Source organism: Microbacterium sp. BR1 (assembly GCF_002812725.1).
GTDB lineage: Bacteria > Actinomycetota > Actinomycetes > Actinomycetales > Microbacteriaceae > Microbacterium.
This window is the reverse complement of the sequence record NZ_NMUN01000004.1, coordinates 344,339-402,009: the sequence shown is the minus strand read 5'-3', so window position 1 is coordinate 402,009 and position 57,671 is coordinate 344,339. Positions and strand designations below refer to the sequence as shown.

45 protein-coding genes (2 of these 45 running past the window's edge) are annotated in these 57,671 nt (G+C 66.8%); 19 read left to right on the top strand and 26 right to left on the bottom strand.

The window, feature by feature from the left end; translation table 11 throughout:
- A protein-coding gene (locus CGU35_RS06070) for a DNA gyrase/topoisomerase IV subunit A (RefSeq protein WP_100810684.1) crosses the window boundary here: on the top strand, positions 1-726 show its 3' portion. The gene continues 1,704 nt to the left of window position 1, outside the view; the window shows 726 of its 2,430 coding nt (coding positions 1,705-2,430); its start codon lies off the left edge, out of view; its stop codon occupies positions 724-726.
- A 117-nt stretch (positions 727-843) separates the two neighbouring features.
- Here CGU35_RS06070 and CGU35_RS06065 read toward each other — a convergent pair whose 3' ends face one another.
- The gene (locus CGU35_RS06065) at positions 844-2,934 is read right to left on the bottom strand and encodes a DNA gyrase/topoisomerase IV subunit B (RefSeq protein ID WP_100810683.1); all 2,091 of its coding nucleotides are present in this window, start codon (positions 2,932-2,934) and stop codon (positions 844-846) included.
- 179 nt (positions 2,935-3,113) lie between these two features.
- Between CGU35_RS06065 and CGU35_RS06060 the strand changes: the two genes are divergently transcribed.
- Positions 3,114-3,332 carry a DUF7455 domain-containing protein gene (locus CGU35_RS06060; RefSeq protein WP_181003385.1) on the top strand — a complete coding sequence of 73 codons (219 nt, stop codon included), beginning with the start codon at positions 3,114-3,116 and terminating at the stop codon, positions 3,330-3,332.
- A 15-nt stretch (positions 3,333-3,347) separates the two neighbouring features.
- Here CGU35_RS06060 and CGU35_RS06055 read toward each other — a convergent pair whose 3' ends face one another.
- From CGU35_RS06055 to CGU35_RS06040, 4 genes are all read right to left on the bottom strand, one after another.
- Positions 3,348-4,106 (bottom strand): hypothetical protein, encoded by a 759-nt coding sequence (locus CGU35_RS06055; RefSeq protein ID WP_100810682.1) that lies wholly within the window; start codon positions 4,104-4,106, stop codon positions 3,348-3,350.
- Positions 4,103-5,386 (bottom strand): MurT ligase domain-containing protein, encoded by a 1,284-nt coding sequence (locus tag CGU35_RS06050; RefSeq protein WP_100810681.1) that lies wholly within the window; start codon positions 5,384-5,386, stop codon positions 4,103-4,105. Before CGU35_RS06050 ends, CGU35_RS06055 begins: the two co-directional genes overlap by 4 nt.
- A 3-nt stretch (positions 5,387-5,389) precedes the next feature.
- Entirely contained in the window at positions 5,390-6,757 is a 1,368-nt protein-coding gene (locus CGU35_RS06045; RefSeq protein WP_100810680.1) for an RNA polymerase sigma factor, read from the bottom strand.
- Positions 6,758-7,017: 260 nt separating this feature from the next.
- Entirely contained in the window at positions 7,018-7,947 is a 930-nt protein-coding gene (locus CGU35_RS06040) for a proteasome assembly chaperone family protein (RefSeq protein WP_100810679.1), read from the bottom strand.
- A 122-nt stretch (positions 7,948-8,069) separates the two neighbouring features.
- Here CGU35_RS06040 and CGU35_RS06035 point away from each other — a divergent pair, with 122 nt between their 5' ends.
- The 3 genes from CGU35_RS06035 to sucB all read left to right on the top strand — a co-directional run bounded on the left by CGU35_RS06035 (position 8,070) and on the right by sucB (position 12,746).
- Positions 8,070-9,542: a leucyl aminopeptidase gene (locus tag CGU35_RS06035; protein ID WP_100810678.1), complete on the top strand. Its 1,473-nt coding sequence runs from the start codon at positions 8,070-8,072 to the stop codon at positions 9,540-9,542.
- Positions 9,542-10,915 (top strand): dihydrolipoyl dehydrogenase, encoded by a 1,374-nt coding sequence (lpdA, locus tag CGU35_RS06030; RefSeq protein WP_100810677.1) that lies wholly within the window; start codon positions 9,542-9,544, stop codon positions 10,913-10,915. Before CGU35_RS06035 ends, lpdA begins: the two co-directional genes overlap by 1 nt.
- Before the next feature lie 64 nt (positions 10,916-10,979).
- Positions 10,980-12,746, top strand: a complete 1,767-nt coding sequence (gene sucB / locus CGU35_RS06025) for a 2-oxoglutarate dehydrogenase, E2 component, dihydrolipoamide succinyltransferase (RefSeq protein ID WP_100810676.1) — start codon at positions 10,980-10,982, stop codon at positions 12,744-12,746.
- Positions 12,747-12,839: 93 nt separating this feature from the next.
- On the opposite strand, the gene CGU35_RS06020 is transcribed toward sucB, so the two are convergent.
- Complete coding sequence (locus CGU35_RS06020; protein ID WP_100810675.1) at positions 12,840-14,156, bottom strand: hypothetical protein; 1,317 nt, start codon at positions 14,154-14,156, stop codon at positions 12,840-12,842.
- Positions 14,157-14,311: 155 nt separating this feature from the next.
- Here CGU35_RS06020 and CGU35_RS06015 point away from each other — a divergent pair, with 155 nt between their 5' ends.
- A complete protein-coding gene (locus CGU35_RS06015) occupies positions 14,312-15,019 on the top strand; it encodes a DUF4191 domain-containing protein (protein ID WP_100810674.1) in 708 nt (235 codons plus the stop codon).
- Positions 15,020-15,035: 16 nt separating this feature from the next.
- Here the strand turns inward: CGU35_RS06015 and CGU35_RS06010 are convergent, their stop codons facing one another.
- Positions 15,036-15,431, bottom strand: a complete 396-nt coding sequence (locus CGU35_RS06010; protein WP_442923030.1) for an RDD family protein — start codon at positions 15,429-15,431, stop codon at positions 15,036-15,038.
- 136 nt (positions 15,432-15,567) lie between these two features.
- Between CGU35_RS06010 and glnA the strand changes: the two genes are divergently transcribed.
- From glnA to CGU35_RS05995, 3 genes are all read left to right on the top strand, one after another.
- A complete protein-coding gene (gene glnA, locus CGU35_RS06005; RefSeq protein WP_100810672.1) occupies positions 15,568-16,992 on the top strand; it encodes a type I glutamate--ammonia ligase in 1,425 nt (474 codons plus the stop codon).
- Positions 16,993-17,276: 284 nt separating this feature from the next.
- Positions 17,277-19,004, top strand: coding sequence for a GmrSD restriction endonuclease domain-containing protein (locus CGU35_RS06000; protein ID WP_100810671.1), 1,728 nt, complete (start codon positions 17,277-17,279; stop codon positions 19,002-19,004).
- A gap of 5 nt (positions 19,005-19,009) precedes the next feature.
- A complete protein-coding gene (locus CGU35_RS05995; protein ID WP_232711227.1) occupies positions 19,010-21,313 on the top strand; it encodes a DUF262 domain-containing protein in 2,304 nt (767 codons plus the stop codon).
- Positions 21,314-21,351: 38 nt separating this feature from the next.
- Here the strand turns inward: CGU35_RS05995 and CGU35_RS05990 are convergent, their stop codons facing one another.
- The 19 genes from CGU35_RS05990 to CGU35_RS05900 form a co-directional block, all read right to left on the bottom strand.
- The gene (locus CGU35_RS05990; RefSeq protein ID WP_100810669.1) at positions 21,352-21,735 is read right to left on the bottom strand and encodes a sulfate permease; all 384 of its coding nucleotides are present in this window, start codon (positions 21,733-21,735) and stop codon (positions 21,352-21,354) included.
- Positions 21,736-21,957: 222 nt separating this feature from the next.
- A complete protein-coding gene (locus CGU35_RS05985) occupies positions 21,958-22,686 on the bottom strand; it encodes an adenylate/guanylate cyclase domain-containing protein (RefSeq protein ID WP_036285135.1) in 729 nt (242 codons plus the stop codon).
- Positions 22,687-22,696: 10 nt separating this feature from the next.
- On the bottom strand, positions 22,697-23,254 hold the full coding sequence (locus CGU35_RS05980) for a Pycsar system effector family protein (protein WP_100810668.1): 558 nt from the start codon (positions 23,252-23,254) through the stop codon (positions 22,697-22,699).
- 105 nt (positions 23,255-23,359) lie between these two features.
- A complete protein-coding gene (mobF, locus tag CGU35_RS05975) occupies positions 23,360-26,899 on the bottom strand; it encodes a MobF family relaxase (RefSeq protein WP_100811307.1) in 3,540 nt (1,179 codons plus the stop codon).
- A gap of 117 nt (positions 26,900-27,016) precedes the next feature.
- Positions 27,017-27,433, bottom strand: coding sequence for a hypothetical protein (locus CGU35_RS05970; protein WP_100810667.1), 417 nt, complete (start codon positions 27,431-27,433; stop codon positions 27,017-27,019).
- A gap of 5 nt (positions 27,434-27,438) precedes the next feature.
- Complete coding sequence (locus tag CGU35_RS05965; protein WP_100810666.1) at positions 27,439-27,636, bottom strand: hypothetical protein; 198 nt, start codon at positions 27,634-27,636, stop codon at positions 27,439-27,441.
- Positions 27,637-27,650: 14 nt separating this feature from the next.
- Positions 27,651-28,556, bottom strand: coding sequence for a hypothetical protein (locus CGU35_RS05960; RefSeq protein WP_100810665.1), 906 nt, complete (start codon positions 28,554-28,556; stop codon positions 27,651-27,653).
- Positions 28,557-28,558: 2 nt separating this feature from the next.
- Positions 28,559-31,903, bottom strand: coding sequence for a DUF499 domain-containing protein (locus CGU35_RS05955; RefSeq protein ID WP_232711167.1), 3,345 nt, complete (start codon positions 31,901-31,903; stop codon positions 28,559-28,561).
- Positions 31,904-32,006: 103 nt separating this feature from the next.
- Entirely contained in the window at positions 32,007-32,933 is a 927-nt protein-coding gene (locus tag CGU35_RS05950) for a hypothetical protein (protein WP_100810663.1), read from the bottom strand.
- Complete coding sequence (locus CGU35_RS05945; RefSeq protein ID WP_100810662.1) at positions 32,926-33,693, bottom strand: hypothetical protein; 768 nt, start codon at positions 33,691-33,693, stop codon at positions 32,926-32,928. Before CGU35_RS05945 ends, CGU35_RS05950 begins: the two co-directional genes overlap by 8 nt.
- Before the next feature lie 62 nt (positions 33,694-33,755).
- Positions 33,756-36,587, bottom strand: a complete 2,832-nt coding sequence (locus CGU35_RS05940; RefSeq protein WP_100810661.1) for a DUF1156 domain-containing protein — start codon at positions 36,585-36,587, stop codon at positions 33,756-33,758.
- 102 nt (positions 36,588-36,689) lie between these two features.
- Positions 36,690-37,190 (bottom strand): hypothetical protein, encoded by a 501-nt coding sequence (locus tag CGU35_RS05935; protein WP_100810660.1) that lies wholly within the window; start codon positions 37,188-37,190, stop codon positions 36,690-36,692.
- On the bottom strand, positions 37,187-37,750 hold the full coding sequence (locus CGU35_RS05930; RefSeq protein ID WP_146048020.1) for a hypothetical protein: 564 nt from the start codon (positions 37,748-37,750) through the stop codon (positions 37,187-37,189). Before CGU35_RS05930 ends, CGU35_RS05935 begins: the two co-directional genes overlap by 4 nt.
- Positions 37,750-38,811, bottom strand: coding sequence for a nucleotidyltransferase (locus CGU35_RS05925; protein WP_100810658.1), 1,062 nt, complete (start codon positions 38,809-38,811; stop codon positions 37,750-37,752). The genes CGU35_RS05930 and CGU35_RS05925 overlap by 1 nt, the downstream gene beginning before the upstream one ends.
- A 279-nt stretch (positions 38,812-39,090) precedes the next feature.
- Complete coding sequence (locus CGU35_RS05920) at positions 39,091-42,459, bottom strand: helicase-related protein (RefSeq protein ID WP_157813910.1); 3,369 nt, start codon at positions 42,457-42,459, stop codon at positions 39,091-39,093.
- Positions 42,460-42,594: 135 nt separating this feature from the next.
- Positions 42,595-43,611 (bottom strand): alpha/beta hydrolase, encoded by a 1,017-nt coding sequence (locus tag CGU35_RS05915; protein WP_232711166.1) that lies wholly within the window; start codon positions 43,609-43,611, stop codon positions 42,595-42,597.
- Positions 43,612-43,730: 119 nt separating this feature from the next.
- A complete protein-coding gene (locus tag CGU35_RS05910; RefSeq protein ID WP_100810655.1) occupies positions 43,731-44,750 on the bottom strand; it encodes a DUF6545 domain-containing protein in 1,020 nt (339 codons plus the stop codon).
- A complete protein-coding gene (locus CGU35_RS05905; protein WP_100810654.1) occupies positions 44,747-45,211 on the bottom strand; it encodes a hypothetical protein in 465 nt (154 codons plus the stop codon). Before CGU35_RS05905 ends, CGU35_RS05910 begins: the two co-directional genes overlap by 4 nt.
- A gap of 58 nt (positions 45,212-45,269) precedes the next feature.
- Positions 45,270-45,701 (bottom strand): hypothetical protein, encoded by a 432-nt coding sequence (locus tag CGU35_RS05900; protein WP_100810653.1) that lies wholly within the window; start codon positions 45,699-45,701, stop codon positions 45,270-45,272.
- A gap of 334 nt (positions 45,702-46,035) precedes the next feature.
- Here CGU35_RS05900 and CGU35_RS05895 point away from each other — a divergent pair, with 334 nt between their 5' ends.
- From CGU35_RS05895 to CGU35_RS05850, 10 genes are all read left to right on the top strand, one after another.
- A complete protein-coding gene (locus CGU35_RS05895; protein ID WP_232711165.1) occupies positions 46,036-46,971 on the top strand; it encodes a bifunctional DNA primase/polymerase in 936 nt (311 codons plus the stop codon).
- Positions 46,968-47,609: a DUF2637 domain-containing protein gene (locus CGU35_RS05890; RefSeq protein ID WP_232711164.1), complete on the top strand. Its 642-nt coding sequence runs from the start codon at positions 46,968-46,970 to the stop codon at positions 47,607-47,609. The genes CGU35_RS05895 and CGU35_RS05890 overlap by 4 nt, the downstream gene beginning before the upstream one ends.
- On the top strand, positions 47,606-48,046 hold the full coding sequence (locus CGU35_RS05885) for a hypothetical protein (RefSeq protein ID WP_100810651.1): 441 nt from the start codon (positions 47,606-47,608) through the stop codon (positions 48,044-48,046). The genes CGU35_RS05890 and CGU35_RS05885 overlap by 4 nt, the downstream gene beginning before the upstream one ends.
- Before the next feature lie 7 nt (positions 48,047-48,053).
- The gene (locus CGU35_RS05880) at positions 48,054-48,884 is read left to right on the top strand and encodes a hypothetical protein (RefSeq protein WP_100810650.1); all 831 of its coding nucleotides are present in this window, start codon (positions 48,054-48,056) and stop codon (positions 48,882-48,884) included.
- A 4-nt stretch (positions 48,885-48,888) separates the two neighbouring features.
- Positions 48,889-49,878, top strand: a complete 990-nt coding sequence (locus CGU35_RS05875) for a ParB N-terminal domain-containing protein (protein WP_100810649.1) — start codon at positions 48,889-48,891, stop codon at positions 49,876-49,878.
- Positions 49,878-50,552, top strand: a complete 675-nt coding sequence (locus tag CGU35_RS05870) for a hypothetical protein (RefSeq protein ID WP_100810648.1) — start codon at positions 49,878-49,880, stop codon at positions 50,550-50,552. Before CGU35_RS05875 ends, CGU35_RS05870 begins: the two co-directional genes overlap by 1 nt.
- An 11-nt stretch (positions 50,553-50,563) precedes the next feature.
- Entirely contained in the window at positions 50,564-51,733 is a 1,170-nt protein-coding gene (locus CGU35_RS05865) for a M23 family metallopeptidase (protein WP_100810647.1), read from the top strand.
- 1 nt (position 51,734) lies between these two features.
- On the top strand, positions 51,735-52,001 hold the full coding sequence (locus CGU35_RS05860; protein WP_100810646.1) for a DUF6112 family protein: 267 nt from the start codon (positions 51,735-51,737) through the stop codon (positions 51,999-52,001).
- Positions 52,002-52,103: 102 nt separating this feature from the next.
- On the top strand, positions 52,104-55,823 hold the full coding sequence (locus CGU35_RS05855) for a DEAD/DEAH box helicase (protein ID WP_198519528.1): 3,720 nt from the start codon (positions 52,104-52,106) through the stop codon (positions 55,821-55,823).
- On the top strand, positions 55,820-57,671 hold the 5' portion of the coding sequence (locus CGU35_RS05850) for a PIN domain-containing protein (RefSeq protein ID WP_100810644.1). It continues 476 nt past the right edge of the window; only the first 1,852 of its 2,328 coding nucleotides appear in the window; it begins with the start codon at positions 55,820-55,822; its stop codon lies beyond the right edge, outside the window. Before CGU35_RS05855 ends, CGU35_RS05850 begins: the two co-directional genes overlap by 4 nt.

Below are 57,671 nucleotides of genomic sequence, written 5' to 3'. Positions count from 1 at the left end.
CTGCTGCGGTTCAGCCCGGTCGACCTGCCTTCGGTGCCCCCGGCATCCGTCCAGCTCGCGGCCGGTGTTGCGCTGCGCGACTACCTCGCGCTGCCCGACAAGGCCGAGCGGGTCATCGCCCTGACGCGGCTCGACGTCGACACTCCGCTCGCGATCGGCACCCGGCAGGGAGTCGTCAAGCGGATTATCCCGTCGGCCCTGCCCCCGAAACCCGAGATCGAGATCATCGCCCTCAAGCCCGGCGACGGCGTGGTGGGTGCGGCATCGGCGCCGGATGAATCCGAACTCGTCTTCGTCTCGGACGACGCACGGCTGCTGCGCTTCACGGCATCCGCCGTGCGCCCGCAGGGCGCTTCGGCGGGTGGCATGGCCGGCATGAACCTCGGATCGGCCAGCGCGATCTTCTTCGGTGCGGTGGCGGATCCCGAGGCGGTCGTCGTGACGATCTCGGGCACCGCCGGGGCGCTCCCGGGCACCGATGCGGGGCGCGCGAAGGTGTCCGAGTTCGCGGAGTTCCCCGCGAAGGGCCGTTCGACGGGCGGGGTGCGGGCGCATGCCTTCCTGAAGGGCGAGGACGAACTGACGCTCGCGTGGGTGGGGACCGCTCCCCCGCGCGCTGTCGGCACGGATGGCTCGGCTCGCACGCTCCCCGAGACCGGGGCGAAGCGGGATGCCTCGGGCCAGGTGCTCGACGCCGCCGTCGGCTCGGTCGGTCGCGCCCTGTAGCCCGGACGTTGCGTCGCCAACGGAACCGCTCCCCTGGCAGTAGATGCCGTCACGGGGCTCATCGAGCGACAACGACTGCCGGCGGAACGGACCTGACCAGACCCGAGCGACGTGGGGTCAGGCGTCGATGCGGTCGCGCTCGAGACGCGCGGACGAGTCGATGATGAACTCGCGCCGCGGGGCGACCTCGTTGCCCATGAGCAACTCGAAGGTGCGACCGGCGGACTCGGCGGCCTCGGCATCCTCGATGCGTACCCGGCGGAGCATCCGTCCGCCTCGGTCCATGGTCGTCGTCGCGAGCTGATCCGCGTCCATCTCGCCCAGACCCTTGTAGCGCTGGATCGGCTCCTGCCACGTACGGCCGGCCTTCGAGAGCTTGCCGAGCAGCGCGTTGAGCTCCGCCTCGCTGTAGGTGTAGATCATCTCGTTGGGCTTGCTGCCAGGGTGCTTGACGATCACACGGTGCAGGGGCGGAACGGCCGCGAACACCCGGCCGTCCTCGATCAGGGGCCGCATGTACCGGAAGAACAGCGTGAGCAGGAGCGTCCGGATGTGCGCGCCGTCGACGTCCGCGTCGCTCATCAGGATGATCTTGCCGTAGCGTGCCTGCGAGAGATCGAACGAGCGCCCCGAGCCCGCGCCGATCACCTGGATGATCGAGGCGCACTCGGCGTTGCTCAGCATGTCGCTGATCGATGCCTTCTGCACGTTCAGGATCTTGCCCCGGATGGGCAGCAGCGCCTGGAACTCGCTGTTGCGGGCGAGCTTCGCCGTCCCCAGCGCCGAGTCGCCCTCGACGATGAACAGTTCGGACTGGGCGACATCGTTCGAGCGACAGTCGACGAGCTTCGCGGGCAGCGACGAGGACTCGAGGGCGTTCTTCCGACGTTGCGTCTCTTTGTGTGCGCGCGCCGAGAGGCGGGCCTTCATCTCGGAGACGACCTTGTCGAGCAGCATCGACGTCTGCGCTTTGTCGTCGCGCTTCGTCGACGAGAACAGCGCGCCCAGCTCTTTGCGGACGACCTGCGCGACGATCTGACGGACAGCGGGCGTGCCGAGCACTTCCTTCGTCTGACCCTCGAACTGCGGCTCCGGCAGGCTCACCGTGAGCACCGCGGTCATGCCCGCGAGAGCGTCGTCCTTGTCGAGCTTGTCGTTGCCGACCTTCAGCCGCCGCGCGTTCGCCTCGACCTGCTGGCGCATGACGCGCAGAATCTCCTGCTCGAAACCCTGCTGGTGCGTACCACCCTTGGGGGTCGAGATGATGTTCACGAACGAACGCGTCACCGTCTCGTATCCGGTGCCCCAGCGCAGGGCGATGTCGACGGAGCAGGTGCGCTCGATCTCGGTCGCCACCATGGCACCGGATGCCTGGAGCACCGGCACCGTCTCGGTGAACGTACCCGTTCCGGTCAGCCGCCAGGTGTCGGTGATCGGAGCGTCCGGCGCGAGGAACTCGACGAACTCCGAGATACCGCCGTCGAAGCGGTACGAGACATCCGTCGGCTCGACACCCGCGCGCTCGTCGCGCACCGCGATCTCGAGCCCCGGAACGAGGAATGCCGTCTGGCGCGCACGTGTCGCGAGCTCATCGACCTGGAAGGCCGCGTCGGGCGTGAAGATCTGCTTGTCGGCCCAGTAGCGCACGCGCGTGCCCGTGACGCCTCGGGGCGCCTTGCCGACGACCCTCAGTTCACTGCGGTCCTCGAACGGCGTGAAGGGTGCCGACGGGCTCGGCTCGCCCGTGTCGGCGAACAGACCGGGCTCCCCCCGGTGGAACGACATCGCCCACGTCTTGCCGCCCCGATCCACCTCGACGTCGAGACGCTCCGACAGGGCGTTGACGACGGATGCTCCGACACCGTGCAGGCCGCCCGAGGCGGCGTACGATCCGCCGCCGAACTTGCCGCCGGCGTGCAACTTCGTGAAGACGACCTCGACGCCCGACAGCCCGGTACGGGGCTCGACGTCGACCGGGATGCCTCGCCCCTTGTCTCGCACCTCGACGCTGCCGTCACCGTGCAGCACCACATCGATCTTGGATCCGTTGCCGCCGAGGGTCTCGTCGACCGCGTTGTCGATGATCTCCCACAGGCAGTGCATGAGCCCCGGCGAACCGTTCGACCCGATGTACATGCCGGGCCGTTTGCGCACGGCTTCGAGCCCTTCGAGGACTTGAAGATGATGCGCAGAATACTCGGACGTCACAATCTCCCAGCGTACAAGCGGGCAGAGCCCCTCCTTCGCCGACACACGGACAGCCTTTCGCCGTGCGGGGGCCGCCGTACGCGGTCAGCGAAATGTCATCGAATCACGCCCTCATCGAAACAAACCCGTGGTTGTATGAAGGACTTGCACGACATTGGCGATCACGAGGAGGCACTGCGATGAACACGCTCATGACACCCACCGAAGAAGCCACGATCGCCTACCGTCTGTCGGCCGCGGACCGCTGCGACTCGTGCGGAGCGCAGGCGTACATCGCCGCCGAGGTCAACGGTAGCGAGCTTCTCTTCTGCGCCCACCACGGCCGCAAGTACGAAGACAAGCTCCGCAGCATCGCCACGTCGTGGCACGACGAGACGGCGCGTCTGGTCGAGGCCTAAACAGTTCTCCGACGCTCAGGCCGACAGGCCGAGCGCGCGACGGACGATCATGTTCGCTCTTGCGGCATGGTCGTCCGCTGTCGTTAACCGCTCGTCAGGAGAGGCGTTCGAGAGCTGCAGGCCCGCGTGCGCGGCAGCCAGGCCGAGCAGGTGGTCGGCGAAGGCCCCATTGCGCGCCAGGACGGGACCACGGATGCCCGTTCCGTAGGCCGTTCCTCGCACGGCGCCCTCCGCCGCGCCGGCACCGCTACCGGCCGCTGCGCCGTTGCCCGTTCCGGACGCCACCGTCCCGAGGGGCCGCTCGTCCGAGCCGGGTACGTAGTCACGCAGGTGGTACTCGTACCCGGTGAGCGCGCCCCATTCGCTGTCGATCGAGATCCGGCCCACGTGCCGCTCCGACACGATCGTGCGCCCGCTGAAGATCCCGACGCCGGTGAGCGGGCGAGCCGGATGCAGCTCGAGCGAGCGCGACATCATCTCCCAGCCGAGTCCCACCGCGAGCAGGACGGTTCCGGACTCGACCCAGGCACGCAACTGGTCCTGCATCTCGAGCAGCGGAGCGAGGACCTCGGGTGCATCCGCGTCGAAACCCGCGCCGATGGTGATCGCGTCCGGGACCAGACCCGCGACATCCGCTGCGCTCGTGATCGTCGAGACGGTGGCATCCAGGCCGCGCCACCGTGCGCGCACGCGAAGCACGTCCGCGTTCTCGGCATCACCGTGGATGTTGAGACGCTCCGGAAAGAGGGATGCAATCGAGAGCACGGTGCTCATCGGACGCCCGCCTTCTTGACCTCTTCGGAGGTCAGCCCGTAGTGGCCGCGAATCTTGCGCATGCTGCGCGAGGTGAACACGACCGTCTTGACCCCGTTCGATGGTGCGGGCAGCGCCAGGAACGTCTCGAACCCGCGGATGAGGTCGACGTCGACGGCCTCGAAGGGCACACCGTCGTACGCGAGCCGGTTCGCCATCGCGTCGGCCTTCGGCCCAGCGACGATGTCGACACGGCCGAGCGCGTGTGTCCGTACGGTCCAGAGCCACGAGGTGTCTTCTTCTTCGTCGCCGATCCCGACGAAGACGCGCTCCAGACCGGGGCGGAGCGCGTCGATGTTCAGCTGGAAGCTCGCGGTGTTCTGCACGAGCACGCACTCGATCTGCTGGCCCGCGATCTCGACGGTCTCGCCGCGCCCGAAAACGGGGTCGAGCGTCGAGAGCGTCGAGGCGGCGAGGGATGCGTCGAAAGCTGCGCCGAGTACGGCCTGCGCTGTCTCGAGGGCGGCCGCCGCGTCGACGGCGAAGTGCACTCCGCGCGCGGGGAGGGTGACGTGCTGAGGCGCCCGGTCGATGTCGATGACGGCATCGCGGCCCGACACGCTCGCGACACGCGTTCCGAGCCCGTCACCCAACCGATGCTGAGTGGTGCGGACCGAACCCAACCCGTGAGGGTGCATCTCCATGACGCCCGCCGAGACACCGAACCGGCGCACGGACACGGTCGGTGCCGCCTCCGTCACGGCCTCGGCCACGGTGCAGAGCGAGGCATCGTCCGCGTTCAGCACGACGGCCGATCGGGCCCTGAGCGCGATCGCGGTGAGCAGGCGGGTGACCCGGTCGGATGACTCGAACCGGGCGATGTCGTCGAGGTTGATGTTCGTCAGCGTGACGACGCGCGCCGCGAAGCTCGACGACATCAGCGCACCGAACGCCTCGTCCATCTCGAGCACCGCGATGTCTGCGTCGACACGGCCGCGCCAGTCACCCTGATCGAGGACCGCCGAGGTGATGCCCTGCGGCAGGTTGGCGGTCGACGAGTTCGTGAAGACCCGCATCCCGTGCGCGCGCAGCAGACCTGCCACCATCTTCGTGGTGGTCGATTTGCCGGCCGTGCCGCTGACGACGACGAGCCCTTCGGGGAACGACGCCAGAACCCGTGGCAGGAGCGCCGGAGCGATCTTGTTCGTGACGAGCCCCGGCGCACCGCTGCCCTTGCCCCCGCGCACGCGCAGCAACCACTGCACGGCCCGCCCGGCGGCGATGCCGATCGCGCTGCGCACGCCCTACTCCAGGTAGTCCCGCAGCGACTGCGATCGCGACGGGTGCCGCAGCTTCGCCATCGTCTTCGACTCGATCTGGCGGATCCGCTCGCGGGTGACACCGAAGGTGTCGCCGATCTGGTCGAGGGTCTTGGGCATGCCATCGCCCAGGCCGAAGCGCATCCGGATGACACCGGCCTCACGCTCGCTGAGCGAATCCAGGAGCGACTCGAGCTGACGCTGCAGCATCGTGAACCCCACGGCATCCGCCGGCACGACAGCCTCGGTGTCCTCGATGAGGTCACCGAATTCGCTGTCGCCGTCTTCACCGAGAGGAGTGTGCAGAGAGATCGGCTCGCGACCGTACTTCTGCACCTCGATGACCTTCTCGGGAGTCATGTCGAGCTCACGGCTGAGTTCTTCGGGGGTGGGTTCGCGACCCAGGTCCTGAAGCATCTGGCGCTGCACACGGGCGAGCTTGTTGATGACCTCGACCATGTGCACCGGGATACGGATGGTGCGGGCCTGGTCGGCCATGGCGCGCGTGATCGCCTGACGGATCCACCAGGTGGCATACGTCGAGAACTTGAAGCCCTTGGTGTAGTCGAACTTCTCGACCGCGCGGATCAGACCGAGGTTGCCCTCCTGGATCAGGTCCAGGAACTGCATGCCGCGACCGGTGTACCGCTTGGCCAGCGAGACGACCAGACGCAGGTTCGCGCCGAGCAGGTGCGACTTGGCACGCTGGCCGTCCTTCGCCACCCAGGTCAGGTCGCGACCGAGCTGCGATCGCTTCTCGACGTCGCTCAGAACCGACAGCTTCTCTTCGGCGAACAGGCCCGCCTCGATGCGCATGGCGAGTTCGACCTCTTCCGCCGCGTTCAGCAGAGGAACCTTACCGATCTGCTTCAGGTAGTCCTTGACGGGATCCGCGGTCGCACCGGTGATCTGCGCCGAGTACACGGGAACGTCGTCCTCGTCGCTCGACGAGATGACGATCGCGCCCGTGGGCAGCGGCTCGCTGAACGCGGGCTTCTTGGTGCCCTCTTCGTCGTCGTCGTCATCGGAGGAGTCATCGGAAGAATCGGATGATTCGGCCTTGGCGGCCGCCGGCGCAGCGGTCTCGTCGTCGTCGGCGACATCCACCTCGACGTCGATCTCTTCGTCGGGCTCGATATCGTCGTCGACGTCTTCGTCGACGGCCTTCGAGGTCTTCGCCTTGGCCTTGGCGGGCGCTGCTTTGGCAGCAGCGGGCTTGGCAGCCGTCTTTGCGGGGGCCTTGGTTGTGGCCTTGGCCGCCGGGGCCTTGCGGGCGCGCGGAGCAGCCTTGACCGCCGTGGTCTCCGTCTCTTCGACGGGATCCTTCGTGGAGGTACGAGGAGGTGTCACAATTCGCCTTTCACCGACGCTTCGCCATCTGGGAGATGCGATGCACCCGGTCGTTTGCGGGCACGAGTAAGACCCTTGTCAAGTCCTGAGCGAATCACTCATGGTTGACAACGGGTCCGATTGTCCATTATGGCACATTGCGCGCAAGGCGCGAGCCACAGGTTAGGACACTCATGTCAACGCGAGAGCGCACCCACGCATTCCCGCAAACCCCGAGTGAACGCCTGAGGGGTCTCGCACTCATGGCACGACAGTTCCGAGCCTCAGGACAGGCCGGTGTGCTTCTCGTCGTCGCCCGCCGGGCGCGAGGCCAGGTACCGCTCGAGCTCGGCAGCGAGTTCGTCCGCGCTGGGCAGGTCGAACTCACCGATTGAAGAGGAGCGCAACGGCGATCCGGCCATGTACTGGTCGTAGCGCGCTTCGAGGTTCTCGAGCATCGTGGCGAGCTCGTCGTTCGCGGCGATCTGCTCATCGACCTTCGCCAGGAATCCGAGATTCTCTTCTCGCAGATCCTCGGTCGGCAGGGCGATCCCGCTGCCGAGTGTGATGCTCTCGAGCGCAGCGATGGCGGCGGCCGGGAACTCCGCATCGGCGAGGTAGTGCGGCACGAGCATCACGAAGCTCGACGTGCTGATGCCCTGCTCGATGAATCGCATCTCGAGCAGATGACCGACGGTCGCGGGCACCTGCGTGTGCGGCTGCCAGACCGAGTGAGCCGAGATGAGGTCGGCCCGATTGCCACTGACCGTCGTGCCGATGGGTCGGGTATGCGGCACCGGCATGGCGATCGCGTGCACCCACGTCACGGACGAGACGCCCAGCGACGTGGCGAGCTCGATGACACCGTGGGTGAACGCATCCCACGCGAAGTCCGGCTCGTACCCCGTCAGCGTCAGGAACGGCTGACCGATGACGTCGCGGGCCAGAGCCAGTTCGAGGCGCGGAGGCACGTAGTCCGTCAGATGATCCTGATCGAAAGACACCACGGGACGTCGGGCCCGGTAGTCGAGCAGTGCGTCGTTCGAGAAAGTCGCGACCGGCGTGTTGTCGACGCTGTCGCGCAGCACGTCAATCGACTGAGCGACGGCACTTCCCGCGTCCGTGAAGCCTGTCAGCGCGACCACCAGGGGCAAGCCGCGCGGCACCTCGGGAACGTCAGGAGACGACGCGTAAAGAGGTCCGAACGGTGGCATGCCTCCACTCTACGAGCCGTCGGCGCGTCGGGTCGCGTTGAGCCGTCGCGCTCACAGCGAACACCGCGACGCCCCGCGCGGGGCATCGGCCCCGGCCCGGAGGCCGACCTAGGATGGTCCATATGCCGACGCCGCAGATCTCGTATCTTCCCGCCTCAGCGACAGACCTCGATGCGGATGTCTCGCTCCTCATCCTTCCCCCGTTGACCGACGACGGCCCCGACCTTTCCGGTTGGCCCGGGCTCGCCGACGCGCTGCGTTCGATCGAGTTCTCGGGCGCTCCCGGGTCATTCGTCCGAGTGCCCCTGGCGGGCGCGGCGGGCGGTTCGCTCGCCGTTGCGGGTATGGGTTCTGCACCGCAGAGCAGCGCTTACCGGGATGCGGCGGGCGCAGGCATCCGCGCGCTCGGTCAGGTCGAATCGGTCGCCGTGCACGCACCGGGCGCCCCCGAAGGCACGTGGCGAGCGATCGCCGAGGGCGCCGGCCTCGGCGGGTACACGTTCGCGTCCTACAAGAAGGGCGGCGGCAAGCGCCGCGCCGTCCGTGTGATCATCGTTTCGACCGAGGAGGTGGGGGACGCGGATGTCCGCGCCGCCCAGGTGGTCGTCGACGCGGTGGCGCTCGTCAAGGACCTCGTCGCCATTCCCGCCGACCGCCTCGGCCCCGCGGATCTCGCGGCCCGAGCGGTCGCAGAGGTCGAACACCTGCCCGTCGAGGTCACGGTGCTCGACGAGGAGGCACTCGGGGCCGAGGGGTTCGGCGCGATCCTCGGGGTCGGCAAGGGCTCGGACCGCCCGCCGCGTTTCGTCCGGATGGACTACGCGCCCGCCGACGCGTCGCGACACGTCGCGATCGTCGGCAAGGGCATCACGTTCGACACCGGCGGCCTGTCGCTCAAGCCCGCCGGATCGATGGTCGGAATGAAGTACGACATGTGCGGCGCGGCCGTCGCGCTCTCTGTCGTCAGAGCCGCGGCCGAACTCGCTCTTCCGGTTCGCGTGACGAGCTACCTCTGCATCGCCGACAACATGCCGTCGGGCCGCGCGACGCGCCCGGGCGACGTGCTCACCGCACTCGACGGAACGACCATCGAAGTGCTGAACACGGATGCCGAGGGTCGCCTCGTTCTCGCCGATGGCCTCGTCGCTGCATCCCGTGAGCACCCGGACGTCATCGTCGACGTCGCGACGCTCACCGGCGCCATCAGCGTTGCGCTCGGCACGCGCTACGCCGGGGTCATGGGCGATGACGCACCGGTCGCCGAATATCTCGCGGCCGCTGAGCGCGCCGGTGAACTCGCCTGGCGGCTGCCGCTGCCCGCCCACATGCGCGACGATCTCGACTCCCCCATCGCCGACCTGGTGAACGCCAAGATCGGTGACCCCGCGGGCGGTTCGCTCTTCGCCGGGCTGTTCCTGCAGCACTTCATCGGACCGGTTTCGGATGACGAGGGCGCGCCGACGATACCGTGGGTGCACCTCGACATCGCCGGCGTCGGCATGAACAAGGGCGGGGCGTACGGCGCCACCGACAAGGGCCCGACGGGGGCCAGCGTCAGCTCCCTGATCGAATTCGTCGCGAGAGGAGCCCGCTGATGGCCGAGCACGCATTCGACCTGGTCGTGCTCGGCGGCGGCAGCGGCGGATACTCCGCGGCGATCCGCGCATCCGAACTCGGTGCGAAGGTCGCCATCATCGAGCGCGACAAGCTCGGCGGCACCTGCCTGCACCGCGGCTGCATCCCCACGAAGGCGCTTCTCCACGCCGCCGAGGTCGCCGATGCGGTGCGGTCGGCGAGCGAGATCGGCGTCGATGCATCCCTCACCGGAATCGATGCGAACGGCCTGCGCTCGTACCGGGAGAAGATCGTCGCCAAGAAGTTCGCCGGACTCAAGGGCCTCATCTCGGCGCGCGGGATCACTGTGATCGACGGCGAGGGTCACCTGCAGGACGACCTCGGCGTACGCGTGGGTGCGGACGTGTACCGCGGCAAGAACGTGCTCATCGCGACGGGGGCATACTCCAAGACGATCCCGGGGCTCGAGATCGGCGGCCGGATCCTCACCAGCGAGCACGCGCTCGAGCTACCCGAGATCCCCCGCCGCGTGATCATCCTCGGTGGCGGCGTGATCGGCGTCGAGTTCGCGAGCCTGTGGCGCTCGTTCGGTGTCGACGTCACCATCGTCGAGGCCCTCCCGCGGCTCGTCCCGCAAGAGGACGAGGCGATGAGCAAGGGGCTCGAGCGTGCGTTCCGCAAGCGCGGGATCGAGATGCGTCTGGGCTCGCGGTTCGCTTCGGCGACACAGAGCGATGATGCGGTGACCGTGCGGCTGGAGGACGGCACCGAACTCGAGGCCGACTACCTGCTCGTGGCGATCGGACGCGGCCCGAGCACGGCGGGCCTCGGGCTGGAAGAGGCGGGAGTCACGCTCGAGGGCGACTTCGTGGTCGTGGACGACGATCTGCAGACATCCGTTCCCGGTGTGTGGGCGGTCGGAGACATCGTGCGTGGTCTCCAGCTGGCGCACCGCAGCTTCGCGCAGGGCATCTTCGCCGCCGAGCGGATGGCCGGACTTCCCGCCGTCACCGTGCCCGAGCGTCACATTCCTCGCATCACGTACAGCGATCCCGAGGTCGCGTCGGTCGGGTCGACACTCGCCGAAGCGATCGCCGAGCTGGGCGCCGAGAAGGTCACCTCGTTCGATTACAACCTGGCCGGCAATGCGCGCAGCGAGATCATCGGCACCGGCGGACTCGTCCGGGTCGTGCGAGCTGTCGACGGGCCCGTCATCGGCGTCCACATGATCGGTGCACGCGTCGGCGAGTTGATCGCCGAGGCGCAGCTCATCGTCGGATGGGAAGCGCACCCGGACGATGTCGCGCCGTACGTGCACGCCCATCCCACGCAGAGCGAAGCGCTCGGCGAAGCATTCCTCGCACTCGCGGGCCGACCCTTGCACGCGCTTTAGCAATGCCGGTCCGCGGCCTCACTAAGCTAGACAACGACAGTTTCGTCCTTAAGGAGACATCGTCATGAGCACATCCGTCGTCCTCCCCGCTCTCGGCGAGAGCGTTACCGAGGGTACGGTCACCCGCTGGCTGAAGCAGGTGGGAGACGAGGTCAAGGCCGATGAGGGCTTGCTCGAGATCTCGACCGACAAGGTCGACACCGAGATCCCCTCCCCCGTCAGCGGCATCCTCGAAGAGATCCTGGTGCAGGAGGACGAGACCGTCGAGGTCGGCGGCCTGCTCGCCAAGATCGGCGATGGCAGTGCCCAGCCTTCCGGGGACGCAGCACCCGAGGCATCCGCTCCCGCGGAGGCCGAGGCGCCCGCCGAGGAGAAGGTCGTCGAAGCTCCGGCTGAGCCCGAGCTCGTTGCTGACGCCGAACCGGCCGGCAACGCCGCCGCGCAGCCCGCCGCTGTCGGTGCGTCGAGCGAGTCGAGCACGTCCGTCGTGCTTCCCGAGCTCGGCGAGTCCGTGACCGAGGGTACGGTCACGCGCTGGCTCAAGAGCGTCGGCGACGAGGTCGCCGTCGACGAGCCGCTCCTCGAGATCTCGACCGACAAGGTCGACACCGAGATCCCGTCCCCCGTGGCCGGCATCCTGCAGGAGATCGTTGCGGCCGAGGACGAGACAATTGCCGTCGGCGCCGTCCTGGCCAAGATCGGCAGTGGTGCTCCCGCCGCCGCCGCTCCGGCGGCTCCCGCCGCTGAGCCCGTGACCGAGCCTGAGGCCCCCTCGACCGAGAAGCCGGTCGAGGCAGACGTTCCCGCGACTCAGACCGCACAGCAGGCACCCGAGCCGGAGCCGGCCCCGGCCGCGGCTGCGCCGGCCGTCGCTCCGGCAGCGCCGGCAGCTCCGGCTGCCCCCGCGCCGTCGTCGGATTCGTCTGACGACCGCACGTACGTCACCCCGCTCGTGCGCCGTCTCGCGCAGCAGCAGGGCGTCGACCTGGCCAGCGTCACCGGCACGGGTGTGGGAGGACGCATCCGCAAGGAGGATGTCCTGAAGGCCGCCGAGTCGGCCAGCGCAGCTCCGGCCGCTCCCGCCGCCCAGAAGGCACCCGCCCTCGAGGTATCGCCGCTGCGCGGCACGACTCAGAAGATGTCGCGCCTGCGCAAGGTCCTCGCCGAGCGTGCCGTTGCGTCGATGCAGGCCACGGCGCAGCTGACGACGGTCGTCGAGGTCGACGTCACGAAGCTGGCCGCGTTCCGCGACAGCGTCAAGGTCGACTTCCAGAAGAAGACGTCCGACAAGCTGTCGTTCCTGCCCTTCTTCGCTCTGGCCTCGGCCGAGGCGCTGCAGGCGTTCCCGATCGTCAACGCCACGGTCGACGGCGACACGATCGTGTACCCGGCGTCCGAGAACCTCTCGATCGCGGTCGACACCGAACGGGGCCTGCTGACGCCGGTCCTGCGCGATGCGGCTTCGAAGAACATCGCCCAGATCGCTCACGAGATCGCGGATCTGGCAGCCCGCACGCGCGACAACAAGCTCAAGCCCGACGAGCTCGGTGGCGGCACGTTCACGTTGACCAACACCGGATCGCGGGGCGCCCTGTTCGACACCCCCGTGGTGTTCCTGCCGCAGTCGGCGATCCTCGGTACGGGAATCGTCGTCAAGCGCCCGGGCGTGGTCAAGGTCGACGGTGTCGAGGCGATCGGCGTTCGCTCGATCGTGTACCTCGCGCTCTCGTATGACCACCGCATCATCGACGGAGCCGACGCCGCTCGATTCCTGGGTGCCGTCAAGGCGCGCCTCGAGGCTGCGGAGTTCGCCGCGAATCTCGGCATCTGAGCAAACGCGTTCTCGCGCGCTCGGCGTTTTTGCGCCGAAGCACGCGGTTCTCTCGCCGAAACGCCCCGACAGCGATGTCGGGGCGTTTCGCGTTCATGGTCCTTCGACATCTCGCACATCACGGATCACCCACCGCTCGTCTGTGCGCACGAGCACGACGAGCTGAGCAGGAACAGTGCCATCGACACCGGTGACGCTCAGGATCGCCACTCCCCCGAGGTCGTCCAGCAGCTCGACCGTCCGGTCGGCGGAGGGCAGGTCGACCGCACCGGGCGGCACCTGCGGAGCGGGTGAATCCTCGAACCACTCCGCCCCGCACGACTCTTCGGCGCAGGCGCCGAGGACGTCCAAGGCAGCTTCGAGTGCCCGCACCGGATCATCGGATGTTGCCTCACCCACAGCATCCGGAGTCGCCGCGCCCGATGTCAGGGCGTCCGGTGACGGTGTCACGGGCGAATCGGATGCGACGGGCCGGGCGTTCGCGGGCGGTGCGGTGGACGTCGGCCACGCCAGCCCGCCCACGACGATCACACCCGCGATGCCGGCCGCGACCAGCCACGGTCGAGCAACCCTGCCGCGCGCACGCTCCGTGCCGCGGCGCGCCGCCTCGAGCGCGTCCGACACCATCTCGCCCACGCCGGAGTCGACGTGCCGACGCAGCAGGCGACCGAGAGCGGACGCCCGCCGCTCGGGCTCGATGACATCGATCGAAGCCGCCCGGCGCGCATCGGACGCCCGCCGGGGGATCAGCGGCGCGAGCACGAGGGGTTCGGGCTGAGCTATCGCGAACAGGTGCGCCTCGGCATCCCCGCTGTCGTCATCAGCGCGCAGGACCCCGGCGATCTCATCCAGACGCCACGGGGTCGTGACGATTCGCGATTGCGCCAAGCGCTCGAGGATCGAGGCCGCCGAATGGCCGATCGAGTCGTCCGAGTCCTGGGTATCGCAGACGAAGGTCGGCGTGCCGTCTTGTGTCAGCCACCAGGCACCGTTCAGGATGGTGCCGCGCGCAGCCCCGCACCCCCGCAAGAGGCTCACGACGATCGTGATGACCTCGCCCGCGCTCAGCTCGGCGCCACCCGCGCTCCTGCGTGCCAAGAACGTGTCGACGCGCTCGACGCACCAGGGCAGGACGGCCTCGTGTCCGCCTCGACCGCGCTCGCCTCGCCGAGCGTCGCGGAGTCCCTCATCGCCCGCCACAGTACGCACGACATCGTGGACAGCGAGGATGTGTCCTCCGCGCGATCGCCAACCCGGCCATCCGCGTAGGTCAGCCGTGTCGACGAGCTGAACCACGGTGTCGTCCACGCGTGCCAACCATCCCGGGAAGGGCGCCTCGGGCTCGCTCACCCGACGCATCCGGAGCACAGCGCCCGTCAGCGGGTCCTCGGTCACCGGGGCGGATGTCATCCCTCAACGTTGTCCCAGAGACGTACGGCATCGAGTCCCCCTGCACGGATCGGTGGCCGAACCCCGCATTCGGCGGGCTGTGGAGGGCCGAGAACCGGAAACGGAGCGACGCCGCCGGGAGCAACTGCGGGCTCGCGACAAGTAGGCTGGAAGGTATGGCAGCACGCAGCGCGGCACCCGAGAAGCGTCCCGGGTTCTTCTCCCAGATCAAGAGTCTCTACAGCTACACGCGTCGCGCGTTCGGCTTCCTTCCGTGGCTGCTCGCGGGTATCTTCACCGTGACAACGGGCCTCGGCATCGTGCTCGCGTTCCTGATCCAGCCACAGTGGTGGAACATCTTGCTCTGGGGCGTCACGGGCTTCCTCGCGGGCGTCCTGGCCGCCCTCATGACCATGACGCGCCTCTCGACGCGCGCGATGTACAACCAGATCGACGGGATGCCCGGGGCCGTCGGCCACGTCATCACCACGTTCCTCGGACGCAGCTGGACCGCATCCGAGACTCCCGTGGGCGTCAACCCGAAGACGCAGGATGCCGTCTACCGCGCCATCGGCCGCGGCGGCGTCGTCGTCATCGGCGAGGGCTCGCACGGGCGCCTGCAGCGGCTCGTCAACGAGGAGCGCTCGAAGGTCAACCGTGTTGCGAACGGCGTGCCGGTCCACGTCATCTACGTCGGTCACGGCACGGGCGAGGTTCCGATCAAGGACCTCGCGAAGACGATCAAGTCCTTCCCCCGCAAGCTCGACAAGGCCACGATGGTCGCCGTGATGAAGCGCGTGGACTCGGTCTCGCAGTCGCTCGCCTCGCTGCCGATTCCGAAGGGGATCGACCCCACGAAGGTTCGTTCGCCGCGCCCCCGCTGATCGCGGGCGGCGTGATCTAGCGGCGGACGAGGATCGTTCCGACGGCCTTGTCGTGCAGGCCGCGTTGATCGGCATCCCAGATGACCGCGGGTATGACGACGATCAGCAGCAGCGTCCGGATGATGGGACGCCAGAGGCCCACCCATCCCCCGCCGACCATCTGCAGCCGCAGGCCGAAGATGCGATGGCCGGGGCTCGCTTGGAGCGTGGGCAGGAACACGATCTGAATCGCGCCGAAGATCGCCAGGATCGCCAGCGCGTCGAACGCGAAGAATCCCGAAATCAAATACGCGGCGCCGTAGTCGATCACGAGTGCCCCGATCCGGCGTCCGATGCGGGCGACGGAACCCGCGCCATCCCGCGGCAAACCGAGGCGTTCGCCCGGGTAGGTGTTGGGCTGATTCGACGTCACGTGACCAGCGTATCCAGGCGCGCGTAACATGCCGGAAACATAGGTGTCATGGTCGGGCAACTCCTTTTCGATAGGTTGCCAGGACGGCCCGCACAAGTGGGCGGCAGTTCCCGAATGCCCTACCTCTGGAGACTCCATGTTCAGTGATTCATCCGAGGTGCTGAAGTACATCAAGGATGAGGACGTCAAGTTCCTCGACATCCGTTTCACGGACCTTCCTGGTGTGCAGCAGCACTTCAACATTCCGGCCTCGACCGTCGACGAAGAGTTCTTCACCGTCGGCCAGCTGTTCGATGGCTCCTCCATCCGAGGATTCGCGAACATCCACGAGTCGGACATGCAGCTGATCCCGGATGTCTCGACGGCGTACCTCGACCAGTTCCGCGAGGCCAAGACCCTCGTGATGATCTTCGACATCTACAACCCGCGCACGGGTGAGATCTACCACAAGGACCCGCGTCAGGTCGCCAAGAAGGCCGAGAAGTACCTCGCCTCGACCGGCATCGCCGACACCGCGTTCTTCGCCCCCGAGGCCGAGTTCTACATCTTCGACGACGTGCGTTACGAAGTGAAGCAGAACTCCAGCTTCTACAGCGTCGACTCCGAGGAGGGCGCCTGGAACACGGGTCGCGCCGAAGAGGGCGGCAACCTGGCGAACAAGACCCCGTACAAGGGTGGCTACTTCCCGGTCAGCCCGGTCGACAAGACCGCCGACCTGCGCGACGACATCACGCTCAAGCTCATCGAGGCCGGTTTCATCCTCGAGCGCTCGCACCACGAGGTCGGCACCGGTGGTCAGCAGGAGATCAACTACCGTTTCGACACCATGGTCCACGCGGCAGACGACATCCTGAAGTTCAAGTACATCGTCAAGAACACCTCGGAGCAGTGGGGCAAGGTCGCGACCTTCATGCCGAAGCCGCTCTTCGGTGACAACGGTTCGGGCATGCACACGCACCAGTCGCTGTGGCTCGACGGCAAGCCGCTGTTCTACGACGAGAACGGCTACGGCGGCCTGTCCGACACCGCTCGCTGGTACATCGGGGGCCTGCTGGCGCACGCGCCCGCCGTGCTCGCCTTCACGAACCCGACGATCAACTCGTACAAGCGTCTGGTCAAGGGCTACGAGGCCCCGGTCAACCTGGTCTACTCGGCCGGTAACCGCTCGGCGGCCATCCGTATCCCCATCACGGGATCGAACCCCAAGGCCAAGCGCATCGAGTTCCGCGCGCCGGATGCCTCGGGCAACCCGTACCTCGCCTTCGCGGCGCAGATGATGGCCGGCCTCGACGGCATCAAGAACCGCATCGAGCCGCACGAGCCGGTCGACAAGGACCTGTACGAGCTTCCCCCCGAGGAGGCGAAGAACATCCCGCAGGTTCCGAACTCGCTGTTGGACTCCCTCGAGGCCCTGCGCGCCGACCAGGACTTCCTCCTCGCGGGTGGCGTGTTCACGCCCGAGCTGATCGAGACCTGGATCGAGTACAAGATCGAGAACGAGATCAAGCCGATCGCGGCACGCCCGCACCCGTTCGAGTACGAGCTGTACTTCGGCGTCTGATTCCGGGAGGCCCTCAGAGCCACACTTCCGGTCTCTGAGCCCAGCAATTTACTGAGCCCCAGACGGCAATCGTCGTCTGGGGCTCAGTCTATCTCTGGACGTTTACGGACGGCTACGGGGAGTAAACGGACAGGTTTTCGGACAGCGGCGCACGAGCTGCTTGAGCGAGACCCCTCCACCCTTCGGAGATCCAGGTGGTCAAAGGTCAGGCAGCGCACAAGTGCTTCCCCTCTCGTCGGCGAGCTGGTCGACCGAGCGTCGGGGGGCTCCACTAGCGTGGACAAGTGGATGCGATTCTTGAACCGCGAGCAGTCGGTGACGTCACAGGAGCCTTCTTCGTTCCCGGTTATCAGCGGGGCTACCGTTGGGGTCCTGACGAGGTGGACCGTCTCCTCGCAGACATTTGGGAGAGCAACGGCGCACCGTACTACCTCCAGCCCGTGGTCGTAAAGCAGATGGCCGACGGTCGGTGGGAACTCATCGACGGCCAGCAGCGGTTCACCACTCTGTACCTGATCTTCCAGTACATGCGGGATCAGGGGCTGCAGAGCGCCGGCGCTGGCTACTCGATCGAGTACGAGACACGCCCCGGTAGCCAAGAGTTCCTACGGTCGCCGATGGCCGACCACAAGGACGAGAACATCGACTTCCACCACATCTTCGGAGCGTACGAACGAATCCGCACATGGTTCGAGGCGTGGGAGCATCGCACTCAGCACGTCGCCAACAAGTTCTACGGCTACCTCTTCGACTCGGTCAAAGTGATCTGGTATGAGGCATCGCAAGATCTCGACTCCATCACCCTGTTCACCCGGCTGAACGTCGGGCGGATCCCGTTGACTGACGCCGAACTCGTCAAGGCGCTCGTGTTGGCAAACAGCCGCGCGCGTCCTGGATACTCAGACAAGAGCGAGCAGATCGCCGCGCAGTGGGACCAGTTCGAGCGGGAACTTCGCGCGCCAGAGGTGTGGTCGTTCATCACAGGCCGACACGAGAACGAGGCAACCCACATCGGGCTCGTCCTCGACACTCTCGCCGATCAGATCGGCGGGAGGCCTTCCGGTCGGCACCGCCCTCGCTACTACACGTTCGAAACGCTGAGGAACGAGATCACCGCAGGTGCGCAGGCATTCTGGGACCGAGTCGTGAAGCTGCATTCGCTGATCCTCGGCTGGCACGACGACCGCCAAGTCTTCCACAAGGTCGGATTCCTGATCCAGGTCGGAAGCGACACCTTCGGCCAGCTCGTGAATTTGGCCGATGGCCTCACCAAACCGCAGTTGCATGAGGCCCTCGACGGCCGAATCCGTGATGTGCTCGACCTGACGGAGGAGGACCTCGGCGCACTGGATTACGACACGAGGAGCGCGAAATGTAACGAGGTCTTGCTGCTGATGAACGTGGAGACAGTTCGCGCCCGTAAGGACGACACTGCCCGGTACTCCTTCAACGCCCACTCACGCGGCTCCTGGTCGCTGGAGCACATCCATGCGCAGAACGCCAAGGAACTCCGGCGCGACGAGAAGATCTGGCGCGAGTGGCTCCTGCTACAGCGCGATGTCGTGGAGGACCTGCCGACGCTCGAGAGCGCCGTCCGCGCCGAACTCCTCTCCGAGATCGACGACGTGCTCGGGATGATCGCGGAGCAGCAGGTGCACGGAGTCGGCGTCCGCTTCGACGCGGTGAAGGCCGCCGTCGAGGATGCCCTCACGGACGAATCGACTCGCCGGGGAGAGAACGTGCACTCACTGGCGAACCTGGCGTTGCTGGCAAGCGGCGACAACAGCGCACTCAGCAACTCGACGTTCGAGGTTAAGCGTCGGGAGATTCTCGCTCGGGACAAAGCCGGCTCATATATTCCGCCGTGCACCCGCAACGTGTTTCTCAAGTACTACACCGATGCCGACGACCAGCAGATTCACTTCTGGGGAGCCGCCGACCGCGAGAGCTATCTGAAGGCGATCCTCGAAGCCGTCGCCCCGTACCTGCAGACGTCGGAGGTCGCAGCGTGACCGAGATGCGAGGCACCAAGACCTCATTCGCCCGCATGTTCCAGCCGGGTGAGACCGGCGCGGAGACCATCAAGCGTGTCGAGATCCCGCTCATCCAGCGCGACTACGCGCAGGGCCGAGACGAACGCGGTGTTAACAGCATCCGCGCAGACTTCCTCGGCGTCCTCATCGAAGCGCTCGTAGGCGACGAGGCTGTCGATCTCGACTTTGTGTACGGGGAGATTGGCGACGGAACGCTGCGACCCCTCGACGGACAGCAACGCCTCACAACCCTGTTCCTCATTCACTGGTACATCGCCGCGCGAACGGATCGACTCCACGAAGCCGCGGCGGTCCTCCGGTTCGAGTACGCGACTCGTGCCAGCGCCGAACTCTTCTGCCGCGAACTCGTCAAGCCCGAGCACTCCCCCGGCGGAGACTTCTCCACGCCAAAGACGTGGATCACGGATCAGGCGTGGTATCTCCATGCGTGGCGGCACGACCCGACAATCCAATCGATGTTGAACATGCTCGACGCGGTCCACGAGCGAATCATCGCGGAGAACATCGATCTCGATTCCGCATGGGAGCGACTCATGGACGAGTCGACACCAGCGGTGTCCTTCTACCTTCTTCCCATCGACGACATGCCTTCCGGCGAAGAGCTGTACATCAAGATGAACTCGCGGGGAAAGCCGCTCACGGACTTCGAGAACTTCAAGGCGAGACTGGAGAAGCTCTTTCACGAGACTCTGCCCAAGGACGACTTCGACGCGATCATCCACAAACTCGACGGTGTGTGGAGCGACGTGCTCTGGAGCTTCCACGGCGGAGACCACCTCATCGACGACGAGTTCCTCCGGTACCTGGAGTTCATCATCGAGATCAGCGAGTGGCGCGACAACGTGGTCCCTGAGGGTACCCTGCTGGAGCGGGCGGAACGCGCCTTCGACGTCGGCAACCCGAACGCAACGAGTCACATCGCCTTCTTGACTCATGCCTTCGACACATGGGTAGGTGTCGAAGACGTGCGCGCAGCATTTGAGGAGCACTTCGTCGACCTCGCCCGCAGCAGCGCCGCATCACAGACCGGGCGTGTACCGCTCGACACCACGAATCTCAACCTGTTCGAAGGCTGTCTCGAGCTGTACGGAAAGCGAACTGGAAACCGGCGGCTCTTCTCGCTGGCGGAGACGCTCATGCTCTTCGCCGTGCTCATACATCGGCAGTATGCGACCCGCGAAATCGCGGCTCGACTCCGAATCCTTCGCAATCTCGTCGATGGCGCCGACGACGAAGTGCGCCTCGAACGGATGGGTGACCTCATCCCGAGCGTCGAGCAACTCATTCGCGACGGCGACCTCACCACGACCCGCGGCTTCAACCCCGACCGCGTGCAAGACGAACTCGACAAGATCGCGCTGATCGAAACCCTCCCAGAGCTCGAACACGCAGTGCATTCCCTCGAAGACCATCCACTCCTTCGCGGCAGGATCTTCGCGTTCGACCTCGACCCAGAGTCGCTCCAGCGCCACGCGACTGCGTTTCCCGATGTCGTCGCGCCCCAGCACTGGCCGATCTTGACCGGCGCGCTCTTGGCGAAGGGCGACTACGGATATCCCCGCACGGCGGGCAGAGCCGTTCAGCTGGGAACCGGAGACCCGAAGCAGAGCGCGCGATGGCGTGGCGTCTTCTCCAATCGAGGACGCGGTCGGAACCAGGCACTCCGAGCCGCACTCGCCTCCCTGCTCGACGACGTTGCGGCGGACGGCGGTGGCAGTGTCGGTCACTCGTTGCAGCGAGTCACCGATGAGTTCGTCGAGCAGGCCCGGTCAACTCGACGCTTCACCTGGCGCGCGTATCTCGCCACCTACCCAGAGATGCGCGAGGGCGCGACGGGCGTCTACTACGGCGAGTACCTGCAGGAAACTGGGCAGTGGAGACACTCCATGTGCATGCTGCGCACCCCTGACCTCAGCGGGAGCGGACGATACCGAGACCCCTATCTCTGGGCGATGTATCGAGTCAGCGGGCTCGCGTCCGGTGTCGAGACTCTGTGGTTCTCGGGGTACGAGTTCCAGCCCCGGTGGCTCGTTCTCTCGGCCAGCGGCGCTGGTATTCGTATCGTTCCCGATGGATTCGAACTGGCTCCGCCCGCCGATGCGGCTCTGTCGCGACGGTTCCGAGACATCTGCGCCCAGCATGGTGCAACATCGGACACGCACCTTCCAGTCGCGCAGATCGACCTTGACGGCGAACTCGTCGACACCGAGGACCGAGTCGCAATGGGGGCTGCTCTCCTGACGGCGCTCGTAGCGGCCGGTCTCTGACCGAACGAGCCGCAGAGGCTTCAAGAGCTGTTACCAGATCAGCGGAGCGACGCGGTCAGCACGGAGATGTCGCTGCGGGTCGTGTATCCCGCCGACTGACGCTCGGCGAGTCGGCCGTCGCGCCGCTCGGCGAGGCGAGCCCGGATCAGAATGACGAGCGTGATCGGGCCGTTGACGAGGAACTTCAGTGCGTTCCAGATGAACAGCAGCACGAGCAGGTTCAGCCACCCCGGCCCGCCATCGGCGATCCAGACGGTCAGCAGCCACGCGCCGAGCAGATACGGCACGGCGATCAGCATGGCGGGCACACCCCACTTCAGTCCGCGGCGCGTCCGCAGCGCGTTGAGCAGGATGTTCGTCGGCATGTACATCCGCAGGAACAGCCGAACCCGGATGCTGAGATTCCAGAGCAGTCGGAGCATGATGTCCGCCTCCTGAGAGGGTGCGTAACTCCGCCGAGGAGGTAGATCATGTGGTGAGCGTCCCGAGTGGACCGTCGCAAGCGACCTAGAAATCGTGGCTACTACCTCGACACCCAGGGTACGCCCGACCGCGGACACACGGAAGGTTCCGCGCCAAGTCACTCTGGGAGGAGGACAACGACCTGGACGAGCGGCGGCCGAACCTCATCAGCTCGGAAACCGTCAGCTGAGGGTATCGACCCAATCGTTCATCGGAGTGCTCACGACGTTGCCAGTGTGGACCGTCCCGAGGCCGTTCACATATCGAGAAGTCAACAGTGCCTTGTTGTGGTCGTTGAGATTCTGCTCGAAGACGCCGCCTACGAAGATCGGATCGGCCCACCCTCTGCCTGCTTCGTGTGCCAGGTGAGCGGCGCGGTTGACGACGTCGCCCATGTAGACGACATCATTGATTCCGCTGCCACTGAATCCCGCCTTGATCATGAGCACTCGGCCGTAGTCGACGCCGATGCCGATCTTCAGGGGGTCGATCCCCTTCTTCGCGTAGTGGTGGTTGAGGAGCTTGATGAGTGTGTTCGCCTGATAGGCAATGCCAAACACATCGTCAATGTGCGTCTTCTGCGTGGTCTTGTACACAGCCCAGACGCAGTCCCCAACGATATTCACTTCCCGGACGTACAGATCGGAGTTCAGCACCGCCACCATCTCAGAGATGAACGCGCGATATATCTTTGCGAGAATCGGACGCTTGTGCTTGGCGGTGAGCCCAGAAGAGTCTCGGATGTCGATGAAGACCGCCGAGCACATTCCATAGAACCCGTTCGTGAACGTGAGCTTGTCCCGGTCGGGCAGCCCGTCGACCTCCTCGAAGCTTCCTGCGGGCTGATCCAGGATCGCCTTGATCCGATCGGAACTGCTCGTGTAGCTGTACGCCTTGTAGTTGCCGTCCATGTTCCCGTCCTCAGATGCTTTCAATCCCGACGATGATTGCGACCGCCGCGACGCACGCGCCAGCCGCTAGGGCCGACCGGATCGCCCATTTCACGTACTTCGCCTTGAGCGTCGCGATCTTTGCGTTCGCGTGGACCTGATCAGCGAGATCCCGGACGAGTTCGCGCGGATCCGCTGTTAGCGTGCCCAGCACTTCCGTGTAGCCGGGACGGTCGCCTTTGAAATGTCGGGCGATGCTTGCGAAGAAGACGCGATTGATTGCTTCGGGGGCAGCGTCCTTGTCGTTGACGCGCGGAGTCAGAGTCCAGCCGCAGAGCGCCGCGGTCAGCACCGAGAGCGCGCACGCAGCGACGACAATCACATCGAAGATGAGAGAGCGCTGCGTGAACTCCCTGACGAGGTTGAACAGCATCGTGCCGAGAACACCAACGAAAGCGAGAGTTACCCCTGCCTTGGCGTCCGAGTGACGGATCCACTCGTTGACAAGGCTCAGCAGTTTCCACGCGTGATCAGGATCGGGGTCGGGCGCAGGCGGTCTCTTTGCACGGCGGAAGATCAGTAGAGGCACGCTTCGAACGTACTCGGGGGCCCGGACATCACGGGCAACTCAGTGCGTAGGCGTGGCCACCAAAGCACCTACGTGGAGGACACGGGACGACGTGCATCCGTGCCGCTACATGCCCAAGCGGGGCGTAGAGCGCTCTGGCACATACGATCCCGGCTCCGGTTCTGCTGCGCGTGCCGCGAGCAGCCGCGCGCGGTGGATCGCGGCGCGCGCTCGTGCAGCGTGTGCGCGTTGCCGGGCGTCGTCGCCGATGAGTCCCAGCGTGCTGGTCTCGCTGATGCCGTAGGTGTCGCGGTACGCGGCGACGGTGCGCGCCTCGCGCCGCCAGAGCTCGGCAGGCTGCGGTTCGGCGGGCTCGGTGCCGAGTTCCACGATCCACGCCGCCGACGACCCGATAGCCTCCGTGACGAGTGCGTCGGCGCGCTGTTCGATGAGTGCGGCGCGCTCCCGGAGCGCCGTGCGCTCGTCGTCACCCATCGGGCCGAGTGCGGGGGTGATGAGTCCTGCGATGGGCGTGGCGGGCTGGCGAACGCGCCCGGCTCCGTTCGCGCGAGCCAGGGCTCGTATCACCCGCTCGTGGAGCACCGCGGAGATGTCGCCCGCGTCATCAAATGGCCGTGAAGCGACGAGCGCACCGAGGAGGCGTTGCGCGTCGTACCCGTCGGCCTCGGCGCGGCGCAGCTCGGCAACCAGCACCCCGAACGCGGTCGACGCGAGTGCGGCGTCGGCTTCCGCCTGGGTAAGCCGGGTCGCGCGGATGGCCGCCTCCCAGCGGGGCTGCTGTGCAGCGGCCGCGATGGTCTCGTACTCGGCGGCGAGCTGCGCGACCGATCCCCAGGTGTCCTGCTCGGCGGTGATGGTCTGGTGGGCCGAGAGTTCCGCGCCGACGTGGGCGAGTACGCCCGCGAGCACCCTGCGCGCCGCTATCGCGGCGGTGCCTTCGGTCGGCGGGTGGATGTGCTCGTCGTCAGGTCGGTTCAGGGAGACGTAGGCGGTGTTGCTGTGGATGCCGCGGGTCATGGCGACGTAGAAGTTCTCGCGGGTCGCGCCGGGCTCGACGAGCGTGTGGCCGGTGTCGACGGTGACGCCTTGCGCGCGGTACGCGGTGACCGCGTAACCGAGTTCGACGTGCTCGGCGACGTACTCGGACGGGAGTCGGAGCGTGGCACCCCAGCGCCGTCCGGCCGGGCGAACCCGCAGCGATCCATCGTCACCAACCTTAATGATCGTCCACCGGCTACCGTTGCGCACCCATCCGCGCCCGACACGCAGCGAGCGGTCGTTGCGGCGGGTGATGACGGTATCGCCGACGGATGCCTCGGTGCCGTCGTGCAGGCGCGTCTCGGCGCGGGCGGCGACAGCTCCGGCGAGGATTAGCTCGGCGCGGGCGCGCTGGTTGAGCGTGGTGACCATCGCGCTGGACTCGGCGATGAGGATGCTTGCCAGCCCCGCGGCCTGGTCGCGCTGCCATGCCTGGTAGGCGGCGTCCGCCATGCGCGCGGCTTCTCCCGCGCGGATGCGCCCGTGGGCCTGGTAGGTGTCGATGGCTTCGATGCATCCGTGGCGCAGGTCGAGGGTTGCATCCTTCTCCCAGGCTGCGGCGATGCGGCGCACGTCGGTCAGCTCGGGCACGTCGTCGCGGTGGGCGATGAGCAGCCCGAACGCTCCCCCGGCGTCGACGGACTGGAGTTGCGCGGGGTCGCCCGCGAGCAGCACCTTGGCTCCGGCGTCTGCCGCGACGCGCACGAGCCGGTCGAGCGCGAGCGTCCCGGCGAGGGATGCCTCGTCCACGATCACGAGCTGCCCAGCGGTGAACCCGGTGCCGTGGTCGCGGTAGGTCTGCCACCACTTCGCGGTGTTCTCTGTCGGGATGCCGAGGTCACCGGCCAGCACTTCGGCCGCGACCGCGGATGGTGCCAGGCCGACGACCGAGCCGTGCCCGTGCTCGGCCTCCCATGCGCGACGCAACGCGCGCAGCGCGGTGGTCTTGCCCGCCCCCGCGGGGCCGACGAGCAGGTCGAGCATCCGGCCTGACGACGCAATCGCTGCGAGTGCCGCGCGCTGGTCGTCGCCGAGCGCGCGCCAACTGCGGGGTTGCAGCGCGTGCGCGATGGTTGCGTCGGCCAGGCGCGGTGCAACCTGCTCGCGGGAGCGTGCAAGCAGCCGATCCTCAGCAGCGAGCACCGCGGCACCGCTGTATCGGGCGGCGTTGCGAGGCCGGAACACGCTCGTCCAGTCCGCGCGCCGGAACGCAGCGGGACTGGAGGCCAGCTCAGGCGGGGTGAGCCGAATGGACGCCTGCTCCGCGGCGTCGGCGATCACCCCCGTGATCGCCTCGCGGTCCTCGGTGGCGGCGAAGCGCCAGCCCATCGTCTGCCGTGCTGCCTCCGCGTACAGGTTCCAGTGGCTCCACGTCGTGCGCTTCTCGGCAACCGCGGCGACCGCCGAGGCGCCGAGCCTGGCGATCTGCTCCAGTGGAACGTCCTCCGCGCGCAGCAGCTTCGCGGGCTCGACCGCGACGGCTTCTCGCGCCCATTCGGTTGCGTCCCGGCCCAGCAGTCGGCTCGCGCGGGTGCGCCACTCCTGGGCGAGGTCGGCGAGCGGGCGGACTTCCTTGTCGGGCCGGGTTGCCAGCGTCGCCTGCTGCCGCAGCCGGATGATCGTCTCCCGTGACGGCGCGTGCCCGTGCGCTCGCTCGTACTCGGCGATCAGCCTGTCCTTCTCGATGTCGATGTGCCGCGACCGGGACGAGAACTCGGCGATCAGCTCCTCGGGCACCGTGGCGACCGCCCACACCGGGTTGCGATCCGCGCCCCGGTCGCGCCGCTCCCACCCGACGCTGAGCGCGCGGGTCAGGTGATCGGCGAACACCGCGGTGTGCAGCTCGCTCAGCGCCACGGTCGCCGCGTGCAGAGGCCGGCCATCCAGCGACCGCCACTTGCCGTCGAATAGGGTGCGCACTTTGTTGCTCACAACGACATGCGTGTGCAACTGCGGATCGCCCGCCCGCGAGTCAAAGTGATCGAACGCGGTAGCGATGAACCCGAATACCTCAACCTGCGCAACAGCTCCCCCGCGGGACGTTGCGCCGGAGCGCGTCGCTGCAAGCTCGCGCTCCATGAACGCAACCACCTCCGCAACCGCCGCATGGTGCGCCTCCGCGATCCGTGCCTGCGTCGTTGCGTCCGCAACCGCCCACAGCGCCGAGGCGGACTTCGGCAGCGAGAAGGTGAAGTCGTACCCGGCGACCGCCCGCCGCGAGGTGCGCGCCGCCTCCTCCGCCTCGATCACCACAACGGCCTCGGCCCGCTCATCAGCGCCCAACGCCGGATCGAGCCGCGAGATGCGCGCCGCGATCCGATCCTCGACGCTCGGGAACACCGGATACGCCTTCCCCAGCGGATCGCCCGTCACCGGGTCGCGCCCCATCCCCAGCAGAAGCTGGAGCTGCGCCTCCGAGACCGGCGCGCCCTCGTGAATCTCACCCTCCCCGAGCGCCGCGAGCCCGCCGCCCATCCAGCGGCCCGGCGGCGTGCCCTGCTCGGCGTAGTACCGGGTCAGCGGCGTCGAGAGCCCCCGCTCGCCGTCAGCCGACGCCACGGAGCGCAGCAGGTACTTGTAGCCGTCCCCCGCGCCCATGACCCGCATCGAAACCGACACCCGGCACCGCCTCTCTCGTCAGAGAGGTGAGCCACCGAGCCCGCCGTCAGGCGCGATCAACCTCGATGTGCAAGACGTGTACTGGCCTCTGGAGGGCTTCGACGGTCAGACGAGGCGGGCGCGGACGACCGCGATGTCGTGTTCGTGGTCGCGGACGATCTTGTCGGCCTTCGTCGTGAACTCCGACTTGTGGATGACGACAACGCGGATGCCGTGCTGCGGCAGGATTTCCACCTTCCGCTGGTCGTAGAGTCGGCGCTGCTCGCCGCGAGGCACCCCGGAGACGGTCGCGCGTCGGTCGAACAACGCAACGGCCTCGGTGTGCTGCTTCTCCTGGAACTCAACTACGAGCCCCAGCGCAGGCCAGTACCCGTCGACGGGGAGCTTGCGAGCCCGTCCGGTCGTCGGCGACACGTCACCGACAAGCCATAGGAACGTCGCCTGTCGCTCCCCGCGGACCCCGATTACCTCGTCGCAGAGGTCGAGAACGTAGTGCTCATCACTGTCGGCGCGCTTGCCCACGATGCCTACAGGTACTCGATGACGGCCACTACGCGGATAACGCCGTTGGACTCGTCGCCGCCCGCGACCGTGGACAGGGCGACGATGCGGTGCTCCGGCCGTGCGGCGAGATCCTGCGCGAGCGCGTCCTTGATCGAACCGCGCATGAAGTTGTCGACGCGCACCTCCACGATCTCCTGGGTGCTGGTCAGTCCCTGAGCCATGACTGCCCCTTCGGCTACGGGATCAACCCGAGGAGCGTCACGACGCCACTTGAGACCAGATTTCCGAGTGCTCCCGCTGTCGTTGCTGAGAGGAACGGCAAGAGCCGCTCCAGAGCCGACTTCGTTCGTGAAGGGTCTTCTGTGGCCACGCCACTGCGTGCATCAGCTATCGCGTCAGACACCTCGTGCTCATCGGCGAGACCGAGCGCGGGCAGGGCTTGCTCTATGCCGTCCAGGGTTTCGGCAGCCTTGACCAGCCACGTCGAGCTGAGGTCAATGCTCTGACTGACGTTTGAACTCTGGTTCGCGATGTTTGCGGGGCCATGCACTGTCGTGGTGATCGTCGTACCACTCGTGGCCTCATCATCACGCACACTGCCGCCGCGTTCAATCAGCCGGACTCCCTTCGGGAGCAGTTCTACGAGCGTGATCTCGCCGGAAGCAAGAGTCGTGCCCCGAATATAGCCAGCGTCCCTCAACGCGCCACTTGCCTTCTCGACATCGGTATCGGTGAACGCGACCCCGAAGTACGTGGCACCGGACTGGAGAACGCCCTTGGGATCTGGCATCAGCGCATCGTGGACGTGAATGCGGTCGTACAGCCAGCGCAGGAGGACGTCGCGGAGCGCGATGCGACGTGCGGCAACGTCAGCGCGATCCTGCTCGATTCTCGCCGCTGCGTCTCGCCCTGCGGGCGTGACCGCACCGATCCAGTCGCCGAAGGACATGTCCTTAGTGCTTACCCAGCCTCGCCGCGCAAGCTCCTGGAGTTCGGAATGGTCGAGCTGTGACGGATCACCGCCCAGGTCAGCAAGGCGCTCCCTCACCGCTTCTTCTTCCGCACCCCATCCGTCAGCGCCTACCGACTGGACGACTGCAAGGATGAGCAGACGCCGGTTGATCTCACGGTCGATTGCCACCTCTACTCCGCCTCGAACTCGTTGGTCGTGAACTTCAGCGTGGTGCCGTTCTCGCGGATGGTGCGGAGCTGCTGCTCGGTGAAGCCGTCGGGGTGGATGGCGTCGATGGAGAGCGAGATGGTGAGCTTCGCGCCGGATGCGGCGAGGTTGGTCAGCACCTCGGTGGCGATCTTGGCGAAGTCGGCGGAGTAGCGTTCTGCACTGATCGGCGCGCTGCCAACGTACCGGGTCGCCGCGGGCTTCTTCGCGGGCGCTGGCGCGGGAGCGGTGGTCGCAGCGCCCCCCGTCGTGCTCGCTGCTGCTGCCGCCGCGGTCGTCGGGGAGTCCGCCTCCGGCGCGGACGTGCTGCTGGCCGCGGTCGCGGCCAGGTCTTCGGCGCGCTGTGCTTCGGCGGGTGCGGGCTTGACGATCAGGGTGGCATCGGTGACGGGTGCACGCCCGGTGTCGCCGGGCAGCCAGAGTCCGCTGTAGCGGTCGGTCGCCTCGTCATAGCCGTCGGCGAGGGCAAAGCTCTCGCTCTGCCAGAGCAGCGGCTGGTTGTCGATGGCGTCGATCAGCACCTCGCGGGAGCGCAGTCGCGGCATGTAGGGGTACTGCGCGTACAGGCTCCAGAGGTCGCCGACGGCGATGTGCCCGGCCGACCATGCGGCAGGCACCTTCGTGTCGAGTGCGAGCCGGATCGACCGTGCCGCGTGCTGGGTGGAGTACGCGCCCGCGCTGCCGAGCTTCTTGGCGACGCGCTCCGCGAGCGAACCCGCCTGCCCATCGGCCTTGACCTCCTCCAGCTCGAACGGCGAGCCGGGGTCGGGCGCGACCGGGTTCAGCGCCCACTGGTAAGTCAACGCGAGCCGGTCGTCGACCGTACGACCGAACTGGTCGCGCTTGTCGGTGGCCTGCGCGAGCTGCTGCGGAGTGAGGTTCAGCTCGTTCGCCTTCTCAGCGATCTCCTGCCACGCCAGGAACGAGCGCGTGGCCTGGTCGAGTTCGGCCAGGCGCTCCTCGTCGGGCGCGAGGAAGACGATCATGTTGCGGTTGGCGCGGTTCGCGGTGCCGCGCCGCTCGGTCGCGGCCCTGGCGAAGTCGTGCGCGGGCGAGTCGCCCTTCTTGCGGCGGTGCGGATACTTCGGATGCAGGATGACGAGCCGTGCCTGGTCGGTGTCGGGGATGTCGCCGGAGTCGGTCGGGCCGATGTGGACGCCCGCGAAGTCCGAGCGCGCGCGTTCCTCGCCGCGCAGCCGCTTCACGATCTCGGCCCACACGTCTTCGGGGTGCAGCGCGTCGGCGGCATCCTTCGCGCGGCGGGTGATGTTGGCCTGGGTGTCGTACCAGTGCTTGCCCGCCGACGAGTAGTAGTAGGTGGTGCGGTCGCCGAGCTGGGTGAGCGCGGAGTGGAAGTTGCCGACGATATCGCCGGGCACCGCGGTCCCGATGAACACCCGCTGCGTGTCGATGCCCTTGTGCGCGGTGCCGATGGTCGGTGCGGCTCCGAAGAACACGGTGCGTGCCAGGCGCTTGGTCACCGACCGTTGCCCGAGCACGGGCTTGTCGCTGTCAATGCGGGCGGGCTCGGAGTTCGTCCCATCCACGTCGGCGTCGATGACGGCCTTCCACGAGTCCTGGAGGTACTGCGTCAGCTCCGCGTTCACCGATGCGACCGACAGCGGGATCGAGCCGGGCAGGATGAGCGGTCCCTGGTCTTCGCCGACCCACAGCGCATGGATGACGGCGTTCATCAGCCGCAGCACGCCGCGGGTGCGCTGGAACCGCTCCAGCGAAGACCAATCCTCGTAGAGCCGGTCGAACAGCTCCGGGTGCAGCGGGTAGGTCTGCTGGATGCGCCGCCCGTACTGCGGGTCGCGCGCCTCCTTCGGGAACTCGCCCGCGTTGGCTTGGTAGAAGTCGCTGAACGCCTTCGCGGTCGCGGCGATCTGTGCGAGGGCCTGCGCGTCCTCCGACTCGAACAGGCGCTGCTTCACGATCCGGTACGCCTCGTCGCTGGAGGCCGGACGCCACTGGTCAGCGACCCGGCGCACGACGTTCTGGAGGCGCTTGAGCGCCTCCATGCCGTTCGATCCGCCGACCTCCTCGGCCGCGCCTGCGACCTCGCCGCGGTCGTCGCCGTTGTGCGAGGCGGGGATCGAGATGGCCAGCAACACGCCGGGCGTCGACTTCGCCGCCTCGGTCAGCGACTGCGCGAAGGTGAACTGCGTGTCGAACGTGCCGCCCGCGAGATCCTCGCGGCCGTAGAGCTGCCGGGCGTAGGCGACCCACTCGTCGATCAGGATCACCGCGGGTGCGTACTTCGCCAGCAGCACATGCAGGTCACCGCCGGGGTTCGTGCGCTTCTCGTCGTGCTCGCGCACGATCTCATACGCCTCACGCCCGCCGAGCTGCCACGCCAGCTCGCCCCACAGCGTGTTCACGCGGGTGCCGTCGTCCTTCGTCTCGCCCTGCGGCGCGAAGTGGTTGCCGACCAGCGCGACCCGGTTCGCGGTGACGCCTTCTGTCGGGTAGCCGTTCGCGGTCAGCAGCTCCTGCGCCTCCTGCGGGAACTTCGCCAGCGGCAGACCGCCGGCCAGGTGCCACAGCGCGAGCATCGAGTGCGACTTTCCACCACCGAAGTTCGTCTGGAGGTTCACCACGGGCGAGGCGTTCGCATCCCCGGCCAGGCGCTTCACCGCGCGGCCGATCAGATCGCGCAGACCCTCGGTGAGGTAGGTGCGGGCGAAGAACTGCGCCGGATCGGAATACTCCCCGCTCGTCGCCGCCGGGTCGCGGGCGACCTTGTAGAGGTCGGCGGCGAACTCGCTGGACTGGAAGTTGCCCGTCGCCACCTCATCGCGCGGCTTCAGCACCTCCCGCCACGGGGCCAGCCCCGACGCGCCAGGCACCACGGTCGAGGACTTCAGTGCCCGCGAGTCCTGCTTGCCCGTGGCGATCCGACGCAGATCGAGCCGGATCGCGTCCACCTTGTCGGCCGCATACGCCTGCCCCACCGCGGCCAGCAGCAGCCGCGCGTAGTCGAGTGCCCGCAGCGCCGCGTCGTCATCGAAGGTGGCGTTGTGCGCCCACTGGTTCCGCGTCTCGCGCAGCAGGCTCGCATACGCCTCGTGCTCGCGAGTGACCGTGCCCTTGAACGGATACCAGCCCTTCTTCACCCGACCCGTCAGCCCCTCGGTCAGCATCCGAAGCTGCACGGCAGGGTCTTCCCGGCTGTATGCCTTGCCGGTAATGCCCTTCTCCTCGTCGGCGAGCTTGACCACCAGCGCCCAATCGGAATCACCGATCTGAGGCTCCAGCACCTCCGCAATGAACGGGTCGAGCGCCTCCGCAAGGATCTCGAACATCCGCCCAATGCGGTCACGATTTGATGTCGCCACTAGAAAGCCTCCTGACTTCCCAGGCTACCGGGGGCCTGAGACACAGGTGAGGTCAGCGTGTGTCGGGCCGCTACGAGTTCGGCCCGGCGACGTGCGCGCGAGCGCTCTCGGCACGCTCGTCGGTATCGGGGTGATAGACCCATCCTGTCTCGGCCGACCAGTGGAATATGTCGAGCCCGTTCGCAAGCCAGAGGTCGGTGACGCCCTCAATCGGCGTGAACGTGCCCCAGGTGAAGAGGCTCGGCGACAGCGCGAGTAGGTCACCGTTCTCGCCGTTCGCGGCGATAGGGAGATACAGATGGCTCCGGCGAGCAGCGAGCGTCACGCTCTCGGCGCGCAGCTTCTCGATGTGTCGAGCGATGTTGCCGTCAGTAGCGAGGTACTCGGAGAGCCGCTCCAGGTAGGGCGTCTCCGGACGCTCGGCGATCTCTGCGTTGGCGCTGCTGAAATAGACGCCAGCGGGCCTCTCGTCGATGAGCGGCCAGGCACTCAGCCCCGGACCCAGCTCAACGGTTCCCGCCTCCGGGTCGGCGCTCCCAAGCGCCTTCGCCCACGCTGAGGCCAGCTGCTGAAGGTCGCGCTGGCGCGGCGGCAACTCGATGAAGCGCTCGAACTGGAGCCCCCAAGCGTGGGTTCCGCGGTACGCCGCGTGAACTGCGGGAACAATTCGATCGCTCATCGTCCTGAGTCGGCGCATGAACTCTGGGTCCGTCGTCTGCATGACCTCCGCGGCCTCTAGGTAGTCGCCCGCTCCCCGGAGCACGAAGTCGATCAGACGCTGACCTGCCTCGGCCCCGTCGCGCGGCTCCGGCCAGAGCCCCGTGTGCGCGGCGAGTGCCCATGCCGCACCGGGCTCACCGGAACGTAGCCCGGTGAGCGACTTGAGGTGTTCATCGAGACTTTGGATGCGCGATTCATCTCCGAACGCTCGCAAGCCGTCCGGGAACGACCGGCCGACAGGGCACCAGTCTTTCAGCAGGTTGCGAGGCTCAGCCATCGAAACTGACCGCCGATGACTGCTGACCGTCCTCTGAGCATTCAGGAGCAGGCTCGGACTCCTGTTCCTCTCCGTCCGAGCCATAGCGGACGAGAAAGTCCTCCTTGGTGAGGAGCATGACCTCAGCGACAAAGACCGGACTCGGCGGGAGGACTCCCCCGGAAATCATCCGAGTCAGGCGTCGACCCCATGCGAAGACGTCGAGAGCCCACAGCCCTTCAAGAAGCTCGGTCATGCTGCGAAGAGCACCCCGCCGCTGCGTCAGGGAGTCGATCTCGTCCGCAATCTCTCCCCAGTCCTTTATCGCGTCGAGAAACTCGTCTCCGGCTTCAACTCGGTCAGCCGCATGGATGTCATCGATAGGGATGAAGTTGAAGAATCCGGCACCCGCAACGGTGTTCCATACCTGAGTGCCAGACAGGAGAGATGTAAACGGGATCGAGTCTTCGTCGTCTCCACGAAGTACCTTGATCGGCTGAAACCCGGGCACGCCGTCGAGCCGATCCTCTGCCCAACGCTCGTGCGCGCTCTTGACCTCCCGCAGGCGGTCAGCGGGGTAGACATCAGGTTGATCGTCGACCCGCTTGTGATCCTCCGGGCACAGAAGGATGAGATTCGGGTAGGCATCGATAGCGTCCCGCGCACCAGCATCACCGCGGGGCCCCACCTCGCTCTGCGCGATGATGTGTGCTTCTACGCCGAGCACGAGCCCACCCAGATGCGGCGACTCGGCCTGCGCTGTGAGCGGACGCTTACACATCGCACACCGATTGTGGGCTCGTCCCCAGAGGAGTTTTCGGTCTGCGTCGCGTATCGCCATTGCTATTCGTCGAGCGTGTCGAAGTCGAGCGTGGCCGCGGTGCTCACGGGCGCAGCCGTCCGACCGGAGTCGAGCAGCTCGGACCAGGACGTGGCGATGCCGTTGAACGAGATGGCGTCCTTGGTCCAGCCGTTCTTCTCTGCGACCTGAAACAGCAGGTAGGCCAGCTCCTTCACGAGGTCGAGGTCGACAGAGCCGTCGGCACGACGGCTCGCGTCACGCAGGAACGCACCCGCGGCGGGGATGCCCTTCGTCTCCTGAATACGGATCGTGTGCTGGAGCGCCTCCCATGCTGAGGCGTGCTGATCGGTCGTCACGTCGTAGTCCTCGGGCAAGTCGACCGGCCGATAGAGCTGCACCTTACCCGCGCGGGCGCTTAGAATGCCGCCGCGCTCCATCGTCGAGACCGCTGTGGCACGGGCACGGGCCAGGTTTTCGGCGTCACCGAAAGCCCCAGCCTCGTAGCCGTTGCTGCGATACCAGGCGATGGCGAACCGGGTGGAGGGGTCGAAGTCGCCCTCCTGCTCGGTCAGCAGCTCGTCCAGCACCTCGTTGATGCGCGCGAGCGCCGAGCGCACCGTCATTTCGGAGCCGTCCGACTCGATCACCTTCGTATACCGCGAGAACACCGCCATTCCGGGGCCGATCGCCGACTGCGGCAGATCGACTGGCGCGATACTGCCTTGCTGCAACTCCCGCAGCGCCGGGCCGAGTTCACGTTTCATCGCCGCGATGAACCCACGGCGGTCAGTTATAGGAGCGCCTTCTGGGCGCGGTCGTAGGGAAAGCACCACAGATGTCGCGAGGGCATTGCTACCGATATTGCGAATGCGGGTAGCCAGCTCTGACCGCATTGGCCACGTCGCGGTAACCTGCCACCCAGCTCGCACTATCGAGCCGAGTATCGTCTCCCACCCCGTGGAAGCATCGCCCCCTTCGTCTGTCTCAGACTGCTTGAAGGCGTAGTAGACGGCAATTGGAAACTCGCCCGAAGTTGACTGTCGTGCTCGTGCGAAAACTTGCTCAAATCCATGCTCAAAGAATCGCTTGGCTCCGTCGGCTCCGTCGTGTCGATACGGATTAGCTACTAGTTCCTCCGCCTTCGGGACCAGGATCGTACTGAACAAGCCTGGATGGATGTCCCGCAGCGACCGTCGAAGCCAAACGTAGAAGTAGTCCGACAGGTCCGAATAGCCAATGTTGTCGTAGTAGGGCGGATCGGTTGATATAACTAGCGAATCGAAGCTCCTCGCTGCGGCGTCGGCAGAGTCAACCACGCCCCGAATGCGTCCGGGGAGACGCTCCACTGCCTTGACTAGCCAAGTGAGACTTGCGTCGAAGCTCGCGCCGGCGCCACCCAGAGGGTTGGACTCGGTGAAGTCCCATGTCATCTGAACTGCCGGTCTTGAGAAGACGCTCCGCTCATACTCCTTCTTTGGCCCGGAGTCCCAAGTTGTCAGCAATGAGTGTCGGTCTGTCATCCGAGAAAGAGCGAGCGCCAGATAGGTCGCAACCGCGTCCGCGTACGCAGCCGCGCCTGAGCCACCAGCCTCCAATCGCTCTCCCCTATCTGCACGTGCAAGCTGGGCGTCACCAAACACACGGTCTCTTGTCGTGCTGACGATGTCGCTAAACGTCGTGAGTGTCACTAGCTGGCGATTCGTGAACAGATCGGCCCATTCAGTAAGCCCGTAAGCCTGCACACGAAAACCGAGCGCTTGTTCAGCGATCGCGCCTTCGGGGAGCGCGTCAGGACGATCCACCTCAGCAGCCGCGAGATGCGTAGCGCTCGGCGGGAGATAGGTGCGCGCACGGCCGCCCTCGGCCACGACTGCAATCAGGTCGCGTCCAAGCCGACCTGCACGCCCCTCCGCTCGCACGTAAGCCAGGTCAACAGCCGCGCCGCAGGAGATGCAAGTCGCTCCGGTGCGGCCAACCGTGCCATCCCCGTCACCCGCAGGCGCGTCCTGCGCGCTATGCCCAATCTCATAGTCGACCGTCCCGTTGGCGACGTGGGGCACGACGTAGGCCTCCTTGCCCTTCTTCTTGCCGAGCCACCACGAGCGCACCAGCGGCATCTCGATACCGCAGGCCGGGTTCGGACAAGTGACGGTTCGCGCCCAAATCCATGCGATGACCGTGGCTTCGCCCCCGCTCGGGAGCTTCGCCCTCGGGTAAAGATGGCCGATTCGCTTTTGTGCCTCATCGCGCATCCACTCGCCGTAGCGGCGCACGTCCTCCGCGAGACCCGTCGCCTTTGGCCAGGCGTTGCGCGTTCCGGCCGCGCCGGGGAACACAGGTTCCTGCCCAGCGAACTTCGGCGGGATCTCGATGAGTGCCTTATTGATGAGCACGGCGACGGGGTTGAGGTCGCTCGCGTGGGCCTCCAGACCGAGCCGCTGCGCCTCCAGCGGGATGGTGCCGCCGCCCGCGAACGGGTCCAGGATCGCGGGCGGGTTGCCATTCGTGGATTTCATGATCTCGGCGCGCACGGCGTCGAACAGTGCCTCGTCGTTGAGGTTGTCCCAGTTGACCATCCGCGTGATGAGGTCGAACAGGCGCTCGCGCTCCTGCTTGATGCGGTGGCCGGCCCAGCCTTCGGGGTCTTCGTAGCCCTTCCCACGAGCCTCGGCGAGGAACTCGTCCTCACGCACCGACGGGTCATCGACGAGCTGCGCGAACAGCACCGCCCGCGCGGTCGCCAGCGGTCGCCTTGCCCACCACAGGTGCAGCGTGCTCGGGTGCCCGTGGCGGATCGACTTCTCGCGCGCTGACTGCTTGTTTATCTCGTCGAGTGGGATCGAGACCTCGATCAGCTTGCGCTTGACTGCCACTGCATTCCTCTCGGGTGCGCTCTCGCGCTTGTTCGTAGTGCGGTTCTCGAGCCTACCCGCGGGGTCGGATGTCGCCTGGAGGCCACGGTGGGCGGCGAGTGCTCAGGGGTGGGCCTTCATCGCTGCGAGCACCGCCGAGCGGGCGGCGTCGGCGCGGGGATGCGCGTAAGCCACCACGAGCGGCACGTCACGGTCGCGTCGTGTCGGGCATGCCTTCCATGCTGCGCTCATCTGCGGTCCCGCTTCTGACTTTGCTGCCGACACCAGCTCGGCGTAGCCGGCGAGAACCTTGGGAGCGACGAGCGCGAGGTGTGCGGAGTAGAAGTCGAGGCGGGACTGAATCTCGCTGACGTGCGCCGTGAGCGCAAACCGATCCGCGGCTGTGCCCGTCCGTCGGCGAACACGGTACGGCGCTTCGAGATAGTCGCTGACGGCCTGGAGCGCCCCGGCGTATGCTTCCGCACGGCGCGAGCGCGCCCGCTGGCGGCGCTCGTGCAGGAAGCCGAGCACGACAATGCCCGCCGCGAGGATCGCCGCGGCGATGGTCGCAATCCCATCCCAAGTGATCGGCGCAGGCGGAAAGAGCGAAAGAAGCCAGCTCATGCGGCGCGCCTCGCTTCCTCGGTGAAGCCGTGCTCCGCCTGGGGTGCGATCCACTCGCCGGTCTCAGCGAACGTATCCTCCAGGAACAGGTGGTCCTGCACGAGGACGATCAGTTCGGCGAGGTTCGCGTCAGCCGTCCATCGCTGCTCGGCGGGGTCGTCCGGGTAATAGAGACACAGCGTCCCGTCCTCATAGCGATGCGGGGAGTCCTGCATCTCTCCGGCGTACACGACGGGGAAGTCCCGGCCGTCTCGAACCCCTCCGCCGGGGAAGTACCGCTGGGGGCGGAACTCGATGACGACCGGGACGCGCTCCGTCCTTCCCACCACATCGACGCCATCGAGGTGGTATCGCCGTCTCGGCACGGCCTCGATTTGAGGTGGCCCGAAGCCGAGCCCGATCCAGCTCCCGCAGCTCAGCACGACCGCGCACGGGTTCGCTTGGCGTAGTACCTCCCAGGTGTAGTCGACTCGGAGACGGCGACCGAACAGGCGGAAGGCGTCACGCTCGAACGGGACGAACCAGGCGGCGTCCGCGCCGTACCACGCTGGGTCGGGCATCAGCACGCCCACGAACGCACGGGGAGGCGATCCCCGTAAGCGGACGTGGACGCGGGGGCTGCGGGCGCGGGCACGAGCGACGGGTTCTTCTCCCGCCAGCGTTCCCGCGCGACGCGCTTCACCTCGTCCTGATCGGGCTTGGGCATCACAGCCTCGTCGCCGAAGAAGATGGCGAGCTGGTTGAGCGCGAGGATCGGGTAGCCCTCACGCTCGTACTGGAGGGCGAGGTCGAAGTCGGCCTTTGCCTGCCGGAACGCGGCGACGACCTGGAGCCGGGTGAACATCTCGTTGATCTTGATCGGCCCGGCGACGCCTGCGGGGTCGGGCGTCTCGCCGATGCTGAGCTGCGCGATGGCGTGGTTCAGCCAGGTGCTGATGTAGCTCGTCATGGTCACCGGCCCGGTGATGCAGCCGAGCGCGAGGGCCTTGATGTTCCAGGAGCAGATCGGCCGGTCGTGCTTGCGGTTCCAGTGCTTCATGAGCCGAGTGCCGCGCGCGAACGTCGAGCGGGTCACAGCGTTCGCCTGCTTCACCATCTCCGTGTGGCGCTCCGGGTGGCTGCGATCCCAGGTGCGGTAGTTCGGGATGTAGAGCCCAGCTCCGGTGCGGTTGTCGATCGCGGTGATGACATCCGCGGTGAAGTCGGCCTGGCCGGGCGTCACGGGGTCACCGAACCGCACGAGGATGGAGCGGCGGCGGTTGAGGTGCTCGACCCGAAGCTTCGGATACTCGTCCTTGAGCTCGCGCCGGATCGCATCGGCCGCGCGTTCCTGGAGTGCGCCGGGACCACGGAGGCCCGGCCCGTAGAGCCCGTCGGGGTCGGGGATCACGATGCCGAGGTCGACGTCGGTCAGGGGGTTGAGCGCGTCGCCGTGGGCGATGCTGCCGTTGACGTAGGTGCGCCCGCCGAACTCATGCTTCAGCGCGGCGGCAAGAGCATCGCGCCGTCGCCGCGCCTCGGCGAGTTCCTCGGGGGTCACCTGGATGCGGGTACGCGCTTCGTTGAGCGCGTCCTCCACGGTGCTGATGCTGGTGCGGTTTGGGATGTCCAAGAGCGTCATTGTCGGCTCCTTTCTGCCGGAACCGGGTCCGGCGGTCGGGAGGCCTCGCTGCTCGACATCCGGCGTGTCCGTTTGGGCACATTGCCGCTTGTCTCGCTAGAGTCGGGTGAACTTTCCAGGTTCCGCCCTCGTCCACGAGGCCCGAGAACGCCGCCGGTTGCACCCGGCGGCGTTTTGGGTAGTAGATCAACGTATGGCTCGCCTACGACACTGCGGCGCGCGACACGCGGGCATTCGAAAGAATCTTCGCCTCGGGCTGAGGCGAGTGGGCACTTGGCCTCAGAACGGCCCCCCGCCGCGTGCCCACCAGTCGTTCCAGGAGAGGTTCTGCGAGACGACATCGAAGTCGGTGAGCCAGGCGGGTTCGATGCCCTCGAAGGCGTTACCGATGTAGCGCACCTGATCGTGCTGCGGCCCGCTCGGGCTGACCCGCACGAGCGCGAGCCGGTGGTCGGGCGCGGCGTTGAGCGCGGTGAGCACCTCGGTGCGGGTGATCGTGAAGGTGTCGGAACCTTCGATGCGGGCCTTGACCTCGATGCGAATGCCCGCGCCTTCGGCGGGCCGGGAAAGAACGTCGAAGCCGGGGTTGTTGTGCGACTGCTCCTCAGGTGTACGGCCAAGGGTGCGCTCGGCGGCGAGTACCGCGTCGACGCCTCGACGTTCGACTGCCGCGCGGGCGAGCGCGTTCGCGGCCACATCGCCGGGCGCGTTCGGTTCGGTGGCTGCGGGCATGACGAGGGCGATGGCGGTGATGCGCGGGGTGACGGGCGACATGGCGAGCTGCCGTTCGATGAGCGCGAGCCGGGTCTCGCGGCGCTGCTCCAGCTCCTCGGCACGGCGGCGCAGGGTCTCGGCGGAGTAGCGCACCTTCTTCCCTGCTGCGGCATCGGCGTCGGTCTTCAGCGCCTCGGTGTAGAGGCGGTTGATCTCGCGGGTCAGCCGGGTGGCGACGCGTTCGCGGACGCGCTCGTACTCGTGTGTGCGGCGGGTCGTCACGTCGGCGGCGAACACGGGGAGCTGTTCGGCGATCACCCAGGAGACGGCATCCTTCTCCCGCTGGGTGAGCCACGGCAGGCTCGTGCCCGCGGCACGCTGCGGCTCGTCGGCGGGCGCGTAGTCGAGGTACGGGGCGTGGCCGGCCTCGCGCACTATGCCGTCGGCGCCGACGACGGAGTACCCAAATCGCTTGCTGACGGTCTGCCCGGTGGAGTCGCGGACCTCGTTGAGCACGCCGACGAGCAGGGTCGGCTCGGTCACCGCGTCGGAGGTGAGCACGGTGCCGCGGTCTAGCACTGGCCCGTGCTGGTCGATCACGAGCTGGAGCGCGGCGTCGTGCAGCGCGTGGCCCGGTGCGAGCAGTTCTGCGCGGGGCGTGCCCTGTACGTCGATGGTGGCGGCATCGAAGGTGATGCGCTCGTAGCGACGGGCAACAGGTGCGCGCCCGGCGCGTTCGCGGATGTTGGCGGGGACGTGGGTGATCTCGAAGCGGCCCTTCTCGCGCCGGGCGATGCGTCCGCCTGCACGGTCGAAGGCCTCGAGGAAGGCGTCGCGGATGAAGTGCGGTTGGAGGCGCTTGGCCTTTGCGTCCTCCATCTGGCGACGCAGCGCCTCCAGGTCGGTGGGTGCGAGTGCCTCGCTGGCGAGGGCTTCGTCGTCGAGCAGCTCCTTCAGCCCGGCGGAGACGCCCTCGTCGATGACCTCCCACATCTTCGCCCTCACCTCGGGCTGCTCGCCGTAGCGGATCGCGTCGCGCAGCACGCGGGTCAGCGAGAGGTCACCGAGCGAGGTGCCGAGCACGTTGAAGATCTCGCCGTCGTAGGCGGCGCGCTGCTCCTCGATCTTGTCGAGTAGGCGGATGAACACCTCGCCCTCGCGGGTGTCCTCGGCGACGAGGTTCCACAGTCGGCACACCTCGGTCTGGCCGATACGGTGGATACGACCGAACCGCTGCTCGATACGGTTCGGATTCCACGGCAAGTCGTAGTTGACCATAAGGTGCGCGGCCTGAAGATTCAGGCCCTCCCCTGCGGCGTCGGTGGCAATGAGGATCTGCACCTCGGGGTTCGAGGTGAACTCGGCGGTGACACGACGGCGTTCATATCGGGGCACCGCGCCGTGGATGGTGACCACGGCCTCGCGCCTACCCAAGAGCTGCGTGATGCGCCGCTCCAAGTAGTTCAGGGTGTCGCGGTGCTCAGTGAAGACGATCAGCTTGCGCGGCTTGCCGTCTGCCGTCGTGAGCACCTGACCCTCGATCACGCCGCGCAACTCGCGCCACTTCACGTCCTGCTGCGAGTCCAGCAGCCTGCGCGCGTGCTCGGTCAGCCGACGCAGGTCGACGATCTCGGTCTCCAGCTCGGCCGCGGTGCGCGCCGCGGTCGCCGCGTCGACCAGTTCCTCCTCGGCCTCCTCCAGCTCGGCCGCCTCGAGTTCGTCGGTGTCGAAGTAGCTGCTGTCGGGATCATCGCCGACCAAGGACGCGGGAGCGTCGCGCGGCGGGGCGTCGAGGATGCCGTCAAGCAGGTCGGCGCGGGTGCGCTCCAGCCGGTCGGTGCGGCGGCGAAGCGACTGGAAGATCGCTTCCGGGCTCGATGCGAGACGACGCTGCAAGACCGTGAGCGCGAACCCGACCGTGTTCTTCCGCTTGCCTTCCAGCCGGTCGGCGAGGTTCATCCCGTTGCGGACGTACTCCGTGACCTCCTCATAGAGGAATTGCTCATCCGGCGAAAGCCGGTATGAGGCGGTCTCCGCGATCCGTTCGGGGAAGAGCGGACGCCCCTCGAAGGTGACGAGCTTCTCCTTCACCATGCGCCGCATCAGCCCGTCGGCCGTGCCCGTCCTCGCGTGGCGGTCGCCGGGACCGACAAAGCGGTCGCGGTCGAGTAGTGAGAGGAAGGTCTGGAAGTCCTCCTCCTTGCCGTTGTGCGGCGTCGCGGTCATCAGCAGGAAGTGCCGGGCTCGCTCGCTCAGCAGCTCGCCGAGCTGGAACCGCTTCGACGCCTTCATCTCCCCGCTGAACCACGACGCGCTCATCCGGTGCGCCTCGTCCACGACCACCAAATCGAACTCAGCCTGCTCGATCTGCTCCAGCAGCACCTCGTTGCGGGCGAGCTGATCCATCCGCGCGATGAGCAGCCGCTTCTGATCGAAGACACTCTTGCCTGGCGCGGTGTCCTCCGCGCCGGGGGCGAGGATCTCGAACTCCAGGCCGAACTTCAGCGCCAGCTCGTCCTGCCACTGCTCCACCAGCCCGCCAGGGGCTACTACCAGACAGGTGCGCACGTCATCCCGGAGGATCAGCTCCTTGATGTAGAGCCCGGCCATGATCGTCTTGCCCGCGCCGGGATCGTCAGCGAGCAGGAACCGCAACGGCGTGCGCGGGAGCAGCTCCCCGTACACGGCACGGATCTGATGCGGCAGCGGCTGCACGTCGCTCGTCGCAACAGCCAGCATGGGATCGTGCAGCCCCGCGAGCATGATGCGTTGCGCCTCCGCGGCCAGCCGGAAGTTGCGCGGATCGGCATCGAACGGACGGCCCGACTCCAGATGCGGCGCGATCTTCGCTTCGTCGTCACGGAACAACACCACCTGCCCGAGCGCGCCGTTGTCGTCCTGATAGGTGACCTCGACCGCATTCGCGCCATGCATCTGTGCCGCTAGCACCGTCACGGCACGCCCCGGCAGTATGCCTGCCAGCCGCGCAGTCGCGGCGATGTCCTCTAGCCGCACGGCGACCCTTCCGATTCGAAGCCCGACTTCGAGACTACCGACGAGTACCGACGTTCAGGACGGGACGTGTGCGGCGAGCCAGGCGATCACCGCGCTCTGCCATCGGTCGGGGTCAGAGTTCCACGAGAGCGTATGTCCGGCCTCGAAGGTCTCCAGCGAAACAAGGCCAGGCCGAGCATCTCGGAGTGCTTGTGAGAGCCGTATCGGTACGGAGTCGTCGTGGGTGCCGTGAAGGATGAGCGTGGGCGCGGTGAGTTCCTCGGCACGAACCGTCCAGTCGAAGGATCGGATCGGGATGCGCTCGGGCAGGCCGACCATCCGGGCCAGCGGGCGGAGCGTCAGCCACGGGATCGCGAGGCTGCCTGCGGCTGCGGGGAGTCCGCTGCGGGTGCAGTTCGCCTTGATGACCTCGGTCCAGTCGAGCACGGGCGAGTCGAGCACGAGACCGGCGATGCTGCGTCGATATGACGGGTGGTGAGCGAGCTGGAGCGCGATGGCCGCGCCCATCGACCATCCGAACAGCACGACCTGTCGAGCTCCGTGCCGCATCGCGTACTCAATGGCGGCCGCGGCGTCGTCGGCCTCGGTGAAGCCGAGTGTTGCGCGACCGTTGCCGACTCCCGAGCCTTCGCCGTCGGCTCGGTAGCTGATGACGAGCGAGGTGTAGCCGCGCTCGGTCGCGGCGAGCACGCCGCGAAGCGTTCCGGCTCGGACGCTGCCGAGGCCATGTAGGTGGATCGCCCACGTCGACCTGGCACCGTCGCCGTCGATGCGCCAGGCTGGGGCGGGCCCCGCGGGGGTGTCGATGGTGATGTCGTGTGCATGAAGGCTGGCGTCGTGCGGGGTCGCGTAGTAGATGCCGCTCCAGGAGACGTGATCGCCAGCCCTGAGAGTGAGCCCCGATGCCGTGCTCGTCACCCGTCGTGCGATCAGAGTCGGTCCACGGTCGAGCACGTCTTCGGAGAGTTGCGCCCAGCCTCCGTTCTCGAACCAGAGGTTGTAAGCGCCTTCGGCTGCGGTCTGGCGAGTTCGGTCGAGCACAATGAGACAGGCGTCGCCGTCGTATTCCACATCGCGGACGATCAGATCGTATCTTCGCGTGCTGGGAGCTGTCAGCCGCCGCGCGATCGCCCATCCGACACCCAACGCGCCTGCCGCAACGAGTCCGGCACCTAGCGCGACCCGTCGCATCACGAACTGCCCCCCTGGTCGACCCGGCTTCCTGGTGAAGCGGTGGTCCGTGTCGCTCTGGTGTCGAGTCCGAGGAGGTGGCTCTCGGCGCGATTCAGTAGGGCGCGCTCGGCTGCGCTGATGTCGAAGGTGACGCGCGGGTCGATCATCGCGTCGCGGATCTCAACGATCTCTCGGTGTAGACGGCTCTCCAAGTCATCCGCCCTCGCAGCGAGCGGGTCTGCTTGGCTCAGCCCAGGCCGCACGAGCGACGCCCGCTTCCAGAGAGGCTCCAACTGTGTCGTGAGGCCGACGGTGCGCTTGCGGCGCATGTCGTGCTGTGCGCGGCGGACGGCAGGCTGCGCGGCGAAGCCCGCGCATAGGAAAAGGAACGCGAGTAGAGAGAGCGGTTCGTAGGCGGGTTGGACGGCGCGCATGAGATCGAGATGTCCTGTGACGTGTGCGACGTCCATGATGAGCACGGCCAGGCACAGTGCGCCGCCGAACGCCGATCCCAGGCTCAGCAGAGCCGCGGGGAGACGCTGGATGCCGGAGCTGCGCAGATATTGCCGCGCGGCGAGGATCATCATCGTCGTGATTACGAGGAAGAAGTAGCTGAAGTTGATGATCGAGTAGGCCGCCGCTGCGGGTTGCGCGCCGAGGTCGATCATGAACCGAGTCGTGGTTGTGCCTCGGTCGATGAACACGAACGTCGTGGTGATCGCAAGAAGCGAGGTGAGAAGCACGGGGATGCCCACGGCGACCCGCACGAGCCTGGGGCGGTACTCGTCGGCCTTCATGACGCCTCGACCGAGAAAGAAGATCCCGGTCATCAGCAGCCCATCCGAAACGAGGGTAGTGACATTCGTCCCGCCAAGAAGCGGATCGGTGGCGAGGTAGATGGCGTCGACGTTCAGGGTCATCGCGACCGCGATCGTGAAGGAAGCGTAGGTGATGCTTCGATCCGCCCGTTTGCGGCGGAAGATGAGCAGGCTCGCCACGAGCGCCCACATGAGCGTCGCGACGAGCGCCTGGATCACCCGAAAATCTCCGAATAGCGGGACTCGGCGAACACCGATCCTCGGATGCCCGCGGCCAGCCGATCTGCGAGCGACTCGGCGGCGATCTCCGTCTCACTGTCAATGTCCTGTCGCTTGAGCATGCGTCCGCGCGTGTGAGGAGGGATGTTGGGCAGCAAGACGTCCCCGGCTGTGCAATCGTCGCCCTCCGTGTGACCGAGGATCATGTGGGCCAACTCGTGAAGGACGAACTGCTGGCGGTGCAGTGCAGAGTCGCTGCGTGCGTGGAGCACGAAGTCCTCGGTGTCGGTGACCAGCCAGAGCGCACAGATGCCGTCGCGGGTGTCGAGGTCGGCGAGTTCGACGACGCGGAGCCTACGATGGCGCCGTTCCTGTATGGCCTGGAGAAGGTGCGCAAGCGTGAATCTGTTGCCGAGCCGCAGATCGGAGACGGCGGCCGTTACGGTCTCTTCGGTATTCACGTTTACCCCCTCTCGGCCGAGCAACTACTGGCCTCGGCTCCGTGGTGCGCGACACCCGTCAGTGCTCGGGTGTTCGCATCATTTCCTCGTCCAGGAACTTGCTGATGGCTTGGAGCGCCTTCGGCGAGATATCGCCGAGTGTGCGTGCAGCGTAGGACTTCACCTTCGCTGCACGCATCGAACGCACGAGGTCGAGCTGGGCGGAGACCTTCTCCGGGGTTGCCACGCCGCTCTCCCCCGCAAGAAAGGCAGCATCAACGTCGAAGAAGTCCGCGAGTCCCTCGAAGATTGCGGTGTCTTGGACGTATCGGTGGCCGTTGACCATGTACGTCCATCGTGATCGAGACAGGCTGATGCCACGTTGTCTCAGATACTCCGCGATCTGCGAGTAGGTCGGTTCGGAGCCGGACTCGGCGACAGCGACATCCATCAGAAGTCGCAGGCGTTTGGCGAGGTCGTCAGCCGCAGCCTGACTTTCGTCTTCAGTCATCGTCGCTGACCCCCCTTTCCCTTCGGGAGGGCCAAGGCATCGACGTAGCTCAGGCCCAAGGGTAGTTGTGCATGCTCAATCTACCCGTTGAGCATGCACAAATCAACCGTTGCGCATGCTCAACGTGCGGTGTTAGAACGGAATCTCGGGAGAGTTTTGAGCATGCTCAACGCGGCTTCCCGGTGAGCGGGAGGAGACGCCGATTCCATGAGCACAGCGCGACCCCGCAGCCTGACTGCGTTGCCCACCGGACGGCGACCGTCTCTTGGGAACCCCGACGCACCTGATCGACAAGAGCCCCACGGTTCACGACCAGGCAAGAGGAGGTGCCGAGATGACGATGCCGGAAGCCTCGCGCGGAAAGCGCCAGCCGCTGGATGCCGCCGCACTGCTCGCCTCGCTCACCGGGCTGTCGCCGAGCGCCGCAGCGTATCGCTACGCCGAGGCAGGCATCCCCGTCTTTCCCTGCGTCACAGGAGGCAAGCGCCCGCTGACCAAGCGGGGATTCCACGAGGCGAGCGCCGAACCGCGCCAGGTCGCTCGCTGGTGGGCGCGGTGGCCGCGCGCCAACATCGGGATGCCGACGGGTCAGATCTCCGGGCTGGAGGTCGTGGATGTCGACGTGCACGGGGCGATCCGCGGCTTCGCCGCGTTCGAGCTGGCCCGACGCGAGGGGCTGACGGATCGCTGGGCCGCGTTCATCCGCACGCCCTCGGGCGGAGTCCATGCCTACTACCCGGCCGATCCCGAGCTGGTGCAGCCGTCCTGGCAGGTGGCGCGTGCTGGTATCGACTTCCGGGGATCGGGCGGCTACGTCATCGTGCCGCCCTCGATCATCGCCGCCGATGCGGGGCCGAGTGCGTATGCCCTCATCGGCTCCGGGCGAGGCGACGCGGTTCCCGTCGATGCCCGCGCGCTGCGGCAGTTCCTCGATCCGCGACCGGCGCGCCCGATGCCCGTCATCCCGGTCGAGCGAACGGACGGAGTTGACGTGGAGCGGATCGCCCGCTGGGTCGGGATGCGCGGCGAGGGCGAGCGCAACCGCGGCCTGTTCTGGGCCTCGTGTCGACTCATCGAGGCGGGCATCCCGCCAGACCGCGTGCGTGCCGCGCTGGGGCCGGCTGCCGAGCGCGCAGGTTTGCCCGCGCCGGAGATCGAGACGACGATCCGCTCGGCGCACCGCGTAGCGAGGGGCGCACCGTCCGCGCCCACGGCCAGTTCCATGCCCAGCCATGCAGCTCAGCCTTCATCGGGTCAGGTGCTCTCGTGATCCCCGGCAGCACGCAACAGCCGCGCGGGCGGATCGCCGTGTGGACGGCGGTAGCTGGGACCGTATTCATCGCCGCAGCCGCCTTCTGGCTGTCGTTCACGGCACTCGCCGACCTCGCGCGACGCTCCGGCGTCGATGAGAGCCAGGCGTGGGCATGGCCGCTCATCGTGGACGGCATCATCGTCGTCGCCACGGTGTCCGTCGTCGCGCTCGCGGGCCAGCGTGCCGCCTGGTATCCGTGGCTGCTGCTCATGGCCGGTGCCGCGGTCTCGGTCGCAGCCAACGCGATCCACGCGGTCGTCGCCGCTGACGCCGACGTTCCTTCGGCACTCGCAGGATCGGTCGCCGCAGTACCGCCGCTCGTGCTGCTGGCGATCACGCACTTGACCGTCGTGCTCACCCGACGGTTCCGTGCGGAGCCGTCGGCGCAGCCTGCCGTGTTGGTGTCGAACGCGGTCGAGTACCAGTCGCCGGAACCGCCTGCGCACCTTGCTCCCAGAGAACTCGCCCTGCGACTGAAGGAGGACGGCATGACGAACAAGGCCATCGCTCGCGCGACCGGGGTGCATCCGTCCACGGTCGGCCGCTGGCTGGCGACGCCCGCGCTCTCCGCGGCATCGGAAGGAGGCGCGCTGTGAACGATGAGTTGCCGGAGGACGAGCACGCCCGTCGGCTTGCCGATGTCCTCCACACGCTGAAGCCGACTCCGAGCGAGGCTGCTGAGATCTCGGAGCTGGCGCGCCACACGGACCCGTGGCTCGCCGCGCAGAGGTGGCGCGGCGGCCACCCACTCCTGGAGCGGCTGAGCGCAGAGCACGACCGCAGCCAGGTCGTGTGGGTGCGCCCGACCGAGCTGCTCCCATCCGCCTCGGCCCGCATGATCGGGCGCGGCATCGACCTGCGCACCGAACTGGCGCGCCGCGTCGAGGAACGTCGGCAGACCTCGCCGCAGGCAACTCCGGTGACCCGGCCCGGCATCAGGGGGCGTGCCCAGGGCATCGCGCCGCTCTCCGCGTTCGGGCAGTCGCCCGCGCACCAGTCCTCTGTCAGCCGCGACCCGCTCCGCCGCCTGTGAGCGCGCCATGTCTGCCCAGGCCGCTCCCACGTCGTTCCGCACCCCGGAAGGACTGCGCGCGCTCCTGGAGCGTCTTCACGACGATGGGAAAGGCGCGTGGCGGCGCGACGTGGATGTCGCGGCGCTCATGGAGTACACGGCGGGTCGGTACGCGAGCCTCGCGCGAAAGCACGGCCTCGACCCGTGGGAGGCGGCGAGCGCCGCGTTCGACGCGATGCGCACCCCGGCCGTGCGCAACGCGGAAGATCCGTGGGCCGTCGTCACCCGGGCCGTGCAGGTCACACTGATCGCCGAGGAACGGGGCAACGGGCTGCTGTGCTCGACGCATCAGGCACGCAGGCCGCAATACAGCGGCTTCCACGACCCGGAGCGGTTCAGCGACCGGGAGAACCCACTCACCGACTACCACGAAGCGTTGCAGGTCGCGCCCGCGGGTGAGGACGAGAACGAATCGGACGACGAGGTATCTGGCGTCGTCCGTGCAGTCGAGGACGCGATCAAGCTGCTGGCGCTGCTCGACTGGCCGGAGCAGACGGCGCGCGCGGCCATCGAGCACATCTGCACTCGACTCGGCGACGCGCCGTCGCGGGCGAGCGCAGCGGAATCGCTTCGGCGAGACCCACACGCTCGGGCCGTGCTCGATCTGTCGTCGACGAGCTGGAACGCGCTGCTCCGTGCGATCCTCGGCAACCCCGATCCCGATCAGGCCCACACCGCCGTCGGCCGCGGCGTGCTGTTCCGCCTTCTTGTCGGCGAGCCCCTGCGTGCGCTGCTCACCGATGACGACCTCGTGCTGCTGCTCGGCCTGAACGCGCCCACTCTGGCGGGGGCGAGGTGAGCACATGGCGGCGAGCACCGGGCACATCGAGCTGGAACGCACCATCGACTCAATCGTCGTCGGCAGCCGTCATCGCATGGAGATGGGTGACATCGACGCACTCGCAGCATCCATCGAACGTGACGGACTTCTCCAGCCTCCGACCGTGACACCGGACGGCGTGCTCGTGTGCGGCGCTCGACGCATCGCGGCGCTGCGCAAGCTCGGCCACAAGAAGGTCAACGTCTTCGTGCGCTCCGGGATCAGCGACCGGCTCCAGAGGCTCATGGCCGAGCAGGCCGACAACGTGCTCCACAAGCCATTCACGCAGACCGAGGCCGCGGCGCTGTACCGCGAGCTGAAGACGCTCATGGCCGAGGACGCCGCTCGTCGTCAGGCGGCGACGCAGTTCGGTGCTGGCGGGAAGATCGCCGGAACGAGCGGTGGTGCCGTGACGGCACCACCGCTGATCGGCGCTCCGGGCAAGTCCCGCGCGCAGGCTGCGCTCATGGTCACCGGGCGCAAGTCGTACACGAGCCTGGAGCAGATCAACGACCTGCAGCGGATCGCCAATGACCCCCGACAACCGGAGGATGTGCGCGGCTTCGCCCGCTCAGAACTCGACGCCATCGACCGCGGCTCGTCGATCACCACGGCGCACGCCCGCACGATCGCCATGCTGGCGATCCCGCAGGAGGAACCCGAACCACCCGGCGAGCTGGAGTTGCTCGCACAGGAGGCGCTGGAGCGCGCGAAGCAAGGGCGCAAGCGAGGCCCGGCACCCGCACCAGCGTCGAGCGTCGTGCCGGTTCGCTATCCGGTGCGGGCGTTCAGCCTCACCTGGAGCGACCTCGATCAGTGGTGGTCACACTACGACCCTGCTGAGGTCGGCACCGCGCTGAGTGATGACCAGTGGGAGCACTTCGAGACGATCCTCGACGCTACCGTCCGTTTCTTCGACGCGGCCCGCGCCGCCCGAACCGCCCGCCAACGTCTCGCCAAGGAGAGTGCCTGATGCCGCAGACTCGCTTCCCTCGTCGCCTCATGATCCTCCTGATCGTCGGTGCCGCCGTGCTTGCCGTCCTCGTCGGAGTCGGGCTCTACGGGTTGCTGCTCGCACCTCGATCCGAGCCTTCGCCGGGCGGTAGCTCCACGAGCGACCCACCAGGCGCTTCCACCAGCGCACCGTCCCCGACATCGAGCACGCCGCCCGTCGTCCGTGAGTCCGACGACCCCGAGACGTTCGCGCGAGCCCTCGCCATCGCGCTGTTCACATGGGACACCGCGACCGAGTTCGGGCCGACCGACTACGCGCAGGTCATCGTGGATGTGGGCGACCCCTCCGGCAATGAGACCGCCGGGCTGGCCTCTGACGTGCGCACCTATCTCCCGACCGCGGACGCCTGGGCGCAGCTCCGCACGATGCAGACCCGCCAATGGCTCGACATCAACGACGTGTTCGTGCCGGACGAATGGGCGACGGCGCTCGAGCAGGCAGCCAAGGGACAGATCCTTCCAGGCACCGTCGCGTACACGATCACCGGCATTCGGCAACGCGAGGGTATCCACGGCACCGAGCCCGTGACCAGCTCCCACGAAGTCGCATTCACAGTCTTCATCACCTGCGAGCCGACCTTCGATACCTGCCGCGCGCTTCGCATCTCCGAGCTTGACAACCCCCTGCGTTGATCGGCACCCGCATGAAGAAGCTCGTTGTGGTCATCGCCACCCTCGTCGCAGTGCTCCCCATGAGCCTGGTCGGCGTGGGTCTGCTCGTGTCGCCCGCGGTATTCGCCGCATGTCTCTCGTCAAGCTCGCTCGTTGTCGGGCCGATCCCGGAGTCGCTCACAGCCACGACGCGCGCGGGCGAGACCGTGACCCTCAACCATGAGCAGCTAACCCATGCAGCCACCATCATCACGGTCGGCGCGCAGACCGAGGGCGTTGGTCGCGCTGGCATCGTCATCGCGCTCATGGCCGCACTCACCGAGTCGCGGCTACGGATGCTCGCAAACTCGGCGGCGATTCCAGAGTCGGGCGATTTCCCGAACGACGGAGAGGGCAGCGATCACGACTCTCTTGGCCTGTTCCAAATGCGGCCGAGCGCAGGATGGGGCACCGTCGCCGAGCTGATGAACGCGACCTACCAGTCGCGCGCCTTCTACGGAGGTTCGAGCGGGCCGAACTACCCATCACCGCGTGGACTGCTCGACATACCCGACTGGCAGCACCTCGACCCTGGCGAGGCAGCGCAAGCGGTCGAAGTCTCGGCATATCCCGACCGCTACCAGAACTACCAGCCAGTCGCCGAGGCGATCCTCGCTGCACTCACGCGCCGCGCCGAAACCACGCCGGGCGGTACGCCGCTCGGCAACGTACCCGAGACGACCGCCATCGTCTTCCCGCTGCCGAGCGGGACGTGGGTGAACACCAGCGACTTCGGGTGGCGCGAAGACCCCTTCACTGGTGAGCGAGCGTTCCACTCGGGAACGGACTGGGCTGCCGACGACGGCGCGCCGATCCTCGCGCTCGCCGATGGCGTGGTCAGCTTCGCCGGGCCGTCGGGCGGCTACGGCAACCTCATCATCATCGAGCACACCATCGATGGACAGCGCATCGCCTCCGCCTACGCGCACATGTGGCAGAGCGGCGTCCTCGTCAGCGTCGGGGATCGCGTCGTTGCCGGGCAGCACATCGGCAACGTCGGTTCGGCGGGCAGGTCGACCGGAGCCCATCTGCATTTCGAGATCCGGCCAGGCGGGTCGAACGCAGCGGCGGTTGATGCCGAGCCGTGGCTTGCCGCCCACGGAGTTCAGAACCTCGATGCCGCAAGCACCGCGGCGCTCTGCTCAGCACAGATGGCCGCATGACATGGACATATTCCCCGACTTCGGAGCCGTCGGCGGTCAGGCAGAACTGCGCGCCATCGTTGGCGCGCTGCTGACCGTCGTGCTCATCCTCGCCGTGCTCATGCTCGTCATCTGCGCCGCGGTGTGGGCGATCTCGTCGGCGAACGGCAACATCACTTCGGCTGTCCGCGCGCGCACCGGATTCCTCGTCTCCGTCGGAGCTGCCGCACTCGCCGGCCTCGGCGTCACCTGGGTCAACTTCCTGCTCGGAGTCGGCGCTAGCATCTGAACCGGTGGCACCCACGGATTGGGGGACGTCCGCCTGCGGTGCCCGCGTTGGTTGTCTCCGGCCGTCTGTAGGGTGGATTGGAGTCAACCAGAAGGGATGCCGGTGAGTAACGACACCCTTGCTGGAGCCGGGACGGGAGCATCCTCCGCTGACATCGCGGCCGCGAATCCTCCCGGTCAGATCCGCGCAAGAAGCGGCAACCTGTATGTCGAGCTTGCCGCTGACCGCTGGGACTGGGGACGCAAGCAACTCCGCAGCTCCTGCGACGTCCTCGTTCGCCGATACCCCACCCTCGCGGACTCCGCAGGCGCCGAAGGTAAGAGCGTTGAGCAGTTCCTCATGGATGCTATGTTCGCCGACCTGCTGCCAGCCCGACTCGCGCTATCCAAGCTCACGTTCCCGAGCGGGAGCCGCTCGGTGAACATCAATGTCTCTGTCCGTCTGTCTGGTGACGCACGCCCAAACTGGCCACTGCCGAAAGGCGTATCACTCGTCGCCAAGGCGAGCTGGAACCTGTCTGGCACAGATCGAGAAACGCAGCGCGCCTACGGAAATCGAAACCCCTCCCTGACCGTCTTCAGCTTTCACGATGGTCCTGCTGGGGATGCCCGCGATTTCGAGGTCGCACTTGACGTGACCTGCCGCCAGGTAGCTCGAATGGGGCCAGGCGTTCGAAAGGAACGCAACGTTCTGACGGAAGACCTCGCGGCCGCCCTCCCAGCGATCTCAGCAGAGACAGCCGCACGGTTGCAGGATTGGAGCGACTTCCTGGAGTGGAAGCGCCGTCTCATCCAGGCCAACCGCACCGCGGTGCGATACGACTCGCGCCAGGCGGGCGACGACCACCGCTCCGTGACCTTCCGAGTGATTGGAGACGACGAAGCGGCACTCACCCAAGCTATTCGGCGACTCTCGCAGAGCGATGCCCTCGCTGCCTTCGACGTTTCGGTCAGCGAGGACGAGTGGCAGTTCCAGCTCCCGAGCGAGGGCCGCGAGCCGCGCGGGAGCGAGTTGGGCAACGCGAGGCGTACCCGACCGAACATTGTCACCGGAGCGTCCGTAGCCCCAACCTCCCCCTGGAGCAACGCCGCTGCCGCCGAGGTCTCCATTGCGTTCTCGGACGACGCCCTTGCCCGGATCGAACGTAGCGATGATCCAGAGGCCACAGCGCGGAAGGCGCTCGACCGAATCCCGGAAGCTGGCTTCATCGTTCAGAGCGCCGTTCAGGACATGGCACAGGTGAACCGCCAGGACCGCGCGCTGCGAGATCTCAGTGACCAAGGCGGCTTCTCGCCGTACCTGGCGCGCTACATGTTTGACGCAAACGAGGCGAGGCAACCTACTCAGCTCAGCAGTGTTGAGCGGTGGCACAACCCGAGCCTGAACGAGGCCCAGAAGCTCGCAGTGCAGAAGGTTCTCGCGGCCCCGGATCTCTGCCTGATTCAGGGACCACCGGGGACTGGCAAGACCACGGTGATCGCCGAAGCGATCGCTCAGGTGGTCGCGCGCGACGAGACCGTGCTCGTCGCATCTCAGACTCATACCGCAGTCGACAATGCCCTCAGTCGGCTTCCGTTGCACCCGTCAATTCGTGCAGTTCGTCTGACACGCAATGAAGACCGATTGAGCGACGAGGGTCAAGAGTTTCTTAACGAGCGCGCGCTGGGGCGCTACTACCGCTCGTTGAGCACGGAGATCCGGCAGCGAAGGGAAGATGCGGCAGCCGAGCAACGCTTCGCAGCTCAGATGCGCGCGTTCCGAGCAAGGTCTGCACAACTACTCGACGCGCTCCGCACCGCTGAGGCCGCGAGCGCGGAATCCACCGAGACCTACAGGGCAACTCTGGCGAGCTACGCCAAGCAGGTTCAGTCACTCGAAAAGACTGGGGTTCGCCTGCCTGCGCTCAGCCTGACGCCGGAGGATAACTCCAGCCTCGTGGAACTCGATTTGTGGGTCGACCGTCTGCTGACTGCAACTCCGGGACTCAGAGATGTCGCGCGCGCTGCTCTCGAGGACAAGCCCGCGGTGGTTGTGGCCCACAAGTCACCCCGCCGCCTGGAGATTGAGGCGCAACTCGACGTGGTGCTGGAGAAAATGAAGTCGGACAGCACCGCAGTCGCGGAGTACCAGCGGCTCCAATCCGAACTCGGCGGTCTCGAATCCGAAGCCTCCGGCGACACACTCGACACTGCGAGCCTGGCTCGCCTATTCCCGAGTTCTAGCTTGGTCTTCGAAGACCCGCCGAAGGGGTTCCTAGCAGGAGGAAAGAGGGCAAAGCGTCGGAATGCCGCCAGCGAACTGCTCGCAGCAGCCGACTCGATCCCTCGCATGACTCCCCCGATCTATGAGGCTCGTCGCGAGCGTGAGCGAGCACTGTCAGCCATGAAGGGGGCGGAGGCCCGACTGGAACAGGCGCTCGGGGAGGCGGCTTCTCACTTCATCGCACCGTTCGCGGAGTCGCTCGGCATCATCAGCGAAGAGCCACCGAGCACGGCCGACTCTCTCGCCCAAGCCCAGCAGGAAGCAGAGGCGCGGCTTGCCAGCAGGATCGACCGCGCGACTACTCTGGCTGACGAGAGCGCGGCTTGGGGCGACATCCAGGACGAATGGATCGCCGATCTGTCCGATGCCAGCGTGGCCGAGCGGGATTGGGTGGCAATCGGCGACGCCTGGCTAGCCGAGTGCAATGTTGTCGGCATCACCTGCAATGAAAACCCGGCGACGCTAGACGAGCCGGGGCTAACCAGCTTCGATCTCGCCGTGGTTGACGAAGTGAGCAAGGCAACTCCGCTAGAGCTGCTCCTCCCCCTGATGAGAGCGCGACGGTCGGCACTCGTCGGTGACCACAGGCAACTCCCTCCGATGTTCCGAGAGAGCCAGGATGCCGAAGGTCTCCCGGAGCAAGCGGACGAGGACGTGCCCGCCGAAGTCGCGCTGACGCCTGAGAACCTGAAGAAGTACGAGAAGTTCGTCACTGCGTCGCTCTTCCGCACTCACTTCGAGCGTGCGGACGAGTCCATCAAGCAACGGCTCACCGTGCAGCATCGCATGCACCCCGACATCATGGATTCGGTCAACCGCTTCTACGAAGGACAGCTCACGTCTGGGATCGTTGAGCCTGACGTTGCGCGAGCGCACGGGCTCACCATCCGTGGGCGCGGCGACCTTCCAGTGATCGGCCCTGATCAGCACATGGTGTGGATCGACACCACGAACGACGACCGAGGCGCGGAATGGGCTGAGCCGAAGGCGGGCTCTGGCCAGGAGCGCACGAACATCCTCGAAGCGCGACTCATCGTTCGAATGCTCCGAGACATCGACGACGCGATCCTCAGCAGTTCCTCGCGCACAGTCGGCCCGAAGGAGATCGGGATCGTCTCCATGTACCAGGCGCAGGTCCGCACCATCCGTTCGGAGATCAACCGCGAGACGAAGGATCGACCGTTCAAGGCGATCAAGTACGAGCTGAACACCGTCGTGAAGTACCAGGGTAAGGAGAAGCCGATCATCCTCGTGAGCATGGTCCGCAACTTCGGGAGAAGTGCCCCGGCGCGGCGGCGCAGCTCGAGGGCCAACGTCGCACGATTCGAGTACATCAACGTTGCCTTCTCGCGGGCCCAGGAACTGCTTGTGGTGTTCGGCGCGCTCGACACCTTCGCCCCCTATCCGGTGGAGCTGCCACCGATGGACGCCAACGGCACCCCGAGTATCGTCCCCGTGTACCGAGAGATCACAGAGATGGTCGAGCGCAAAGGTGCGATGAAGCAGGCGAGCGCGCTCGGTGACCTGCATGCGGCAGCGGGACAAGGGCGGCGCCAGTGAAGCTCACAACCCTGCACGTCGGCGTTCCGATTTTCTGGCTCCAGGCGTCTGTCGAGCACAGCGTCGTTCGGAAGCCCACCGTCTTCGAGCGCATGATTATGCGGCTGAGCCGAAGAGGCATCGAGAACTCCGCAGTTGGCAGTGCAACGCTCCGCACAGCATTCGAAGACCACCTCGGTGCAAACGGCATACCGCGACTCCTGGAAAGCAGCGCGAACGAGCTGCTACGCCTTGGCATTGTCCGGCGTGCGGACTCATCGAGGAGTGCGTCGATTCTCGACCAGCCGATTCGGACGCTCACGCTGTCCCCGGCCGGTCAGGAGTTCTACAACCGGAATACCCTCCCGAGTCATCCGACGAGGGATGCAGTCGAGTTCTACTACCTACCCTGGTCCAACTCGCTCGTCAACGAGCGGCCGAGCAGACTGGCCGCTTCTCCCCCTGACCTTGCCTTTGATGTTCGCGCGCTCGCGCCACGCGACCCATCGTCTCTTGTTCGTGCAACCCTCACGGAGCAGCCGCCGAGATTCCTTCGCGGCGAGTCGCGCATTGTCAATGTCGAAGCCGACGTCGACGACACGGTTAGCTGGCTGACTCTCAATGTCGATCTGGTGGTCTCAGCCGAGGGATACCTCGAACTTCACGTCGCAGGGAACAAGGCCGCCACGGATTGGCTTACCCAGCTTGAGTCAACCATCGTGCAGGCGACTCTGCTGAAGACAGTCGTCAGTCGAGAAGCGCCCAGCGAGGTGGTCTTCTCCACCGACGAAATGCGCAGTCTCACGAGGTTGGAACTCGTCGAATCCGCGCTTGGTGCTCGCTCCGCTGTAGTCCATCTGCCCGAGTTGCGGACGCGAGTTCGGCTCACGGCGGACTACGCCACGCCGAGCTGGCTACCAGATGAGGATGCAGTGCGTGTCGTGGGCTCGCCCTTGCCTGCCACCCTGCCGGACGGCGTGACGAGCGTGACATTCGACGGTGGCCGTGCGACTTCGGGGCAGCAGACCGGCGCGCTTCCGCTCACATGGGCTGGGCGGCAGGTCTTTGCACTTGTTCGAGCGGACCTTGACGCGGAGGTCTCGGCCGCTCGGTGGAATGCGTTCAGCGAGGAGCTGGCCGCTGATCTGACGCACTCCCCCGACGTCGAAGTTTCCACACTGCCCCTTGCGTGGGGATCGCCCCGTCCACTGCAAGCCCTGGCCAATGGAGGCAACGCAGGCACTCTTGACGAGGTGCTTGGACGAGTGCGTGACTTCGTTTCGGCTGCGCGTGAGGTCGCACCGAACGCACTCTCCAGCCAGGCTCCTGCATTCCTCGACGTGACGGCACGCCTCATTGCCCTGGCGGGCACTCACGAACCACTTGACATAGGCACACTCGGCGGATGGGCAAGGACCGTGAGGAGCGCACTTGGCGAGAGCGCGCGGCTCGACACGGTGCTTTCGCCTCTGCTGGCTCGTGTCAGTGAGCCGGGCTCCGTCGTCGAGATGCGGGAGGTAATCCAGCTCGGCCGACTTGCGGGTTCATTGCCAGCGCAGCTCTTCAGTGCACCCGTGAGAGCCACGCTCCTCGCCGACTTGTGGCATGACCCATCGGAGGGCCTCGGTGATTCGGTGCCAGACGCACTCCAACCAATCGCCAGGTTCGCAGCGGCACAGACGGAGCTTGACGATGCGCTGGGACGACAGAACGCCGCGCTTGCGAACGGCAGCGGTGCGTTGGCATCCACAGCATCAACGGGGGCCGCTCTCCAGGCCGCCGAACGGTGGCTCCATGCGGTGGACGATCCCGAGTTGGCTCGTTCTGTCGACGAACAGCTACCGGACGGGCTGGTGGCGCTTCGAGCGG

Coding starts and splice junctions, on each gene's coding strand:
- CGU35_RS05945 (WP_100810662.1), bottom strand. CDS start 33,693: ATGTGTAAGCGTCCGCTCACAGCGCAGGCCGAGTCGCCGCATCTGGGT.
- CGU35_RS05920 (WP_157813910.1), bottom strand. CDS start 42,459: ATGCATGGCGCGAATGCGGTCGAGGTCACCTATCAGGACGACAACGGC.
- CGU35_RS06060 (WP_181003385.1), top strand. CDS start 3,114: ATGAACACGCTCATGACACCCACCGAAGAAGCCACGATCGCCTACCGT.
- CGU35_RS05995 (WP_232711227.1), top strand. CDS start 19,010: ATGCGAGGCACCAAGACCTCATTCGCCCGCATGTTCCAGCCGGGTGAG.
- CGU35_RS05965 (WP_100810666.1), bottom strand. CDS start 27,636: ATGGCTCAGGGACTGACCAGCACCCAGGAGATCGTGGAGGTGCGCGTC.
- mobF (WP_100811307.1), bottom strand. CDS start 26,899: ATGCGGGTCATGGGCGCGGGGGACGGCTACAAGTACCTGCTGCGCTCC.
- CGU35_RS05950 (WP_100810663.1), bottom strand. CDS start 32,933: ATGGCTGAGCCTCGCAACCTGCTGAAAGACTGGTGCCCTGTCGGCCGG.
- glnA (WP_100810672.1), top strand. CDS start 15,568: ATGTTCAGTGATTCATCCGAGGTGCTGAAGTACATCAAGGATGAGGAC.
- CGU35_RS05955 (WP_232711167.1), bottom strand. CDS start 31,903: ATGTTCGAGATCCTTGCGGAGGCGCTCGACCCGTTCATTGCGGAGGTG.
- CGU35_RS05990 (WP_100810669.1), bottom strand. CDS start 21,735: ATGCTCCGACTGCTCTGGAATCTCAGCATCCGGGTTCGGCTGTTCCTG.
- CGU35_RS05875 (WP_100810649.1), top strand. CDS start 48,889: ATGGCGGCGAGCACCGGGCACATCGAGCTGGAACGCACCATCGACTCA.
- CGU35_RS05925 (WP_100810658.1), bottom strand. CDS start 38,811: ATGACGCTCTTGGACATCCCAAACCGCACCAGCATCAGCACCGTGGAG.
- CGU35_RS05860 (WP_100810646.1), top strand. CDS start 51,735: ATGGACATATTCCCCGACTTCGGAGCCGTCGGCGGTCAGGCAGAACTG.
- CGU35_RS06040 (WP_100810679.1), bottom strand. CDS start 7,947: ATGCCACCGTTCGGACCTCTTTACGCGTCGTCTCCTGACGTTCCCGAG.
- CGU35_RS05985 (WP_036285135.1), bottom strand. CDS start 22,686: ATGGACGGCAACTACAAGGCGTACAGCTACACGAGCAGTTCCGATCGG.
- CGU35_RS05880 (WP_100810650.1), top strand. CDS start 48,054: ATGTCTGCCCAGGCCGCTCCCACGTCGTTCCGCACCCCGGAAGGACTG.
- CGU35_RS06055 (WP_100810682.1), bottom strand. CDS start 4,106: ATGAGCACCGTGCTCTCGATTGCATCCCTCTTTCCGGAGCGTCTCAAC.
- lpdA (WP_100810677.1), top strand. CDS start 9,542: ATGGCCGAGCACGCATTCGACCTGGTCGTGCTCGGCGGCGGCAGCGGC.
- CGU35_RS05935 (WP_100810660.1), bottom strand. CDS start 37,190: ATGAGCTGGCTTCTTTCGCTCTTTCCGCCTGCGCCGATCACTTGGGAT.
- CGU35_RS05870 (WP_100810648.1), top strand. CDS start 49,878: ATGCCGCAGACTCGCTTCCCTCGTCGCCTCATGATCCTCCTGATCGTC.
- CGU35_RS05865 (WP_100810647.1), top strand. CDS start 50,564: ATGAAGAAGCTCGTTGTGGTCATCGCCACCCTCGTCGCAGTGCTCCCC.
- sucB (WP_100810676.1), top strand. CDS start 10,980: ATGAGCACATCCGTCGTCCTCCCCGCTCTCGGCGAGAGCGTTACCGAG.
- CGU35_RS05900 (WP_100810653.1), bottom strand. CDS start 45,701: ATGACTGAAGACGAAAGTCAGGCTGCGGCTGACGACCTCGCCAAACGC.
- CGU35_RS06020 (WP_100810675.1), bottom strand. CDS start 14,156: ATGACATCCGCCCCGGTGACCGAGGACCCGCTGACGGGCGCTGTGCTC.
- CGU35_RS05930 (WP_146048020.1), bottom strand. CDS start 37,750: ATGCCCGACCCAGCGTGGTACGGCGCGGACGCCGCCTGGTTCGTCCCG.
- CGU35_RS06015 (WP_100810674.1), top strand. CDS start 14,312: ATGGCAGCACGCAGCGCGGCACCCGAGAAGCGTCCCGGGTTCTTCTCC.
- CGU35_RS05895 (WP_232711165.1), top strand. CDS start 46,036: ATGACGATGCCGGAAGCCTCGCGCGGAAAGCGCCAGCCGCTGGATGCC.
- CGU35_RS06035 (WP_100810678.1), top strand. CDS start 8,070: ATGCCGACGCCGCAGATCTCGTATCTTCCCGCCTCAGCGACAGACCTC.